This window comes from Ihubacter massiliensis, assembly GCF_024125305.1.
Lineage (GTDB): Bacteria > Bacillota > Clostridia > Peptostreptococcales > Anaerovoracaceae > Hominibacterium > Hominibacterium faecale.
Window position 1 is genome coordinate 4,143,708 of the sequence record NZ_JAMXVH010000001.1, and the last position, 57,671, is coordinate 4,201,378.

General features: G+C 47.8%; 47 protein-coding genes and 1 tRNA gene (2 of these 48 cut by a window edge). 43 read left to right on the top strand and 5 right to left on the bottom strand.

The window, feature by feature from the left end:
* Both mfd and NIA71_RS19005 read left to right on the top strand, forming a co-directional pair.
* On the top strand, nucleotides 1–2,822 hold the 3' portion of the coding sequence (mfd, locus tag NIA71_RS19000) for a transcription-repair coupling factor (RefSeq protein ID WP_148397688.1). Its footprint begins 598 nt before the window's first position; only the last 2,822 of its 3,420 coding nucleotides appear in the window; its start codon lies off the left edge, out of view; its stop codon occupies nucleotides 2,820–2,822.
* A 135-nt stretch (nucleotides 2,823–2,957) separates the two neighbouring features.
* Nucleotides 2,958–3,887, top strand: a complete 930-nt coding sequence (locus NIA71_RS19005; protein WP_367177922.1) for an ATP-binding protein — start codon at nucleotides 2,958–2,960, stop codon at nucleotides 3,885–3,887.
* Nucleotides 3,888–3,960: 73 nt separating this feature from the next.
* On the opposite strand, the gene NIA71_RS19010 is transcribed toward NIA71_RS19005, so the two are convergent.
* Nucleotides 3,961–4,161, bottom strand: a complete 201-nt coding sequence (locus NIA71_RS19010) for a hypothetical protein (protein WP_148397689.1) — start codon at nucleotides 4,159–4,161, stop codon at nucleotides 3,961–3,963.
* Between the two features lie 108 nt (nucleotides 4,162–4,269).
* Nucleotides 4,270–4,446, bottom strand: a complete 177-nt coding sequence (locus NIA71_RS19015) for a hypothetical protein (protein ID WP_227754695.1) — start codon at nucleotides 4,444–4,446, stop codon at nucleotides 4,270–4,272.
* Between the two features lie 273 nt (nucleotides 4,447–4,719).
* Between NIA71_RS19015 and NIA71_RS19020 the strand changes: the two genes are divergently transcribed.
* The 22 genes from NIA71_RS19020 to NIA71_RS19130 all read left to right on the top strand — a co-directional run bounded on the left by NIA71_RS19020 (nucleotide 4,720) and on the right by NIA71_RS19130 (nucleotide 28,035).
* Complete coding sequence (locus NIA71_RS19020) at nucleotides 4,720–5,094, top strand: metallopeptidase family protein (RefSeq protein WP_227754694.1); 375 nt, start codon at nucleotides 4,720–4,722, stop codon at nucleotides 5,092–5,094.
* Nucleotides 5,095–5,847 (top strand): 4-hydroxy-tetrahydrodipicolinate reductase, encoded by a 753-nt coding sequence (dapB, locus tag NIA71_RS19025; protein WP_227754693.1) that lies wholly within the window; start codon nucleotides 5,095–5,097, stop codon nucleotides 5,845–5,847.
* 73 nt (nucleotides 5,848–5,920) lie between these two features.
* Nucleotides 5,921–7,510, top strand: coding sequence for an acyl-CoA dehydrogenase family protein (locus tag NIA71_RS19030; protein WP_269478560.1), 1,590 nt, complete (start codon nucleotides 5,921–5,923; stop codon nucleotides 7,508–7,510).
* Nucleotides 7,511–7,530: 20 nt separating this feature from the next.
* Complete coding sequence (locus NIA71_RS19040; RefSeq protein ID WP_253021207.1) at nucleotides 7,531–8,880, top strand: MATE family efflux transporter; 1,350 nt, start codon at nucleotides 7,531–7,533, stop codon at nucleotides 8,878–8,880.
* A 164-nt stretch (nucleotides 8,881–9,044) separates the two neighbouring features.
* Nucleotides 9,045–9,926 carry an acetamidase/formamidase family protein gene (locus NIA71_RS19045; protein ID WP_253021208.1) on the top strand — a complete coding sequence of 294 codons (882 nt, stop codon included), beginning with the start codon at nucleotides 9,045–9,047 and terminating at the stop codon, nucleotides 9,924–9,926.
* A gap of 16 nt (nucleotides 9,927–9,942) precedes the next feature.
* Entirely contained in the window at nucleotides 9,943–11,313 is a 1,371-nt protein-coding gene (locus NIA71_RS19050; RefSeq protein WP_148397694.1) for an APC family permease, read from the top strand.
* Between the two features lie 30 nt (nucleotides 11,314–11,343).
* Nucleotides 11,344–12,234 carry a MerR family transcriptional regulator gene (locus tag NIA71_RS19055; protein WP_253021209.1) on the top strand — a complete coding sequence of 297 codons (891 nt, stop codon included), beginning with the start codon at nucleotides 11,344–11,346 and terminating at the stop codon, nucleotides 12,232–12,234.
* Between the two features lie 442 nt (nucleotides 12,235–12,676).
* Nucleotides 12,677–13,201: an RNA polymerase sigma factor gene (locus NIA71_RS19060; RefSeq protein ID WP_148397696.1), complete on the top strand. Its 525-nt coding sequence runs from the start codon at nucleotides 12,677–12,679 to the stop codon at nucleotides 13,199–13,201.
* The gene (locus NIA71_RS19065; RefSeq protein WP_253021210.1) at nucleotides 13,201–14,448 is read left to right on the top strand and encodes a hypothetical protein; all 1,248 of its coding nucleotides are present in this window, start codon (nucleotides 13,201–13,203) and stop codon (nucleotides 14,446–14,448) included. Before NIA71_RS19060 ends, NIA71_RS19065 begins: the two co-directional genes overlap by 1 nt.
* Nucleotides 14,449–14,847: 399 nt before the next feature.
* Nucleotides 14,848–17,961, top strand: coding sequence for an isoleucine--tRNA ligase (gene ileS, locus NIA71_RS19070; RefSeq protein WP_253021211.1), 3,114 nt, complete (start codon nucleotides 14,848–14,850; stop codon nucleotides 17,959–17,961).
* A gap of 423 nt (nucleotides 17,962–18,384) precedes the next feature.
* Entirely contained in the window at nucleotides 18,385–18,990 is a 606-nt protein-coding gene (locus NIA71_RS19075) for a VanZ family protein (protein ID WP_253021212.1), read from the top strand.
* A 127-nt stretch (nucleotides 18,991–19,117) separates the two neighbouring features.
* On the top strand, nucleotides 19,118–19,510 hold the full coding sequence (locus NIA71_RS19080; protein ID WP_253021213.1) for a hypothetical protein: 393 nt from the start codon (nucleotides 19,118–19,120) through the stop codon (nucleotides 19,508–19,510).
* 8 nt (nucleotides 19,511–19,518) lie between these two features.
* Complete coding sequence (rlmN, locus tag NIA71_RS19085; RefSeq protein ID WP_253021214.1) at nucleotides 19,519–20,565, top strand: 23S rRNA (adenine(2503)-C(2))-methyltransferase RlmN; 1,047 nt, start codon at nucleotides 19,519–19,521, stop codon at nucleotides 20,563–20,565.
* Between the two features lie 99 nt (nucleotides 20,566–20,664).
* Nucleotides 20,665–21,462: a molybdate ABC transporter substrate-binding protein gene (modA, locus tag NIA71_RS19090; protein WP_253021215.1), complete on the top strand. Its 798-nt coding sequence runs from the start codon at nucleotides 20,665–20,667 to the stop codon at nucleotides 21,460–21,462.
* Between the two features lie 5 nt (nucleotides 21,463–21,467).
* Nucleotides 21,468–22,130 carry a molybdate ABC transporter permease subunit gene (modB, locus tag NIA71_RS19095; protein ID WP_253021216.1) on the top strand — a complete coding sequence of 221 codons (663 nt, stop codon included), beginning with the start codon at nucleotides 21,468–21,470 and terminating at the stop codon, nucleotides 22,128–22,130.
* 1 nt (nucleotide 22,131) lies between these two features.
* On the top strand, nucleotides 22,132–22,824 hold the full coding sequence (locus tag NIA71_RS19100; RefSeq protein WP_148397704.1) for an ATP-binding cassette domain-containing protein: 693 nt from the start codon (nucleotides 22,132–22,134) through the stop codon (nucleotides 22,822–22,824).
* A gap of 102 nt (nucleotides 22,825–22,926) precedes the next feature.
* Nucleotides 22,927–23,946 (top strand): molybdopterin-binding protein, encoded by a 1,020-nt coding sequence (locus NIA71_RS19105; protein WP_148397705.1) that lies wholly within the window; start codon nucleotides 22,927–22,929, stop codon nucleotides 23,944–23,946.
* A 117-nt stretch (nucleotides 23,947–24,063) separates the two neighbouring features.
* Entirely contained in the window at nucleotides 24,064–24,486 is a 423-nt protein-coding gene (locus tag NIA71_RS19110) for a hypothetical protein (RefSeq protein WP_148397706.1), read from the top strand.
* Between the two features lie 135 nt (nucleotides 24,487–24,621).
* Nucleotides 24,622–25,521 carry a DMT family transporter gene (locus tag NIA71_RS19115; RefSeq protein ID WP_148397707.1) on the top strand — a complete coding sequence of 300 codons (900 nt, stop codon included), beginning with the start codon at nucleotides 24,622–24,624 and terminating at the stop codon, nucleotides 25,519–25,521.
* A complete protein-coding gene (locus NIA71_RS19120; RefSeq protein ID WP_148397708.1) occupies nucleotides 25,502–26,143 on the top strand; it encodes an NUDIX hydrolase in 642 nt (213 codons plus the stop codon). The genes NIA71_RS19115 and NIA71_RS19120 overlap by 20 nt, the downstream gene beginning before the upstream one ends.
* Complete coding sequence (locus tag NIA71_RS19125; RefSeq protein WP_148397709.1) at nucleotides 26,136–26,942, top strand: carbon-nitrogen hydrolase family protein; 807 nt, start codon at nucleotides 26,136–26,138, stop codon at nucleotides 26,940–26,942. Before NIA71_RS19120 ends, NIA71_RS19125 begins: the two co-directional genes overlap by 8 nt.
* Nucleotides 26,943–26,952: 10 nt before the next feature.
* Complete coding sequence (locus NIA71_RS19130) at nucleotides 26,953–28,035, top strand: BMP family lipoprotein (RefSeq protein ID WP_253021217.1); 1,083 nt, start codon at nucleotides 26,953–26,955, stop codon at nucleotides 28,033–28,035.
* Between the two features lie 244 nt (nucleotides 28,036–28,279).
* Here the strand turns inward: NIA71_RS19130 and NIA71_RS19135 are convergent, their stop codons facing one another.
* Nucleotides 28,280–29,668: a citrate/2-methylcitrate synthase gene (locus NIA71_RS19135; protein ID WP_415270822.1), complete on the bottom strand. Its 1,389-nt coding sequence runs from the start codon at nucleotides 29,666–29,668 to the stop codon at nucleotides 28,280–28,282.
* Nucleotides 29,669–29,944: 276 nt separating this feature from the next.
* A complete protein-coding gene (locus NIA71_RS19140; RefSeq protein WP_253021218.1) occupies nucleotides 29,945–31,315 on the bottom strand; it encodes a sigma-54 interaction domain-containing protein in 1,371 nt (456 codons plus the stop codon).
* 321 nt (nucleotides 31,316–31,636) lie between these two features.
* Here NIA71_RS19140 and NIA71_RS19145 point away from each other — a divergent pair, with 321 nt between their 5' ends.
* The 16 genes from NIA71_RS19145 to NIA71_RS19220 all read left to right on the top strand — a co-directional run bounded on the left by NIA71_RS19145 (nucleotide 31,637) and on the right by NIA71_RS19220 (nucleotide 52,408).
* Nucleotides 31,637–32,914 carry a glycine/sarcosine/betaine reductase component B subunit gene (locus tag NIA71_RS19145; protein ID WP_227754681.1) on the top strand — a complete coding sequence of 426 codons (1,278 nt, stop codon included), beginning with the start codon at nucleotides 31,637–31,639 and terminating at the stop codon, nucleotides 32,912–32,914.
* A 19-nt stretch (nucleotides 32,915–32,933) separates the two neighbouring features.
* A complete protein-coding gene (locus NIA71_RS19150; RefSeq protein WP_148397712.1) occupies nucleotides 32,934–34,238 on the top strand; it encodes a glycine/betaine/sarcosine/D-proline family reductase selenoprotein B in 1,305 nt (434 codons plus the stop codon).
* A 124-nt stretch (nucleotides 34,239–34,362) separates the two neighbouring features.
* Nucleotides 34,363–34,459: transfer RNA gene (locus NIA71_RS19155), tRNA-Sec, on the top strand.
* A gap of 108 nt (nucleotides 34,460–34,567) precedes the next feature.
* Nucleotides 34,568–35,713, top strand: a complete 1,146-nt coding sequence (locus tag NIA71_RS19160; RefSeq protein WP_227754680.1) for a sigma-54 interaction domain-containing protein — start codon at nucleotides 34,568–34,570, stop codon at nucleotides 35,711–35,713.
* Nucleotides 35,710–37,149, top strand: coding sequence for an L-serine ammonia-lyase, iron-sulfur-dependent, subunit alpha (locus NIA71_RS19165; RefSeq protein ID WP_253021219.1), 1,440 nt, complete (start codon nucleotides 35,710–35,712; stop codon nucleotides 37,147–37,149). The genes NIA71_RS19160 and NIA71_RS19165 overlap by 4 nt, the downstream gene beginning before the upstream one ends.
* Nucleotides 37,150–37,695: 546 nt before the next feature.
* Complete coding sequence (locus NIA71_RS19170; RefSeq protein ID WP_148397715.1) at nucleotides 37,696–38,841, top strand: hypothetical protein; 1,146 nt, start codon at nucleotides 37,696–37,698, stop codon at nucleotides 38,839–38,841.
* A gap of 15 nt (nucleotides 38,842–38,856) precedes the next feature.
* On the top strand, nucleotides 38,857–39,957 hold the full coding sequence (locus NIA71_RS19175) for an NAD/NADP octopine/nopaline dehydrogenase family protein (protein WP_148397716.1): 1,101 nt from the start codon (nucleotides 38,857–38,859) through the stop codon (nucleotides 39,955–39,957).
* 189 nt (nucleotides 39,958–40,146) lie between these two features.
* Nucleotides 40,147–40,941 carry an aspartate/glutamate racemase family protein gene (locus NIA71_RS19180; protein ID WP_148397717.1) on the top strand — a complete coding sequence of 265 codons (795 nt, stop codon included), beginning with the start codon at nucleotides 40,147–40,149 and terminating at the stop codon, nucleotides 40,939–40,941.
* 175 nt (nucleotides 40,942–41,116) lie between these two features.
* Nucleotides 41,117–42,316 (top strand): helix-turn-helix domain-containing protein, encoded by a 1,200-nt coding sequence (locus NIA71_RS19185; RefSeq protein WP_253021220.1) that lies wholly within the window; start codon nucleotides 41,117–41,119, stop codon nucleotides 42,314–42,316.
* A gap of 133 nt (nucleotides 42,317–42,449) precedes the next feature.
* Nucleotides 42,450–43,586, top strand: a complete 1,137-nt coding sequence (locus NIA71_RS19190) for a hypothetical protein (protein WP_148397719.1) — start codon at nucleotides 42,450–42,452, stop codon at nucleotides 43,584–43,586.
* A 3-nt stretch (nucleotides 43,587–43,589) separates the two neighbouring features.
* The gene (locus NIA71_RS19195; RefSeq protein ID WP_227754676.1) at nucleotides 43,590–44,699 is read left to right on the top strand and encodes an alanine racemase; all 1,110 of its coding nucleotides are present in this window, start codon (nucleotides 43,590–43,592) and stop codon (nucleotides 44,697–44,699) included.
* Between the two features lie 52 nt (nucleotides 44,700–44,751).
* Nucleotides 44,752–45,111 (top strand): GrdX family protein, encoded by a 360-nt coding sequence (locus NIA71_RS19200; protein WP_227754675.1) that lies wholly within the window; start codon nucleotides 44,752–44,754, stop codon nucleotides 45,109–45,111.
* A 1-nt stretch (nucleotide 45,112) separates the two neighbouring features.
* Entirely contained in the window at nucleotides 45,113–46,393 is a 1,281-nt protein-coding gene (locus NIA71_RS19205; RefSeq protein WP_253021221.1) for a glycine/sarcosine/betaine reductase component B subunit, read from the top strand.
* A gap of 9 nt (nucleotides 46,394–46,402) precedes the next feature.
* A complete protein-coding gene (gene grdB, locus NIA71_RS19210) occupies nucleotides 46,403–47,710 on the top strand; it encodes a glycine reductase complex selenoprotein B (protein ID WP_227754673.1) in 1,308 nt (435 codons plus the stop codon).
* Between the two features lie 309 nt (nucleotides 47,711–48,019).
* The gene (locus NIA71_RS19215; RefSeq protein ID WP_253021222.1) at nucleotides 48,020–50,932 is read left to right on the top strand and encodes a molybdopterin-dependent oxidoreductase; all 2,913 of its coding nucleotides are present in this window, start codon (nucleotides 48,020–48,022) and stop codon (nucleotides 50,930–50,932) included.
* A 198-nt stretch (nucleotides 50,933–51,130) separates the two neighbouring features.
* Nucleotides 51,131–52,408, top strand: a complete 1,278-nt coding sequence (locus NIA71_RS19220) for a MerR family transcriptional regulator (RefSeq protein ID WP_253021223.1) — start codon at nucleotides 51,131–51,133, stop codon at nucleotides 52,406–52,408.
* 142 nt (nucleotides 52,409–52,550) lie between these two features.
* Here the strand turns inward: NIA71_RS19220 and NIA71_RS19225 are convergent, their stop codons facing one another.
* A complete protein-coding gene (locus NIA71_RS19225; protein WP_227754670.1) occupies nucleotides 52,551–53,108 on the bottom strand; it encodes an aldehyde ferredoxin oxidoreductase N-terminal domain-containing protein in 558 nt (185 codons plus the stop codon).
* 307 nt (nucleotides 53,109–53,415) lie between these two features.
* Between NIA71_RS19225 and NIA71_RS19230 the strand changes: the two genes are divergently transcribed.
* The 3 genes from NIA71_RS19230 to NIA71_RS19240 form a co-directional block, all read left to right on the top strand.
* Entirely contained in the window at nucleotides 53,416–54,735 is a 1,320-nt protein-coding gene (locus tag NIA71_RS19230; RefSeq protein WP_227754669.1) for an aspartate aminotransferase family protein, read from the top strand.
* A 141-nt stretch (nucleotides 54,736–54,876) separates the two neighbouring features.
* Nucleotides 54,877–56,511 (top strand): amidohydrolase, encoded by a 1,635-nt coding sequence (locus tag NIA71_RS19235; RefSeq protein WP_253021224.1) that lies wholly within the window; start codon nucleotides 54,877–54,879, stop codon nucleotides 56,509–56,511.
* Nucleotides 56,512–57,671, top strand: the 5' portion of a protein-coding gene (locus NIA71_RS19240; protein WP_253021225.1) for an APC family permease. 217 nt of this gene lie beyond the right edge of the window; only the first 1,160 of its 1,377 coding nucleotides appear in the window; its start codon is at nucleotides 56,512–56,514; the stop codon falls past the right edge of the window.

Genomic DNA, 57,671 nt, shown 5'->3' on the forward strand with positions numbered 1-57,671 from the left:
TTGAAGTCTATCCGGCGGAGCAGCTGCTCAAGGACAGGACGATTTTTGAAAAAGCGGCTGTGAGAATCAAGCAGGCCTATGCGGGACAGATTCGCAAATATACAGGGGAGCATGCAAGTGAAGAGGAACTGGCACGGGGTGAAAACCTCAAGCTGAGACGGGATCAGCTGATCGACTTCGCGGAAAACTGCATGAATTTGCAGCAACTGGAAAACTATCTCTATTACTTTTACGACGAGACCGAGTACATCTGGGACTACATGAGGCAGCCGGTCGTCATGATCGACGATCCGGCCAGGTGCTACGAAAACCTGGAAGCCCGGGACCGGGAAACGGCCGATGATTTTCAGACCCTGCTGGAACGGGGGCAGGCAGTTCCGGCGGACATGAAACATTTCTCCAATAAAAACGATTATCTCCGCCTCTATGATTTGGACAGGGCCTATTTGTTCACACCCTTTCAAAAGACCATCAAAGGGGTGGATGCTCTGGCGGAAATTCGCAACGTTGTAACCAAGCCGACGCTGGTATTCAACGGAAAGATGGATTTGCTGGAATCGGAAATCCGTTCCTATTTGAAAAACAGCTATAAAGTGACCATCGTCTGCGCCAACGAGGAGCGGGCGGCCAACATGGAAGAATTTCTCTCCAGGGCCGGACTTTTGCAGAGGGTTTGGGTAAAGCAGGGAAGTCTCACCGGAGGCATCGATTTTCCGGAAGAAAAATTCTGCTATATCTGGGACGGGGACATTTTCGGAACGCCCAAAAAGAAAAAACGTAAGAAAAAAACAGCCGGCAGCATGAGCCAGCCCATCAAGTCCTTTGCCGATATGCAGAAGGGCGATTACGTGGTCCATGAAAACCATGGTATCGGTAAATTTATGGGCATCGAACAGCTGTCGGTTCAGAATGTAAAAAAAGATTATCTCAAGATCAAATACAGCGGCCAGGATATCCTTTATGTGCCGGTGGAACAGATGGATATCATCCAGAAATATGTGGGCGCCGACACCGCCAGTCCCAAGCTCAACAAGCTTTCCGGCAGCGAGTGGAAAACCACCAAAGCTAAGGCCAAGGCAGCCATCGCCAATATGGCCAAAGAGCTTTTGGAAGTATCAGCCGCAAGGCAGCTGGAAAAGGGCCACGCCTTTTCTCCTGATACGGTTTGGCAAAAAGAATTTGAGGACAGTTTTCCTTACACGGAAACGGACGATCAGCTCCGCTGTATTGAGGAAATCAAAAAGGACATGGAACAGGATACGGCGATGGACCGGCTCCTGTGCGGCGATGTGGGGTTCGGAAAGACCGAGGTGGCGGCCAGGGCCATGTTCAAGTGCGCTGCCGACGGCAAGCAGGCGGCGGTCCTGGTGCCGACAACCATTCTTGCCAACCAGCATTATTACACCCTCAAGGAACGCTTTGAAAAATTTCCCTTTAAAGTGGAGATGCTCTCCCGTTTTCGCAGCGAGGCTCAGCAGAAAGCCGTCATCGACGGATTGGAAAAGGGCAGCGTCGATGTGGTAATCGGGACCCACCGCATCCTGTCCAAGGATGTGAAATTCAAGGACCTGGGCCTGCTGGTCATCGATGAGGAGCAGCGGTTCGGCGTGCAGCATAAAGAAGTGATCAAGCAGCTGCGAAAGAATGTGGATGTGCTGACCTTATCAGCGACCCCTATCCCCAGAACTCTTCACATGTCGCTGGTAGGCATCAAGGATATGAGCGTCATTGAAGAACCGCCGGAAGAGCGGTATCCGGTTCAAACCTACGTTTTGGAGCAGGACGACATGCTGATCCGGGACGCTGTTGAAAAAGAACTGGACCGGGGCGGACAGGTATATATCGTCTTTAACCGGGTCAAGGGCATCAACAAGCTGGCCGCCCATATTGAGGAATTGGTGCCCCAGGCACAGGTAGCCGTGGGACACGGGCAAATGAACGAGCATCACCTGGAAGATGTGATCATGGGATTTGTTCAGGGCGAGACCAACGTGCTGGTGGCAACGACGATCATTGAATCGGGCATTGACATTCCCAACGTGAATACCATGCTCATCCTGGATGCGGATCGTTTCGGCCTCTCCCAGCTTTATCAGCTCCGGGGAAGGGTGGGCCGCTCCAACCGCATGGCATATGCCTACCTGATGTTTCAAAAGGATAAGAGCCTTTCGGAAGTGGCGGAAAAGCGTCTGAGGGCGATCAAAGAATTTACAGAGTTCGGCGCCGGCTTCAAAGTGGCCATGCGGGATTTGGAGATTCGAGGCGCGGGAAATCTCCTGGGAACCGAACAGCACGGCCACATGATGAACATCGGTTATGAGCTGTACTGCAAGCTGGTGGACGATGCGGTGCGGGCGCTGGGCGGAGAAGTGGTCAACCCGGATCGGGAAGAAGCGTCGATTGAATTGAATGTAACGGCTCTGATTCCGGATCGGTATATCTCTGATGAAGTGCTGAAACTGCAGATGTACAAGAAGATCGCCACTGCAGCCTCTGCCGCCGACGAGGAAGAAATCATCGATGAACTGATCGACCGCTTTGGCGAAATTCCGCGGGATACCATGAATCTGATTACCATATCCAGAATCCGTTCCATGGCGGAAAAGCTGTGCATCACCAGGATTCACGAAGAGGGCAGTAAAGTGATCTTTAACTTTGCCCAGGAAAACGGCCTCAGCGCCAAATCCCTGTCCGCTCTCTCGGCAAAATACGGCATGAACCTCTTTATACATGGCGGAGTCAAACCCTTTGTAAGATTTACACCCAAGAGCAAAAAGCGGCTGGCGGAAATACTGGAATTTTTGGAAGTGGCTGCGGAATAGCGATTTTTGCAGCAGATATGGCTTGATTGCCGTTTTCTTTGCGAGTATAATGAATAAAAGAGCCTATACGATAAAGTTTCTAACCCATATAATCCGGAAGGACAAAAGATTACGTTTTATGACGCATTAAACGACCTGCGCAGCCTACCCAATCTGGACGTATATGTAACGGGAAGCAATTCCAAAATGCTTTCTTCAGATATCTTGACCGAGTTCAGAGGAAGAAGTGATGAGATTCGTGTACATCCTCTGTGCTTTGCTGAATACTATTCCGCTGTCGGCGGTGACAAGAATGAAGCGTTTGATGAGTACGCCTTTTATGGAGGTTTGCCTCTGATCCTCTCACGGCCAAGCGATGCGGCAAAGATGAACTATCTCAAATCGCTTTTTACGGAAGTATATATCAAAGATATCGTAGAACGCAAAAAAATAGAACGGCAGGATGTTCTGGAGCAGATTTTGGACCTGCTATGCTCCTCCATCGGTTCATTGACCAACCCGGCACGGATTGCCAATACGCTCAAATCAAAGCGAAATTTCGATGTTTCCGCAAATACAATTCGCGCCTATATCGACCATTTAGAGGATGCTTTCTTATTTTCTGAAAGCAAGCGTTATGATGTAAAGGGCAAGTCGTATTTTGATTCTCCCAATAAATACTACAGCGAAGACCTGAGTCTGCGCAATGCCCGCATTGGCTTTCGTCAGCAGGAAATGACCCACATCATGGAAAACATTCTTTATAACGAACTGATAAACCGCCAGTTTTCTGTGGACGTGGGTGTGGTGTACGCAAGAACAACCAATCAGAACGGAAACTCGGTCCGTACGCCAAGAGAGATCGATTTTGTCGTTAATTCCGGAAGCAAGCGGGCGTATATCCAGTCAGCATATGCGATAACGACCGAGGAAAAGGCTGAAAGCGAGATTCGTCCCTTTGCCCTTGTGGGTGACTTTTTTCCAAAGATCGTAGTAAGAAAAGATATAGGCAAACGTTGGTATGATGATCAGGGTATCCTGCATATCAACATGATTGATTTTCTGTTAGATAAAGACATTATTTAACACAGAGGTCGCCTGACAAAGAAAACCCGCTGGGAGGCCATAAAGCGCATCCCAACGGGTTTATTTTTTTAGACTACTTGCCTGTTTTGACTTTTCTCCTCTTCTTCTCTTTTTCCAAATCATTGGGCAGGTAGATGACGGTGGCTTCTTTGTCCTTCTGGTCAGGGTTTTTATCGTTCGTTTTTTTTCTGACAAAACCTTCCGAATGACCGGTAAAATACATATAGGCCAACAGGCCGGCTACAACCAGCAGCCCTAAAAGAATAAGCGGCATACCTGACCTCCCTTCCTAATATCCATTCCTTACAAAACTCGGGCTATTTTCATTGAAGTAAAAAGAGGTAAATCCCATTGTTTGCCTCTTCCTACGCCAACGTTTCTCTTAAATAATGTGTCTTTTTCTCTTTTCCAACTCCAAATCGGTTGGAAGATAAATGACTGGGGCAACTTCGTCTGCTTTTCCCTTGGAAGAAGCAGTGTGATGTTTCTTGTTTCTGATGGTTTCGAACAGAGCCAGCAAGCCGCCGAAGACCAATACTCCTAAAATAATAAGTGGCATATTCAGCCCTCCTTTGATTTTCGGATAAAGTCTGCAACTTCCCCATTTAAATGAAACGTTTCTTTGATTCTATTTTACCACGTTTTTTTCAGAATTACCGCTAAATTTTCTAAAAATTTTATTAATTTAAAATGGGGCACGGATCGGTGCCAACGATATCCGTTTACGCTTATAGTTTGTACATGAACGCTTTAATTAATTCGTAAACCTTTGGAATTGTTCCATTGATTGAAGGCTGAAAAAAAGATATACTGTATAGAAAGGAGTATTGCTATGGTAACAATTGATGAAGCACAAGTCATGCTGGATGAAATCGCAGAAGAGCTGCCGTCGGGCATTTACAAGGAACTCAACGGAGGAATTCTGCTATTGCCTCAGGCCAAAATGAGTCCCCATGCAGTCTGTGATGATTTGTACATTTTAGGGGAATATCAAAGCGGCGGCAGTATGGGACGGTTGATTAAGGTTTATTACGGTTCTTTCGCAAAGCTTTTTGGCTATTTGGAAGGTGAAGCTTTTAAGTCCAAGCTGAGAGAAACCTTGTTTCACGAGTTCACCCACCACCTGGAATCGCTGGCAGGTGAAAAGGATCTGGAGATTGAGGACGAAAAGCAGCTTAAAAGATATCGAAAGGAGAGAGGTCTTTAAATGGTAAATATCATCATTACGGCTCCGCGGGGACATATGGACGGACTGATTGTCAAGGCGGCCTGTGAGCGGGACGATATACGGATCGCAGGCGGCCTGGGACCAGCGGGAAGAGACTATATCGGCAAGGACATCGGACTGGCAGCCGGGCTGGGAAGAGAAATCGGAGCGCTTGTTTACGACGATCTTACAAAGATCATCGATCAATGCGATTTGGTTGTGGATTTTTCCAGAGTGGAACTTTCCATGGAGGTTCTGGAAATCTGCAAAAAATATAAAAAAGGGTTTTTATGCGGCACCACCGGCTTTACGCCTCAGCAGGAGGAAGAACTGCTGGCGGCCGGGAAAGAAATTCCCATGATGAAAGCGGCCAATACATCTTTTGTCGTCAATGTGATGCGTAAGCTGCTGGGAATTGCCGCCAATGCGCTGGGAGACAAAGCGAAAATTGAAATTTTAGACCTTCACAGCCAGGATAAGCTGGATGCCCCCAGCGGCACGGCCTTGGAGCTGGCGGAGGAAATGGCAGAAAGGTCGGGAAAACCGATGGATTCAATCGCCTTTCATTCCGTTCGTGCCGGAGATACACCTTCCAGCCACAAAGTATTCTTTGGCTGCATGGGTGAGATGATGGAAATTTCCCATCACGCATATAATTGGGAGTGCTATGCCAGGGGTGCGTGCGATGCGGCGGTCTATATGGCCGGGCACGGCGTCGGACTTTATACAATGGAAGATGTGATCGGATTGTAAACAACAGGCATTTGCTTACAGCATCGGATCTTCGGATCAACAGCAATTTTTTTTATGTAACGAGGAGGACAACATGGATTTTGGTTATTCACAAGAGCAGCTGGAGTTGAAAGAAACGTTGAGGGCGTTTGGCGAACGGGAAATCGTGCCCATTCAGGACAAGATGGACCGGGATGCCGAGTACCCGCTTGAAACCGTGAAAAAACTGGGCAGGATGGGAATGCTGGGCATGCCCTTTCCCAAGGAATACGGCGGAGCCGGGCTGGACTACGTGACTTATGTAATGGCAGTGGAAGAGATCTCCAAAATCTGTCCGTCCCACGGCGTCATCGTGCAGACCCACAACGCGCTCTGCTGCTGGCCCATCTTTACATACGGAAGTGAAGAGCAAAAGAAAAAATATCTGCCATCTCTATTGAGCGGGGAAAAGATCGGCGCCTTTGGATTGACCGAGCCCAATGCGGGAACCGACGCGGCCATGCAGCAGACCATTGCCGAGGATAAGGGCGATCACTATCTGCTCAATGGATCCAAGGTGTTCATCTCCGGCGGCGGTATCGCCGATGTCTATGTGGTTATGGCTATGACCGACCAATCTAAAGGAACCAAGGGAATCAGCGCCTTTATCGTGGAAAAAGGGATGCCGGGCTTCTATAAAGGCAAGACGGAAGACAAGATGGGGATCCGCGGTTCCATCGCATCGGAGCTGGTGTTCGACAACTGCATTGTTCCCAAAGAAAACCTCCTGGGAGAGCTGGGAAAAGGCTTTAAGGTAGCCATGACTTCTCTGGACGTGGGACGTCTGGGCATCGCGGCCCAGGCCCTGGGAATCGCTCAGGGAGCCTTTGACAGAACCGTAGAATATATGAAGCACAGAGAACAGTTCGGCAAAAAATTGAGCGGGTTTCAGGCCATGGCCTTTGAAATGGCTGAACTGGAGACCAAGATCGACGGCGCCCGCCTGCTCCTTTACCGGGCTGCCGATGTGCGGGAAAAGGGTCTGCCTGATATGACGGTGACCGCGGCTAAGGCCAAGCTGGCCTGTTCGACCACGGCTATGGAAGTGACCATCAAGGCCGTTCAGTTCCACGGCGGCTATGGATACATCAAGGACCTGCCCATTGAGCGCTATATGAGAGATGCCAAGATTACAGAGATCTATGAAGGGACTTCGGAAGTGATGAAGCTGGTCATTTCCGGCCAGATCTTCAAACAGGAAAAGAAGCAGGATAAGGCGGAAAAGCAGCCGGTGGTTCTCTTTGATACGGTAGAAGAATTGATCGGGGCTTTAAAAGACGTGAAGAAGGACGAGATCATCTGTTCTGGCGGAAGGGGCTTTAAACGGACCGAAGAGCTGGGGCTGGTGAAGCAGCTGGCAGACGCAGTGGGCGGCAGTGTGGGCGCTTCCCGCGGGGCCGTATCCATGGGCTGGATCGATGAGGATGTCCAGGTGGGGCTTACCGGGCGTACGGTAAAGCCGGATCTTTATTTTGCCTGCGGTATCTCAGGGATGAACCAGCATTTGGCGGGGATGAAAGAATCATCGGTGATCGTTGCCATCAACCGCAATCCAAAGGCGCCGATTTTTAAAGCCGCTGACTACGGGATCGTGGGCGATGTCTATGAAGTGATTCCCCAGCTGATTGAAAAGTGGGAGAAATAGCGTTTTGATTTGGAGGGTGTATGAAAGATGAGAGAGCGCTGGTAAGGGGGCCGATTGTTCCCACTCTGCTTAAATTTGCCGCGCCGTTTTTGCTGGCCAGCATTCTGCAGGCTCTGTACGGGGCCGTGGACCTTTTGGTGGTGGGCCAGTTCGCTGATTCAGCCGGCGTTTCCGCGGTGGCCATCGGAGGACAGGTCATGCAGACGATCACCGGAATCGTTCTGGGGATCAGCACGGGAGGAACGGTGGTCATCGGCCAGTTCGTAGGAGCCAGAAGGGATAAGAATGCAGCCATGGCTGTGGGCAATCTGGCGGCTCTGTTTCTGGTGATCGCAGTGGTTTTGACCGGTGTTATGCTGGTCTTTGTAACTCCCATCACAGAGATCATGCAGACTCCGCCGGAGGCCTTTGAATATACCATAGAATATATTACCATCTGTTCGCTGGGAGTGCCTTTTATCGTGGGCTACAACGGTGTCAGCGGTGTGTTTCGGGGATTCGGCGATTCCAAATCGCCCCTGTATTTTATTGCCCTGGCCTGCGTAATCAATATTGGTCTTGACCTGCTGCTGATCGCTGTCTTTCATATGGGGGCGGCAGGCGCGGCCATTGCTACGGTTACGGCCCAGGGAATCAGCTTTTTGGCGGGGATTCTCTATATGATGAAAAAAGGTTTGCCGGTGCCTTTCCGTATGGGCTACATCGGCTTTAAAGGGGGCCAGGCCTTCCGTATTTTGAAAATTGGCAGTCCCATCGCAGTCCAGGACGCGCTGGTCAATGTGTCGTTTCTCATTATCACGGCCATCATCAATACCATGGGGCTGGTGGCATCGGCGGCAGTGGGTATCGATGAGAAGATCATCGTCTTTGCCATGCTGGTGCCGACCTCTTTTGCGTCGGCTGTGGCGGTTATGACCGCGCAGAATGTGGGAGCAAGGCGCATGGACCGGGCCAAAAAGAGTCTATGGGTGGGCGTGGGAATGTCCTTCCTCTTCGGCCTTGCCATATGGGCGTTCTGCCAGTTTTATCCGGAGACTCTGACCGCCATTTTCAGCAAGGACCCCCAGGTGATTTACACGGCGGGCCTGTATCTGCAAAATTATACCATCGACTGCATGCTGGTGGCCTTCATTTTCTGCGCCAATTCCTTCTTCAGCGGCTGCGGCTACTCGCTGTTTTCGCTGATACACAGCCTTCTGGCCACCTTCGGCGTCCGGGTTCCAGTCTCCTATTTCCTCAGCAGGCTGCCGGGAATTACCTTATATGAAATGGGATTTGTCCCGCCGCTGGCCAGTTGTCTGTCCATTGTTCTGTGTTTGATTTATTTGAAAGTGGGGAAAGGTTTTCGCGATCATCCGCCCCGCAGATGACCATTGGTTTTTCGAGAGAGCATTGTCAAAAAACGACAGGATGCTCTCTTTTTTGTTTGCATGGAAAAGATCATCCTTGACTCTAAAGTAGACTTTAGGGTTAGCATAAGAGCATACAGACGGGGTAAATCAAGGGAAATTTATAAACAAAGCGAGGAGAAATCATGAAAACGATCGAAGCAGTTGTCAGTACTTTTTCGAAAAACCATCAACCATGCTGTACGGTGAATCCAGGTGAAACGCTGCTGTTCAAAACACTGGACTGTTATTCGGGCAATATCAAGACCGAAGCGGACTACCCGGAGGACATAACCGATGGCGATGCCGATCTGGCAACCGGGCTGGTGTATGTGGATGGCGCTGAAAAGGGAGATGTTCTGGTGGTGGATATCCTGGATATCGATGTGGCAGACCAGGGGGTGTGCTGCAATATCGGCGGACCTCTTATGGAACAGTCCGTTCCCCGGACAAAGATCATTCCAGTGAAAAACCGTATCGCCCATTTCAACGATATAAGGTGGGAAGTGGATCCCATGCTGGGCGTCATCGGCGTAGCGCCGGAGGAAGGGGAGCCTCTCTGCTTTTTGCCGGGGGATCACGGCGGCAACATGGACAGTAAAATGATTAAGCGGGGATCCAGAATTTATTTGCCGGTCCAGGTTCCGGGAGCGCTCTTGGGCATGGGAGACGTACATGCTTCCCAGGGCGACTGCGAGCTCTGCGGAAATGGGATTGAAATCGCCGCCGACGTTAGGGTGAAGATTTCGCTGATTAAGGACTTTGAACTTCATTGGCCGATGACGGAGACAAAGGATAAATGGTATGTCAATGTGGCTGCGCCTGATTATGAGACCGCCCTCAACCAGTCATGCCGGGAATTGCAGCGGCTGATGGTGGATGCCTATGGCTGGGATCAGACGGACGTGTTCCTGTATCTGTCCCTGCAGGGCGATATTGAGATCAACCAGTTTACGCTGCCATGTCCCATTGACATGATTTTGAGAGCCGGCGTTCCCAAAATCCCAGGTAAGGAATTGATCAAGTAGAAAGGAGACAAGTTAAATGAACAACAATGCGGCCCCTCAGGCCTCGTCAGCAGATGGACAGGTTCAGCTCAAACGTACGCTCAAGCTGAAGGACCTGGTCTTTTATGGAATGATCATGATGGTGCTCATCGCGCCGATGGCGGTGTTCGGAGAAATTGAACAGGCCAGCGGCGGAATGACGCCCTTTGTCTATCTGGTAGGCGTCATCGCCATGGTCTTTACGGCTCTCAGTTATATGCAGATGAGCCGGCGATTTCCCGTAGGCGGATCGGTGTATGCCTATGTTCAGCGGGGAATTAACCATCATGTGGGTTTTGTGGCAGGATGGATGATCCTCTTGGATTACATCTTCGTGCCAGCCCTTTTGTATGCGCTGGTCTCCAACATTTGTGTGGAAACGTTTCCCGGAATTCCGGCGATCGCTTGGATTATCGCCTTTATCGTCGTCAATACCCTGATTAATGTGAGAGGGATCGATTATACGGCGAAAGCGGATATCATCCTCTTTTTCATTGAACTGGTGGTGGTGGTTATCTTCCTCATCGGCGGCATCAGCTTTATCGCCGGCGGCGGAGGCACAGGCGGTTTCTCCATTGAGCCTATTTACCAGCCGGGCAAGATCAACCTCAATTTCATCGCTTCGGCCTGCACCATAGCCGCGCTGTCCTTCCTGGGCTTTGACGGCATCAGCACCCTTGCGGAAGAGGCGTTGGAACCAGCCAGAGATATCGGAAAAGCGATTATGATCGCCCTCATCAGCATCGGGCTCCTGTTTATTGTTGAGACTTATGTGGCTTGTCTCATTCTTCCCGATTGGCAGAATACGGATATCGCAGCGGGCTTTTACGATGCGGCCGCTCTGGCCCTGGGAGAATGGTTCCGGATTGTGATGGTCGGCGTGACCATCGTTGCTGCCGGTATTGCCAATACCATGGTAGCCCAGTCATCGGCGGCACGGCTCCTTTATACCATGGGCAGAGACCGGGTAATTCCTCATATCTTCGCCAAGGTGCATCCCAAGTTCCGTACACCGTATGTGGGCATTTATCTGCTGTCCATCTTTTCGCTGGTGATTGCCATCGCGGTTCCCATCGACACCCTGGTCAGGCTGGTTAATTTCGGAGCGCTGGGATCCTTTATCATGCTCAATTTCGCCACCTTCTTCTACTTTTTCATCAGAGAGAAGATCAGGGGCGGAGCAGGATTTATCAAAAATTTGGTCTGCCCCTTCATAGGTATGGCCATCTTGATCTATGTCTTTACCGGCTTTGACTATATCAGCTATATCGTAGGCTTCGGCTGGCTGATCATCGGAGTGGTCATCGGATTTATCAAATCAAAAGGCTACAAAGAGGTACCGGAAGCCTTTAAAAATATTGAATTATAGGATATGATAAAGGAAAAAGGCTGGGAACAAATGTATTCGATTGGAAAATTATCAAAGCTTACCGGGCTGAGTATCCCGACACTGCGCCATTACGATCAGGTGGGGCTCCTCAAACCCGCATATCGAAATGATGCTACCGGATACCGGTATTACGATGAAGAGCAGATGCTCCAGGTTCAGCTGATTAAAAATATGAAGATGCTTGGGTTTTCTCTGGAAGAAATGCGGATGATCCTGGTCAAAAAAGATCTTTCCGGTTTTCGGGAAAAGGTCAGTGAGGCCAAGCGGAAAATTGAATTGCAGCTGCAGGCGGTCAGCGACATTGATGACTATTTGTCCAAGGGAGAGTACATTCTGCGCCAGTATCAGGCGGCAGGCAGCGAATGCTTTTATCACAGTCATCCGCCGGAGCTGCGGCAGCTGCCTGCTGCCGATGTCCTTTGCATGAACATGGAAGAGCCCTTTCACGACCTTGCCTTCTTTACCCAATGCTGTCTCAAGATCCAAAACTTGCGGGACCGCCTGGGACTTTTACAGACAGGGGCTTTGATTCTGACTCCGCAGACCAACGATGTCCGCAGCTTTATTCGGGGATACGGCGGTTTTCTGCTCTGCATGCCGGTTCAATACAAAGAAAACTGCTGCTCAAAAGCGATCAGGCGTTTTAACGGCGTATTGGCGGCTTCGGCCCTTTGCGTAGGCGGATATGAGGAGCTGGAACGGATCTACGACAGACTGCGTTCCTGGGTCCGTGAAAACCATCTTCAGCCTGTGGGCAAGCTGATTCTGCAGTGCCTTTTGGAACCCAGCGATACTATGAAGCCCGATCAGTATATTTTCCGGCTCAATCTGCCGGTTGCTGGGGATGGGCGGGAGGCGGACGGAGAAACAAAGGTGCCGGTCCTTGATTTGGGCTTGTGAAGCTGGGACGGCTGTAATATTGGCTCACCGCAAGGGGCTGCCGCAAGAGAGCATAGCAATGCGGATTGGAAAGATTTGGGGCTGATTGCATCAAAAAGAGTGATAGATGCGATCAGCCTCTTTTTGTGTAAACTCCGCGAAGCGCTGAGCGGCGAATGATCTGCTTTTGCGGTGCTGAAGTATTGACGCAAATCGGGAAAATTTCATTGAAAGGTTTCTTTTTTTACGCAATCTTGTGGGTTTGCGGGACCTGGTATTGAGATGAAGCAGGTTTTGCTGCTTCTGGTTGATTTTGAGAGGGCGCAAGCGTTGAAATCTGCGTAAAAACTTGTATTTATTTATGCTTTTTTCGTAAGCCCTATGTCGCCTGAACTTCACTGCATAAAAAGCGATGTTACCTGACAGAAAAATTCGCATATATGGGTAAGGAGGTGAGTTCCACTTGAAAAGCTTCGAAGATCGATATCAAGAAAATTATGGACGGATCTATAACTACATCCATGGAATGACGAAGAATCCGGTTCTGGCGGAGGATCTGACCCAGGAAGTGTTTTTGATCGCCTATAAAAAAGGAAGCCGATTTCTCAGGCATGAAAATCCGCCGGCATTTCTCTATCGGACAGCAAAACTAAAGACTTACGAAGCTCTGCGGGATGATGCCAAACACAGAGCGATGGAATTGAAAGAAGAGCCAGTGTCAGGTGATCCTGATTTGCTTGAGGCCATCCTCGCCGAAGAAGATCGGAACATTGATGAAAGGAAATTTGTCCCTCAAGTGATGGAGCGGCTGAGTCAGGAACAGCGGGAACTCTATCAGTCTTACTATCTGGATAAGAAGTCCATGCGCCAGATCGCCCAGGAAAAAGGCATAAAAGAGACGGCGCTGAAGATGCGGTATGTCAGGTTGAGAAAAGAGGTGCGAAGGATTATCAGGGAAATGGATATGGGGAGCGGAGGTGTGTGTTGATGAAAAAATACAAGGATGAAATGATTAAAAATCAGCTGGATCAGGCAATCGAGGAGGGAGATGTAAATCTGGCCGATCAGCTTACGGCCAAGCTGCTGGAGCTGGAAGGACTGGCGGCAAAGACGGACGTGCCAAAGTGGCGCTATGGAAAGGGATGCGGCAGAGCCGGGGGGAAAAGAAGGCGGCTGCTCATCAGCCTGGCGGCGGTGATGGCGGCGATCCTGACCATTGGAACCGTCGCCTATGCGTCGGGAATTTTGTTCCCGGAAATCAAAAACGAAGATGGCTCGGCCACGCCGGTTAATGCGGCCATGGATTCAAAAGAGTATCGGGCGGCCCGGGAGTACAACCGGTATTTAGACAGCCTGACCGAAGAAGAACTGGCTAAAACAGCAGATCGCAGCGCGGATGCCGTCTATGACATGCCGCAGAAGGTCAAAGAAATCTGCCAGGAATATGGACTTAAATATGCAACAGAGGGACAAGCGATTTCTTCCTATGAAGACATGGAGAACCAATTGGCAATCAGGGGCCTGAGTGGAATTCTGAATCGACAGCTGGCCGATGCCTTGAAAAGTACCATCAGCCAGTCCAGTGGGGGCTATTCGTTTGACGATGGCAATCTGCACTTGGAAATGGAAATTGCAGACCAGAATCAGGCGCAGGGAAACACGATTTTGTCAATCGACCTCACCCCCGAAGGGAGTTTCCCCTGGATGGGGTTTGAGTCCAACACCGGCCCCAAAGAACAGCAGAAAAAAACGGTTCAGATTGAAACCAATTCAGGAATTCCATTCATCGGCACTGTGGATGAAATGCGTGTTTCTGCTTTTGGAAAGGCGGGTCGCTATTTTGTAACTGTGCATGCGGCCAGGGATTTTGCCCAGGAAGATTTGGACCAATATAACCGACAGTTGGATGGGATCAATCGCATGTACGATAAAAAAATTAAGGAGGAGACAAAACTGAGCGGGCGCGAAGCGCTGGAGGAAAAAGTCAGCGCTGCCATCGATACGGCAGACAAAGAGGAGCCCCAGCTGATGAAGGAGGCTTTTGCAGAGAACGGAAACGCCGCTGCCTATGAGAAACTTTTGAAACAATACGGCAATCTGAGCGATGAAGAGGTGCGGCTCTGGGATGCATATATGGCGGAGCTGAACCATTTATCCCTCGAAGAACCAGAGGTGGCGATACAGGATTTGAAAGCATGTCTGGAAAAAATCAATTTTGATCGGTTTACTGAGTGAGTTCGCGGGATTTATCCCTTGACTTTAGGGGCTGGAGCATATAAAATATCAACGTATATGAAGTCAATAACAAGAGGCGAGGATGAAGACAGTAGCCCCGTGTAAAACCCTTACAGAGAGATGTTTGATGGTGAGAAAACATCGGTGAAGCGGATCGTGAAGATCACTTCGGAGCCTTGATTACAAAATGAAGGGGCAGCTTGCAGCTGCAACCAGGGTGGTACCGCGGTATTTTATCGTCCCTGATTCTCTGCTTTGGAGAGTCAGGGATTTTTTCGTACTTGGCTTTGCGGGAGGCATTGAATAAGGTACCCGCGCCGTTTGCACCATTTACCCCGCGCGATACTGAGCTTTTGTGCTTTACAAAACTTAAAAATAGAGATAGAAAGGAAAAGAGATATGTTTAAAAACTTATCGGAAAAACCCATTGCAAAACTGCAGATGGAGCAGGCGGACCAGTGGGAAAAAGAAGATCTTCTCCACAAATGTGTAACCACAAGAGAAGGACAGCCGTCCTTCATCTTTTACGAGGGACCGCCGACAGCCAACGGCAGACCTGGAATACACCACGTTATCGCCAGAACGCTGAAGGACTCGGTATGCCGCTACAAGACCATGCAGGGCTTTGAGGTAAGGCGGAAAGCCGGCTGGGACACCCACGGCCTTCCCGTTGAAATCGAGGTGGAAAAACAGCTGGAGATGAGCGGCAAGCAGGACATTGAAAAATACGGCATCAAGGAATTCAATGAAAAGTGCCGTGAGTCCGTATTCACCTATGAAAGCATGTGGCGGGAGATGACCAAACGGATGGGGTATCTCATCGATTTGGACAACCCCTACATCACCCTGGATAACGATTTCATCGAGAGCGGATGGTGGATCCTCAAGGAATTCTTTAAAGAAGGGCTGATCTACGAAGGCCATAAAATCCTTCCATACTGCCCGCGGTGCGGAACAGGACTGGCTTCCCACGAGGTTGCCCAGGGCTATAAAGAAGTAAAAGTAAACACCATCACAGCAAAATTCAAGCGCAAAGACGCGGATGAATATTTCCTGGCCTGGACTACAACCCCCTGGACACTGGCGTCCAACGTTTCACTGACCGTAGGTCCGGACGTGGATTATATCAAGGCAAAGATGACCGCCGGCGACGAAGAAGGCAAAATTTTCTATGTTGCCAAGGTTCTGGCAGACAAAGTTCTGGGCGGGGAAAACTATGAAGTCCTGGAAGAAATGAAGGGCAAGGCTCTGGAATATATCGAGTACGAGCAGCTGATGCCTTTTGTCAAGCCGGACAAAAAAGCCTTTTTCGTAACCTGCGCGGACTACGTTACCATTGAAGATGGTACGGGCATCGTCCATACGGCACCGGCCTTTGGTGAAGATGACTATCAGACCGGCCGCCGCTATGATCTGCCGGTTGTCAATCCGGTGGATGAAGAGGGGAAATATACAGAAACGCCATGGGCGGGCCGGTTTGTTATGGAAGACGGTCTGGATATTGATATTATCAAATGGCTGGCAGGCGAAAACAAGATTTTCGGCAAAGAAAAAATTGAGCATAACTATCCCCACTGCTGGAGATGCGGAACGCCGCTGGTCTACTATGCCAAGCCTAGCTGGTACATTGAAATGAGCAAGCTGAAGGATCAGCTGGTCGCCAACAATGATACGGTCAACTGGTTCCCGGACTTTGTCGGTGAAAAACGTTTCGGCAACTGGCTGGAAGAGGTGAAAGACTGGGCCATTTCCAGAAACCGTTACTGGGGTACGCCGATCCCCATCTGGCGCTGTGAATGCGGCCATCTGGAGTGCATCGGCAGCAGGGCGGAGCTGGTAGAAAAGGCCCAGGAGGATGTCGATGAGAGCATCGAGCTCCACAGACCGTATGTGGACGATGTGCACCTGACCTGCCCGGTTTGCGGCAAACCGATGACCAGGATTCCGGAAGTTATGGACTGCTGGTTTGACAGCGGCTCCATGCCTTTTGCCCAGCAGCACTACCCGTTCGAAAATAAAGAAAAGTTTGATGAAGAATTATTCCCGGCAGACTTTATCTGCGAAGGGATCGACCAGACCAGAGGCTGGTTCTATTCTCTGATGGCGATTTCCACCTTTATTAAAGGAAAAGCGCCTTACAAGAATGTGCTGGTAAATGACCTGATCCTTGATAAAAACGGCAAAAAGATGAGCAAATCCAAAGGCAACACGGTGGATCCGTTCCAGCTTTTCGATAAGTACGGCGCCGACGCCACCAGATGGTACCTGCTCCATGTTTCGCCGGCCTGGTCGCCAACCAGATTTGATGAAGACGGGCTGGTGGAAATCGTCAGCAAATTCTTCGGCACTTTGAAGAATGTTTACAATTTCTTCGTCCTTTACTCCAACCAGGATGGAATCGATCCGGCCCAGCTTTCTGTGGATTATGACAAACGTCCTGAACTGGATCGGTGGATCATTTCCAAATATAACAAGCTGGTAAAGGAAGTGACCTTTGAAATGGATCATTACGATCACATGAAATCCGTGCGCAAGATCCAGGAGTTTGTCATTGAAGATTTGTCCAACTGGTATATCCGCAGAGCCAGAAGACGGTTCTGGGGAGAAGAGCTGAACGATGATAAAAAATCCGTTTACGCGACCACTTACGAAGTGCTGGTGGGTGTATCCAAGCTGATCGCGCCTTTCGCGCCCTTTATTGCCGATGAAATCTATGTGAACCTGACCGGCGAGGAATCGGTGCATATCGCTTACTTCCCCAAGGCGGATGAGTCCTTGATGGATGCCAAGGTTGAAGAGCGTATGGACCTGGTACGCGACCTGGTCGGCCTGGGCCGCGGAACCCGCGAAAAGGAAAGAATCAAGGTCCGCCAGCCGCTGGGCGAAATTCTGGTAGACGGCAAATATGAATCGCTGATCGGCGATTTGACGCCGCTGATCATGGAAGAGCTGAATGTGAAGCGAGTGGTCTTTGAAAAAGAACTGGACAAATTTATGAACTACAGCCTCAAGCCCAATTTCAAGGTTGCAGGTCCGATGCTGGGCAAAAACATCAAGGCCTTCGGCGGTGCATTGGCAAAAGCCGATGCGGCGGCCGTAGTTGGAGAGCTGGAAGCAAAGGGCAAGATTAACCTGGATCTGAACGGCGAAGCAACGGAAATAACGGCTGATATGGTGGACACCAAGATCAGCGCCAAGGAAGGCTTTGCGGTGGCCATGGAAAACAACGTATTTACCATTCTCGACACGACTCTGACCAAAGAGCTGATCGATGAAGGTCTGGCAAGAGAGCTGGTTTCCAAAGTTCAGCAGCTGAGAAAGCAGCATGATTTCGAGATGATGGACAATATTAAAATTACCATCGATGCGGATGAAGCTGTTGCGGCGGCTGTGAAAAGCTACAAGGAATATATTATGAATGAAACGCTGGCCGTGGAGATGGAAGCGGGCAGCGGTTTGCAGGAATATGATTTGAATGGACATAAGACAGGGATCGGGGTAGAACGGAAATAGTTGTCTCAGGTGTAAGATAATATCGGACCCGCCGGTGCTGCTTTGCGGCACTGGCGGGTCCGTAAATGTATCGCAAGAACTGCAATTACTTGTACTTTTTGGTTTACCATAACGAAAACGGGATATTTTATTTAAAATTAGTGTAAATTTTGTGGGCCTCAGGGCGCAAAGTTTCGAGACATATAAATTTTCAGGGATTTTGACACAATTTGACCCTTGAAAACATTGGAATTTTACACTAAATTTTAAAAAATTAAAAATTTATTGCAGCCCACATGCCTCACAACACCAGATCCCTCCCGCATCCACCAAAAAAATTAAGATTTCTAAAACAACCTTAATAATTTCTGCCTTTTCTTACAAAGTTTTTCTGTTATGCTAATGATAACGATATTTGTTTACAAACGAGAAAAGGAGCAAGCTATGTCTACCATAACCAGTCTATTGATTGACAGTCTTATCAACGCAAGTCTCGTAGTACCAGTCATCTGGTGCTGGCAGCGGGCATGCCGCAAAGATGCCGGCTGCGGCCACCGATGGCTGGTGGTGCTTTTTGGCTGCGGCCTGGCGGAAATCTTTGCCCTTACAGGGATTCCCTCTATTTGGCGCATTAACCTGGACCCAACGGTCAACCTGATCCCCTTCGACGGAATGCTGGCCAGCCCGGTCCAGTTTTTCCTCAATATTATCTTATTCATGCCGGTGGGAATACTGGCGCCTTTGATCTGGGACAAGCTGGGCCGGGTAACAAACATCCTTTTGCTGGGAGGAGGCCTTTCCTTTTTTATCGAATTCATGCAGCTGTTCAACTTCCGGGCAACCGACCTGGATGACCTGATCGCCAACACGGCCGGCGCCCTCATCGGGTTTCTGATTGTAAAAATAATTGCCGGAAAGCGTATCGGAGGAAAAGCGAGGGCGGACAAAAAAGAAGGCAGAGAAGTGATGATCCTGTGCTCTCTGGTATTTTTGATCAATTTCACCATTCAGCCGCTTTTATCCGAGTGGGTATGGTCGCTGCTCCTTTAAGACTCCTGAAAAAACTTCCTATACCATGCGGCCGATTCGTAGTATAATAAAGTCTGAAATGCCGGCAAACAGCCGCAGAACGATTTAACTGCCTGGCAGAGAACCGGCAGCGGAAGGAGGACCAGCCATGAGTGCACCGATCGCAAAGCTCAGAGAAGCGGCAAAGCTTCCCCCAAAAGATCATCTGGCAATCTTTGACCATTACGTGGCGCTGGGAAGAGACCTGGAATACATCGCCATCAAATTCGGCTATGACATACCGATGATTATCACCATCTTAGAAGGCTACGGCGAAACCGTCTGCCCGGAGTCATGCGGCAGACTAAAGCACCTTTCCCAGATTCTGATGAAAGAATATATTGAACGGTTTTATCCGGGAATCGCTTCGGAAAATCCGCAGAACGACTGGATCAACATCGAGGCATACTTGGATATTTACCATCCCCGCTGGCGCGACGAGGTTCAAAAGCAGACAGTAAATGAACGGAAGCGGCTGAGCAGGAATAAAGGATTATATTGAGGAGATTTATGTTAGAACAAAAATTGAAAACCAATTTAAAGGACCTGACGCTGGAACAAATGAAAGATTTTTTTCTTGACCAGGGAGAAAAAGCGTTCCGGGCCAGGCAGGTGTTTTCCTGGATATACCGAGGCGCCAGCAGCTTTGAAGACATGACCGATCTTTCCAAGGACCTGCGGCAGAAGCTGGCGAAACACGCATATTTGGGCACCTTGCAGATTCTGCGGGTGCAGAACTCCCGCAAAGACGGAACCCGCAAATATCTGCTGGGACTTGAGGACGGAAATACCATCGAAAGCGTGTTCATGAAGTATAAATACGGCAACTCCATCTGCGTATCCTCTCAGGCTGGGTGCAGAATGGGCTGCCGTTTTTGCGCGTCTGGGATGGACGGGCTGAGAAGGAATTTGACCCCGGGCGAAATCGCCGATCAGATTCTGACCATCCAAAAGGATACCGGTGAAACCATCAGCCGCATTGTCGTCATGGGAACGGGAGAGCCCTTTGATAACTATAACAACCTGAAGGCGTTTATCGAGAACGTCCACCAAAAGGAAGGGCTGAATATCAGCCTGCGGAATATCACCGTATCCACCTGCGGAATCGTGCCCCGGATCCGGGAGTTTGCCGAAGATTTGAAGCAGGTGAATCTGGCTGTTTCCCTCCACAGCGCCGACAATCAGACAAGAGAAGGGATGATGCCCATCTGCAGGCGCTACCCGGTAGAAACCTTGCTGGAAGCTTGCAGAGATTACACCCAAGCTGCCGGCAGACGGATCACCTTTGAATATGCCCTGGTAAAAGACAAAAACGATACAAAAGAGCAGATCGATCTCTTGATCAAAAGGCTTCGAGGCATGCTCTGCCACGTCAACTTGATTCCCCTTAACCAAGTGACAGAAACCGGTATGGCTGGCAGCAACCGCAATCATGCCCTGCAAATCGCCGCTTACCTGGAGGAGCATGGAATTCCGGCCACGGTAAGGCGGGAACTGGGGGCGGACATCGATGCCGCCTGCGGACAGCTGCGCCTGGGGGAATTGGAAAAAAATTGAGGAAATGTTGTTCGGCCAACAGACTTGTTTTCCAAAGTGTGGTATTCTAACGCCATGTGAATGAACAAAGCACTTATACACACAGGAGGAAGACACATTATGAAAGCTAGAAAGATTAGTTTGCTGTTGGCGCTGATGCTGCTGACCGCATGCGTGTTCGCAGGCTGCGGCAGCTCAAGTGACGATTCGGCAAAGAAGGATGAAGGCGTGGATGTCACCGTATTGGCAGCAGCCAGCCTGACCGACGCGCTGGATGAGATTATCAAAGAATACAACAAGGATTGCAGCGACAAGATCCTAACCAGCTATGCGGGATCGGGAGATTTGGTTCAGCAGATCAAAGGCGGAGCGGATTGCGACCTGTTTATTTCCGCATCCAAGGCCAACATGGATGATTTGGAAAAAGAAGATTTGATTGACAAGGATTCCCGCAAGGATTTGCTGGGCAATGCTTTAACACTGATTGCCACCAGTGAAGCGGCGGATAAAGTGTCAATGGACGCTCTGACTACCGACGCTGTAAAGCAGATCGCCATCGGTGAGCCGGAAACGGTTCCTGCAGGAAAATATGCGACACAGGTATTTGATAACCTGAAAATTGCTGATAAAGTAAAAAGCAAGATCGTAAAAGCCAAGGATGTAAGGGCGGTTCTAAATTACGTGGAGACCGGCGATGCGGACTGCGGATTTGTTTATATGACCGACGCCAAGATGCTCAAGGAAGAGAAAGGCAAGATTGTAGCAGAAGTGGACGACAACCTCCACGATCCTATCGTTTATCCGGCGGCCCTTCTAAAAGACGCTCCTCAGAAGGAGGCCGCAAATAAGTTCTATACGTTTATTCAGGGAGATTATGCGAAAGGCGTATTTGAAAAATACGGATTTACGGTAAAATAACCAGCATGCTGAGTCCGATTTTATTATCCTTAAAAGTTGCTTCGATCGCAACCATATTTGCCTTCATATTGGGGGTATTCTTCGCCTATATTCTGACGAAGAAGCAGGTACCGCTCAAAAGCGTCTGGGAAACCTTGATAATCCTGCCCATGATCCTGCCGCCCTCCATTGTCGGTTACTTGTTATTAAAACTGTTCGGCAAAAGGGGCCCTCTGGGCGCCTTTCTGCTGGATACCTTTGGGATCCAGGTAGTCTTTACCTGGATTGCCTGCGTTATCGCTGCCTGCGTGGTGGCGCTGCCTTTGATGTATCAAAATGTGAAAGCGGCTTTCCAAAGCGTCGATGAAACGTATGAGCTTGCGGCCAGCACTCTGGGAAGCAGCGAGTGGAAGATCTTTTGGACAGTAGTCTTTCCCCTTGCAAGGCCGGGAGTGGTCAGCGGGATCATCCTTACTTTTGCCCGGGCGCTGGGCGAATTCGGGGCGACGCTGATGCTGGCGGGAAATATCGAGGGCAAGACCCAGACTATCCCCACGGCCATCTATTATGCGGTGGCAACGGGAAAAGAGGATCAGGCCAATACCCTGGTGATGGTTATGACCGTGTTCAGTTTTCTCATGATATTCGGCCTCAATGCCTGGCTGAAAAAGAAGAATTGCAAGGTGTGATATGTGTACATATTTTAAAGTGAAAAAAAAGTTGGACCGTTTTTCCGTGGATGTGGAATATTCCTTTGACCGGGGAGTTCTGGTGATCCAGGGTGAATCGGGGGCGGGAAAGACCACGGTGCTCAATTGCATTTCCGGCCTCAAAGAACCCGATGAGGGCAAGGTGTTGATTGAGGATACTTTGGTTTTCGACGACAAGGTCAATGTGCCGGTGAAAGATCGGAAAATCGGCTACTTGTTCCAGAATTACGCCCTTTTTCCCAATATGACCGTGGAAAAAAACGTGATTTACGGCATTAAAAACAAGAAAGAATATCGGGATAAAAGCAAACGGAAAGAATTACTCGATTATGCCGATTATATCATGGAAACCTTCCAGATCACCCATTTGAAAAAGCGTTATCCGGCCAATATTTCCGGCGGGGAGAAACAGCGGGTGGCCCTGGCCAGGGCCATCGTCACCCAGCCTAGACTGCTGCTCCTGGACGAGCCCTTTTCCGCTCTCGATGTGAAAACCAAGGAAGTGGTTTACGAAGAGTTCGCGGCCTTTAAGGAAAATTTGGGAATCCCTACGATCCTCATCACCCACGATCCCCGGGAGAGCGAGCTGTTCGCCGACCATCGGATTTTCATGAAGGAAGGGCGTCTTATGCGGCAGGCCGGCGATGAAAAAGAGCCGGAAAAGTGCTGCTGATCCGATCTTTGGCGCTGTGTAATTGAAAAAATGTTATTTATGTCCGGGCCCGGCAAGGCTCGGAATTCTGCAAATTATTATTAAAGAAGAGGTTTACACAAAATGAAGGAAATTGAAGTAGAAAAGGCGGTCGGAACCGTCCTTGCCCACGATCTTACCCAGATCATACCGGGCGAGTACAAGGGACCCAAATTTAAAAAAGGACATGTAATTAAAGAAGAAGACATCGACGTGCTCCTGTCCATGGGCAAAAAGCATCTTTATGTGGTGGAAAAAGACGATACGGATGTTCATGAAAATGAAGCTGCCCTGCGGATTGCGAAAAAAGCTGCAGGTCCGGGAATCCGGCTGACAGAGCCCAGCGAAGGAAAAATTGAACTGATCGCTAAAGAGCGCGGTCTGCTGAAAGTGGACAGCGAGCTTTTGATCGACCTCATCGATCAGGATGAGATCATGTTCGCCAGCATCCACGAAAACATCGTCGTAGAACCTGGGCAGAAGCTGGCGGGTACCAGAGTCATCCCTCTCTTTGTCGATGAAGCGGTGGTCAAACAGGCGGAAGGTGTTCTGGAACGGGGAACGCTGATTCAGATCGAGCCGCTGCGCAATCTGAAAATCGGCGTCGTTACAACAGGCAGCGAAGTCTATAGCGGCAAAATCAAAGATGCGTTCGGACCTGTGCTGGTAAAAAAATTCGGCGACCTGGGGAGCACGGTGGTCAAACAGCTTTTCGCCGATGATGACGAGGAAATGATCGCGGACTGCATCCGCCAGCTCATCGACATGGGCGTGGATATGATCGGAGTTACAGGCGGCATGTCGGTTGATCCGGACGACCGGACTCCTTCCGGCATCAAGAAAGCCGGCGGTTATATCGTTACCTATGGGGCTCCGGTGCTGCCGGGGGCCATGTTCATGCTCTCTTATATCGATGATATCCCAGTAGTGGGACTCCCCGGATGCGTGATGTACAGCCGTACCAGTGTCTTCGACCTGATCGTTCCCAGGCTGCTGGCGGGAGAAGTGATCACCAGAAGAGATATTAAAAAGCTGGGTCACGGGGGACTTTGCCTCAACTGTAAGGAATGTACTTACCCCAACTGCGGATACGGAAAAGCTTAACAGCAGCAGCCTGCAGCAGAAATAAATTAAGAATTGCTGTTGCCCCAAATGGCCGGGTAGTGTATAATATATTTCAACATAAACAATCACGAAGTACAGAAAAGGGAGGGCTTTGCTATGGTGAAATTATTAATTGGACATAAGGGAAGCGGCAAAACAAAACAGATGATCGACTTAGCAAATGACAAAGTTGAAGAAAGTAACGGCAGTGTCATTTTTATAAATAAAAATCACAGATTAACCTATGATCTCAGTCACAGAATTCGGGTGATCTGCATGGAAGATTTTGAATACATTACCAACAGCGATGAATACATCGGATTTATTTACGGAATTATCAGTTCCGATCACGATATCGAGACCATGTTCATCGACAGTATTTTAAAGCATGCGGACGTCACATTGGGCGATCTCCCCGAGTTTATTGACAGAATTAAAAAGATTTCCAAGAACTACGATATTGAGTTCGTAGCCAGCCTGAGCGCCGAAAAAGAAGAAATGATCGGAGTTGACTTTACAGACTGTGAGATTTTGAACTAGTTCAGCCCGCGGGCAATCTTGATGCCGCAGATCCCAGCCAGGCTGGGAGAGCGGAAGGTTTAACCTGTACATAGCAAAAAACGGCGGTGTTTTATCACCGCCGTTTTCAATGACATAAAGAGTTTGGAGAAAAAAATGAAGAAGGTTTATTTTTTTGTTGTTTTAACCGCGTTTTTGTTCGGGACCATGGAAGTGGCCCTCAAGCTGGCCGGCAGCGAAATGGATTCGTTTCAGCTGACCTTTCTCCGCTTCATGATCGGCGGCCTTTTGCTGCTGCCCTTCGCCATCGCGGAAATAAAGCGGAATCATGTAAAGCTGGAATTGAAAGATTTTGCCTATCTTTTATATGTGGGCGTTCTTGGCATTCCATTGAGCATGCTCTTCTTCCAGATGGGCGTCATGCATTCCAATGCGTCCACCGCATCGGTTCTGATTTCCATCAACCCTCTTTTCACCATGATCTTTGCTCACTTTATGACAGAAGAAAAACTTACAAAAAATAATGTAATTGTACTTTTGATCGGGCTTTTGGGCATCATATTCATGGTGAAGCCTTGGCACATGCAGGAGGGAAATACGGTTTTGGGCGTAATCCTCATGCTGCTTGCTGCTCTCTTTTTCGGACTTTACACCGTGGCCGGCAAGATCAGCGTGCAGAAAATGGGCATTATGGCTCAGACCAGCATCAGCTTTATTTTGGGTTCCCTGGTTTTGCTGGTGGTTATGCTCTTTATGGGCCGGCCCATTACTTCAGGAATTGTGGATAACTGGCTGGTGGTGGCCTATATCAGCATCTTTGTCACAGGCCTGGGCTATTACTGCTATTTCATGGCAATCAAGCTGTCAGATGCAACGACCGGTTCCATTGCATTTTTCCTCAAACCCGCCATTGCACCGGTCATGGCCGTGATCGTTTTGGGAGAATCCATTCTCTGGAACACATACATAGGAATTGCTTTAATCTTGGCGGCATCCTATCTGAATATAAGAGGAAAGCGAAAAGAGGCGCAGTTAAATGAAGACCATCACCCTTGAAAAAATTGAAGATATTATGAACAATCGAACTCCCCGGGCCATCGGAAAGCATAATTTTTTTTCCGTGCTGGTGCCCCTGGTCCAAAAGGACGGGGAGCTTTGTCTTTTATACGAGGTGAGAGCCGAACATATGAAGCGGCAGCCGGGAGAGGTTTGTTTTCCCGGAGGACAGGTGGAGGCGGGCGAATCCTTCCAAACCTGCGCAGTAAGGGAGACGGTGGAAGAGCTGGGTGTTTGCGGGGATGATATTCAGGTGATCGGCCAGCTGGATACACTTTATACCTACAGCAACTTTACAATGTTCTCTTTTTTAGGTACTATAAAGGAAGAAAGTCTGTCTGAACCGGCGCTGAACCCGGAAGAAGTCAAGGAAATCTTTCTGGTCCCGCTCCGCTATTTTCTGGAGCATGAGCCGATTGTTTACAAAATGAAGGTAGAACCGGTGGTAGGGGATGATTTTCCTTATGAAAAGATTAAATTTTCCAAAGGCTATCATTGGCGGAAAGGCGATACGGAAGTACCCATCTACGAGTTTGAGAACAGGGTCATATGGGGGCTTACAGGCAGGATAACAAGAAGTTTTATAGAAGTTCTGAAAAGTCAGGAGGCAGAAAATGTTTAAAATCGCATTATGTCAGATGATGGGCTCTATGGATAAAGAGGAAAGCAAAGAGAAGGCCAGAGCTATGGTGGCTGAGGCGGCTGAGAAAGGCGCTCAGGTGGCGGTGCTGCCGGAAATGTGGAACTGTCCCTATTCTAACGATTATTTCCGGGATTACGCAGAACCGGAAGACGGCCCGTCGGTAAACTTTCTTTCCCACTTGGCAAAAGAAAACGATCTTTATCTGATCGGAGGTTCTATTTCCGAATTGGATGACAATAAAGTATATAATACATCCTTCAGCTTTGACCGGCAGGGCAATTTGATCGGAAAGCACAGGAAGGTACACTTGTTCGATATTGATGTCAAGGATGGCATTCGTTTTATGGAATCCGATACCTTGAGCCCAGGCGATCAGTGTACGGTCATCGATACGGAATACTGCAAGATCGGTGTAGCCATCTGCTACGATGTGCGATTTCCGGAATTATCCAGGAAAATGGCGCTTATGGGGGCAAAATTGATCGTGCTTCCCGCCGCCTTTAACCTGACCACAGGACCGGCCCACTGGGATTTGACCATGCGGGCCAGAGCGCTGGATAATCAGGTGTATTTTGCTGCAGCATCCCCGGCCAGAGACATGGAAGGCGTTTATCAAGCTTACGGCAGCTCCTGCATTGCCACGCCGTGGGGTGAGTTCTTGGCCAAGGCGGATGAAAAAGAGACGATCGTGTATGGCGATATTGATTTGGATTATGTAGAAGCCATCCGGCAGCAGCTGCCTCTGCTGAAACATCGGAGGGAAGAGATCTATAAATAGGGGGATTTGGATGAAAACAAAAAAAGTATGGGCTGTTTTGATAGCGGCTTTGATGGTTGCCGGACTTGCGGGCTGCGGCAAGAAGGCGGAAGAAAAGCCGGTGACCTACGAGATCGCTATGGTGACCGATACAAACAGCATTCAGGATGGAGCCTTCAATCAGGCCGTATGGGACGGAATTGAAGATTTTGTGGAAGAAAAGCCAGTTTCCTATAAAGCATATTTGACTACTGAGGATACGACAGACGGCTATCTGCGGGCTGTGAAGGATGCGGTGGATGGAGGCGCAAAGATCATTATTGCCGCGGGTTCGGCCTTTGGCAATACCATCGATCAGGCTCAATCCGAATATCCGCAGGTTTCCTTTGCACTGATCGACGGCCGTCCTCAGGATGGGGAAGGAAATGATGCGGAGGTCCGCAAAAATACGACAGCCATTACCTTTGCAGAGGAGCAGGCCGGGTATCTGGCCGGATATGCCGCAGTAAAAGAGGGATATAAGAAATTGGGATTTCTAGGAGGGAAGGAAGAGCCTCCGGTTCAGCGATTTGGGTATGGTTTTATCCAGGGTGCGGATGATGCGGCAAAGGAAAGCAGCCTTGCAGGAATTCAAGTCTGCTATGGTTATACTGGTACTTTTAACGAGGATGAGGCAGTACAAAGCCAGGCGGCCGCTTGGTATGAGAAGGGTACTGAGGTGATCTTTGCCGGCGCGGGCGCTGCCGGGCGCTCCATTATGAAGGCTGCAGAAGAAAAGCATGGCCGGGTGATCGGTGTGGATTTGGATCAGAGCAAGGATTCAAAGACGGTTATTTTTTCTGCTGTAAAAAATATTCGCCCGGCGATCAGCGATATTCTGTGGGAGTATTACGAAGATAATGAATTTGCCGGAGGCAAGGTGATTGTCTTAGATGCCAAAACACAGGGAGTCGGTCTGGCGATGAACCCATCTACAATGAACAAGTTCAGCAGCGATGACTATGATCAGCTGTATAAAAAGCTGGCGGACGGAGCGGTTACCGTTAAGCGGGAAGATATCAAGGATGCCGGAGCTTTAGCCACCGATCGGGTCAACGTGAAGATAGAAAAATGATATGGATGAGAGAAGGGGCTGTCCAATGCGAACAGTCCCTTTTTCATACAAATTTCGCAAAGCGTTGAAACGAGAAGGAACCGAAAATCTATGCCGTTGCTGCGGCCGTATCAGAGGCCGAAAACTGTCAATAGTGGATGGTTTGCGCAAGGATTGCGATAGTAGCCGCCTTTTCAATGGCCGCTTTCTCTCAGGATCGTTATCCTTATGAGGCGAAGCCTGACACTTTTCAAATTTAAATCCGTTATTTTCTGTCTTTGATCGGCTTGTAAGTCAGGTGCTCCTGCACGCAGTTGTATGCCGGGCGCATCAGCTTTTTGCCGGCGATGAGTTCTTCCAGTCTGTGGGCGCACCAGCCGGAAAGCCTGGCGGTGGCAAAGAGCGGGGTCGCGATATCGGTGGGGATATCCAGGGCGCTGTAAACGAACCCGGAATACAAATCCACATTGGCCGGCATCGGTTTTTCAACCCCGTTTATTTCCGCATACAGTTCCGGTACTTTTTTCTCAATAAAATCGCAGAGCATAAAATCGTCCACCAAGTCCTTACTTACAGCCAGCTGTTTGGCCATACCTTTCAGAACTTTGGCTCTGGGATCGGAAAGCGTGTAGATCGCATGGCCCACACCGTATACAAGGCCGCTCTTATCGTTGGCCTGCTTTTTCAGAATCTTGACCAGATAATCTTCCACCTGTTTGTGGTTGGTAATATCTTTCACATTGCGTTTCAGGTCATTGATCATATTGATTACGGCAATATTGGCGCCGCCGTGCCTCGGCCCTTTGAGAGAGCTGACTGCCGCGGAAATGGTGGCATAGGTGTCTGTGCCGGAGGAGGAAATCAAATGGGTCGTAAAAGAAGAATTGTTTCCGCCGCCGTGCTCCGCATGGAGAATCATCGCGATATCCAAAAGCTTTGCTTCCAAATCGGTGTACTGTCCCGTAGGACGGATCATGCGAAGAATATTTTCCGCTGTGCTCAGCTCCGGAATTGGATAGTGAAGATGCAGGCTCTTATTATCAAAGGTTGATGACTTGGCCTGATAGGCATAAGCAATCAACGTGGGGAAGTATCCGATCAGGTCTATGGACTGGCGCAGAACGTTTTCAATGGAAGTGTCGTCCGGGTTGTCATCGTAGCAATATAGCGCCAGCACGCTCCGGGCCAGCTTGTTCATGATGCTCCTGGAAGGTGCGGTTAAAATCATATCCCTGGCAAATCCCACGGGAAGCTCTCGTTTTTCGCCTAAAAGGGCGTTGAAATCATTTAATTGTTTCTGAGTAGGAAGCTGTCCGAATATAAGCAAATATGTAACTTCTTCAAAACCAAAACGGCCTTCCTCGATGCAGCTTTGCACCAACTCTTCGATACTGTAGCCTCTGTAATAGAGCTTTCCTTCCATTGGGACCTTTTCTTTATTTTCATTGACGGAATATCCCAGGACTTCTCCGATTCTGGTAAGGCCTACGACTACACCAGTACCGTTGGAATTACGCAGTCCGCGCTTTACGTTGTGCTTGATGAAAAGCTCGCTGTCAATCGAGTCTTTTTCCTCGAGTTCCCGGGCCATTTTATGAATAAAATTGGAAGGATCATTGCTAGCAGAAAGCCTAGCTTCACGTTTCTTTTTCATTCTTTCTAACAATTCGAATAACTCCTTTCCTATGTGCAAATTAGTCACATATAAGAATAATATTATATCATGTAAAAGGAGTAATTGGAAGATAAAACGTAAATATTATTCCTCATTCCAAACATCCCCATGACAACCAAAAAGTCCTTATTACGCTGAATCTGCCATTCCGCATCTTTGGAATTCTGTTGACAGCGGCCGGAGCGGCGGTGGTGCTCCACTCCCTCATAGAAAGGAGGAAGAATTGCAAATAATTGCGATTCCCCGCCGGCGGCCTTACAATTTAATTTTATGCTTCTGAAGCTTTCTCGTGGCTGTTGATTTATCGATGGATAAGCTGACGGCCAGATCGGTAATGGTTTTGCAATACTTCATTTTTGATAAAATAATGTTTTTTTCAAAATTGTCCATTTCCGACTTCAGGTCAATAACCGTCGGATTATTATGATTGGCTGACTCCAGATTGGACATTGGGAAAAGGGTGGAAATGCTTTCTCCGGATATAATATCGGCATTATTAATGATCACGATCCGCTCCATGATGTTTTCCAATTCCCGGATGTTTCCCGGCCAATTATAGCAGTGGAGTATTTTTTTCGCTGAGGAAGATAAAATTTTGTTGCATCTGTATTTTGCGTTGAATTTCTCCAGAAAAAATTCGCACAAAGGGGCAATGTCCTCTTTGCGATCTTTTAATGAGGGCATAGTAAAGGAGCATACGTTCAGCCTGTAAAACAAATCCTTTCGAAATTCACCGCTCTTTACCAGATCCTCCAAGTTGGAATTGGTAGCAGATATGATGCGGATATCAATGGGAATATACTTGGTGCCGCCAACCCGCATAATTTCCTTTTCCTGCAATACGCGAAGGATTTTTACTTGAAGGTGGGGCGGTATGGTGCTGATTTCATCCAAGAAAATAGTGCCGCCGTTGGCGATTTCAAACAAGCCGATCTTGCCTTTATTGTTGGCGCCGGTAAAAGCGCCCTTTTCATATCCAAAGAGTTCCGATTCCAGGAGATTTTCAGGAATTGCGCCGCAGTTCAGTTCTACAAAGGGTTTATCCTTTCGCAAGCTGTTCTGATAAATGAATTTTGCGATCAAGCTTTTGCCTGTACCGGATTCACCTTGAATGAGGACCGTGGCATCGCTGGCGGAAATTCGCGCGACCATACTGATTAAATCCAGCATAACAGGGCTTTCAAACACCAGCTCGGACTTAATGTTGGGCATACTCGCCTGGTAATATAGATCTTTCTCCGTTATTTCCTTCAATTGATTCAGCTTGCGTTCCAGTTTGCCCAATTCCGTAACGTCTCTTTCCGTGATTACAACATAAGAGATTTTCCCGTCTTTATAGAATGGCGTGCCAGTTACCAGCAGATCCAGCTTGTCCGTCAAACTTTTCTGCATTTCGGTTACCGTAGAGTTCCGCTCGATGACTTTTAAAGCAACGGAATCGTCAAAGAACCCTTCTTCGACCAAATCCCGCATATTTTTTCCAATGAGGTTCTCTCTTTTAGAATAGCAAAAACTTAAAGAAGCATCGTTGCATGCGACTACGGTTCCGATCCCATCCGTTATAAAGACGCCGTCCTGTATGCAATTTAACAACCCCTGAAATTCTTCTTCGTTGAACGTGTTCATAGTATTCTCCTCGTTTTCGTGGATAAACGTTAGTTATATACATTGATAATTTATATAATTATAATATAACGTTATAGATATAATCAATATAAAAAGAAAAGTGGTGCATTTTTGCATTGGTTGTAAAGCGGCAACAATCGAGAAAGAATTTATGCCTATTGTCGCTCTTGGAAAAAGAATGAAAAAAATAAAGTATCCGACGAAACCATTGAAAATAGATGGCGTCAGGGCTGGTTAATATTTTTTCTGTCAATAAGAGCGCAGTTGGCATGCGAAATGCTTATATTATAGGCAAACAATAATATAGGAGGTTGGAATCCAATGAAGGACATGAGCTTAAACCTGGAATACATCCATATCAAAGATGTCGTTTTCGGTGAAAAAACGTTCATCGAAAACGGGGTGTTAACGGTTAACAAGGATGAGCTTATCGATACGATAAAGACAGACAGATTGATAAACATCGATGTTGACATTGCAAAACCAGGTGAATCAACAAGAATAATTCCTGTGAAAGATGTAATAGAGCCAAGAGTGAAGGTGGAAACCGAAAGGGCTTTCCCCGGCGTATTAGACGGCTATACATCCTGCGGGGAGGGAACAACAAAAGTATTGAGAGGCTGCTGTGTAACTACATGCGGCAAGATTATCGGTTTCCAGGAAGGAATCATCGATATGTCGGGTCCGGCAACAAAATACTGCAGATTTTCAGAACTGATCAATGTGGTTGTTGTGGCTGATCCGATCGACGGCATTACACCGGCGGAACACGAAACCGAGATCCGTATGCTGGGACTGAAAGCGTCCCTGTACTTAGCAAAGGCGGGCCTGGATGTGGAAGCAGACGAGGTAAAGACTTACAGAAGAGATCCGGTGGACCCGGCGAAAAAACTGCCAAAGGTGGCATATGCGTTTCTAATCATGGCCCAGGGCCTGCTGCATGATAACTATGTTTACGGTCTCAACGCCATTCAGCTCAACGCACAGCTGCTGCATCCCAACGAAGTCTTTGACGGCGCCATCGTTTCCGGCAACTGCGTAACGGCAAGCGACAAAAATACGACCTATGACATTCAGAATCACGCCATCATCGAAGAGCTGTACAAGAGGCACGGCGTTGATTTGGATTTCTGCGGCTTGATCGCATCCCCAATCAGTACCATTTTGGCTGAAAAAGAAAGAAACGCTATGGTAACGGTAAATCTGGCTCAGACATGCCTGGCGGACAGCATCATTATCAGCCAGGAAGGCGGCGGAAATCCGGAAGCTGACCTGATGCTCATCTGCGAAAGAGCGGAAGAACGGGATATGGCCAGCGTTATCGTGCTCCACGACAATCCTGGTCCTGACGGAACTTCAGAGCCGATGGCAAACACTTCTCCAAAAGCCACGGCTGTCATTACAACCGGCAACGACAACTGCATCATCGAGCTGCCTGAAATGGAAAAGAACATCGGCTACAGAGAACAGCTGCATCTGCTTTCCGGCTCACCCGATGACTGTGAAGTCGGCGACGGAAAGATCAAAGTCGGTATTCTGGTAATTATGGGATCAGCAAGCAATTCCGCAAACGGATATTACTGCACAGAGCCGTACTAAAGAAGGAGGAAAATTGAAAATGAGAGCGTTACATTACATCAATCAGTTTTTCGGCCAGCTTGGCGGTGAAGATTCCGCTTACGCCCCTCTCGAATTAAGAGAAGGTACAGTTGGACCGGGAAACGTTCTGCAGAACATGTTAAAGGATATTGAAATCGTTAACACAGTCGTCTGCGGAGACAACTATTTTGTAGAAAATACGGAAAAGGTTGAAGAAGAGCTGGCTAAAATTTTAGACGAAAAAGAAATCGACATCGTGTTCGCAGGTCCGGGATTCAACGCCGGCCGTTACGGTATGGCATGCGGCGGCGTATGCAAGATCGCTTTTGAAAAAGAGATCATCGCTATTTCCGCCCTCAACGAAGAAAATCCAGGTTTAGAACTCTACAAAAAATACGGATATATCTTCCCAACCGGAACAAAAGCCAAGGATATGAAGGACGCCTTGACAAAGATTTCGGCCTTTGCCAACAAAATTGCCGAAGGAAAAGAAATCGGCCTTCCCGATGAAGAGGGATATTTCCCAAGAGGCATCAGAAGACCATGCTGGAGAGATAAGAGCGGAGCCGAAAGAGCCGTCGATATGGCAGTAGCCAAAGCTTTGGGACAGCCCTACACTACAGAGGTTGAAATGCCCAAATTCGATCACATCGTTCCCAGCGCCCCTGTTGCGGATCTTTCCAAGGCCAAAGTTGCCATCCTCACATCGGGCGGCATGGTCCCTGTCGGCAACCCGGATCACCTGGAAGCTTTATCCGCATCCAAATGGTGCGCGTACTCCATTGAAGATTTCGGCGGCAGCGCAGAAAACTTTAAGGGCGAAGTCGCTCACGGCGGATATGACCCGGTATACGGCAATGACTGGGGAACTAGAATTCTGCCCTATGACGCTTTTAAAGAGTTGGAAAAAAGAGGCGTTATCGGTGAATTATACGACAAAATGCTGGTTACAGTGGGCAACTGCATGGACGTAGCTAAAGCCACAAGATATGGCAAAGAAATGGCTCAGCATCTGAAGGATGCCGGTGTTCAGGCAGCGCTGCTCACCTCCACCTGAGGAACTGACACACGTTGCGGTGCAACGTTAGTTAAGCAGATCGACGATGCGGGTATCCCGATCGTACATCTTTGCACGATTTGTCCAATTTCATATTCAGTAGGAGCAAACCGGATCTATGCTGCTGTAGCGATTCCGCATCCTGCTGGTTATCCAAACCTTTCCAAAGAAGAAGAACTGGAAGCCAGAGTTCAGCTTTGCGAAAAGGCGATCAAAACGACAGCTGTCCCAGTGACCGAACAAACGATTTTCGGAAAAGACATGTAGCATTTAAGGACATACGGAGGGGCGAGAGCCTCTCCGTATGTTTTAACCAGGAACACATTTTCAATAATTTTGTCGCAAAATATAGAAAAAAACTATTTTTTATGTTAATATGGAAGCGATTTATGGGGGTAGATGGGTGCTGGTGTGCCCTCTGGTCTTCAAAACCAGTTTGAGGAGTTAGCAGCTTCTTGGGTGGGTTCGATTCCCACATACTCCCGCCAAAACTTATGCGAAGCGATTGCTTGCTGATGAGGTTGATATGCGATTGAGAAATATGTGCTCCGTTATAGGGCACATATTGTATTTTATGGGCGAATCAGGTGAAAAGAATGGAGAAGATTGACAGGAAAGAATTTATTTCTCTCATCGATGAGATGGATAAAAAATTCGTTGTTTATAATCAAGAAAAGAACGCGATCGCCGTTGCAGCAAGCTTGGATGAGCTGAAGGACTTCAGCAAAAACCAACCTGTGGAAATTTTCAAATATCATCAAGCGTACAAAGGCAAATCGGAAAATGAGTTGAACTATAAAGACTCGGACTTTATTTTCAAAAGCAGCACCATGCGCAAAACCATTGAGCTGATCGAAGCCGTGGCGCCTACGGATACGACGGTTCTTGTCCAGGGGGAAACCGGGACCGGAAAAGGCTTTGTCGCCAAGCTGCTTCATATGAACAGCGACCGAAAGGACAAGGCTTTTGTCGATATCAACTGCGCGGCCATTCCTGAAAAACTGCTGGAATCCGAATTGTTCGGATACGAAGCCGGTTCTTTTACAGGAGCCCTGGATACGGGAAAAGCTGGTTTGTTTGAAACGGCCGGCGAGGGAACGGTCTTTTTGGATGAAATCAATTCTCTGCCCATGTCCCTGCAGGTGAAATTTTTAAGGGTGGTGCAGGAGAAGGAAGTGATGCGAATCGGCGGAACAGATTACCTGCCGGTGAAGGCCAGGATCATCGTAGCCACCAATACGGATCTGCTGCAGGCAGTGGAAGCTGGAACCTTCAGGGAAGATTTGTATTACCGGCTGAATATCGTACCGATCACGGTTGCTCCTTTGCGAAGCCGCAAAGAGGATATCCGGGCGCTGGGGGAGTATTTTCTGGAACGATGCAACCAGCGCTATAAACAGAACAAATACCTGAGCGATGAGGCATGGAAGGAGCTGGAAAAATATAAATGGCCCGGAAATGTCCGCGAGCTGGAGAACATGATTGAACGTTTATCGATTGTTAACCAGAAGGAACAGATTGAAAAAGGAGATTTAACCGATCTTTTTTCCAATTTACAGATTGAGGAGCAGTTTCAATCCTCTCTGAAAATGACCTTAAAAGAAGAAATGAACGCATATGAAAAGCGGATCATTGAGGCAAGAATGGGTACATGCAAAACGACTGCGGAGCTGGCCAAGACACTGGGCATCGATAAATCTACGTTAACGAGAAAACTGAAAAGGTTAGGTATCAGGCGATGAAAGCATATCCGAGCATTTTTAATGACGTCTTGTCTCCCGTTACCCCCGGCCCATCAAGTTCCAATACTTGCGGGCCGTTTCGTATTGGAAAACTTCTGCGCCAGATGCTGGGCGGAACGCCCGCGGGCATGAAAATTGAAATGGCGGAGAAGGGCGGTTACAGCCAGACTTTTTATGGGATGCACAGCGACAAGGCATTCATCGGCGGCATCTTAGGAAAGGATTTGCACAGCTATCAATTTAACCGGGCCTACGATGACGCCCAAAAGGAGGGGATGACGGTTGAAGTGGAGTTCAATGATTCCGTTTCCTCAATTCCAACAGAACTCAGTATCATAACCATTGAAAATTCCCGGCGCAGATTGTGCATTTCTGCGGCCTCCTTGGGCGGCGGCGAAATCTTTATAGATAGAATTAACGGCGCGGCTGTTGCCATTGACGGCAAGCGTTATTACCTGATTGTTGAAACAAACGATCAAGGCATAACCTGCCGCCCATCCACCCGACCCTTCGATCAGTCTTTGATCGATGAAGTGGAACAGGACCCTCGTGTGAATTGGTACAGCATTACAAATCCGGTCTATGAAATCCTTCCTGTGGAAAATTCCCGGCCGCCGTTTGAGTCGGCGGCGGGTATGCTGGCCTATGTTGAGAAAAAGGGAATCAGTCTTTGGCAGGCGGCCATCGATTACGAAACTTCCATATGCGGATTGCCGGGTGAAGCCGTATGGAACCTTTGTCAAAAGGTATATGACTTGACCATCGATGCGATTGAAAAGGGCTATCGAGTCGCGGGCTTTGAAGGCGTTACTACGCCAAAGGCTTCAAAAGCAGCTGATTTTTACACCAGCGGCAGAGCAATCCCCCTGGGAATGGCATCGGCGGCTGCACCGGAAGCTCTGGCGATCATGGAATACAGCAATGCCCATGGAACGATTGTGTGCATGCCTACGGGCGGTTCTTCCGGCATTATCGTTCCCGCCATCCGAAATTCGGCAATGGCGTTGGGACTGTCTGAGGCGGATGAACGAAAAGCGCTGCTGACAGCCGGTTTGATCGGTACCTTTTATTACCCTACCCATTATTCCGGCGATCTGGGCTGCCAGGCGGAAATCGGTATCGCCGTGTCCATGGCTGCCGGGGCGCTGGCATCTCTCATGACCGATGATGTCAGGACCATTGAGAGAGCTGCTGTCTTAGGTGCACAGAGCTTGCTGGGGCTTCTCTGTGATCCCATCGACGGATATGTGCAGGTGCCGTGCTTTATTCGCAATATGACGGCCGTTCCCACGGCAGCTGTCTGCGCTAACAGCGCCATGGCCGGGCTGGACACCTTGGTCAGCTTGGATGAAATGGCGCAGACAATCCTCAGGACCGGAGAAAAGCTTTATTCCATTAACGACTACGGAGTTTGCTATTGCAGCAAACTCCGGTAGGGGATCAGCCGGCCAGCTCGCCTGCGATGGAGTAAATCCTGGTATCTGGTATAAAAACCGGCAATTTTGAATTTTTGTATCTGCTTTCAACGCCTATAAAGGCCAATTTTCTCAAAACCTGTGAAAACTCAAAAAAACGCCTCTTTCACTCGAAAATCCGCAGCAGCAACCCTCTCCAAGCTATAATTTTGATACAAAAAATGAAAAGAATCAGATTTTTATAACCCGGCAGCTCCTCTGCTTGACTCAAAGCAGAATGGGCCAGCGAGGGGCCCTTGGCTTATCCACTATATCTCCAAACACCTGCTTGAAGGAAGCGGTGCATTCTTGCAACTATTGTAAAACTGCAAAGAAGAATAAGGAAAATCCAAGGCGTTTGGTGAAAAATGCCCAAAAGTCCGAACCAGTAAAAACCCTTAAATTTCAGGGATGCAAGGCAATTTTCTGAAAATATCTTCTATTTTGCTCCGTTGGCATATGAATTGCGGTTATTACTAATGTAATCGTTATTTTATATGTGAGAGATAGTAAAGAAAGGAAAAGGCTATGCTAAAAATCGGAAAAAGCGAAGTTCGCATCAGCATGGTAATTAAGCTTGCCGGTGCATTCTGTGCATTCCTCATCGGAGCGGGGTTTGCCACAGGACAAGAAATTATGCAGTATTTTACAAATTATGGACTGGCAAAAGGTATCGGAGTTATGGTGGTAAACTGTTTACTCGGAGCCTGGACAGCGGCAGCAATCATGAACCTTGGCAATGAATCAAAGGATGAACAAGGTTTGAACTCTTATAAGAACTTATGCGGAAAATATGTGGGAGCATTTTTATCCTGGTTTATCCCAATTTTCATGTTCCTCACCCTGGTAATTATGATCGCCGGATTCGGCTCAACACTTAATCAGCTTTTTGGAACCCCCAACTGGGTGGGATGCCTGGTCTTCGCCGTTGTTGTAACAGCAGTGGTATTGCTGGGACTGGCAAGAGTTATTGACACCATCGGTTTCATCGGGCCGGCCATCATCATCGTCACCATGATCATGGCAATCGGCGTTTTAGCTACAAAAGGCATTGATCTTGCAAATTGGGAAAATTACATAAATACCCACGACGTCCTGCTCGCTTCCAGCAGCTGGTTCATGTCAGGGGTACTGTATGCATTGTGGAACATTGTAATGTGCCTGCCCTTCATGTCAGCCATGGGCTCCAAGGCGCAGAACAAGACAGAAGTCATCACAGGAACCGTTTTAGGAAATGTCTTATTCACAGTGGGCACTTTATTCTTAGTACTGGCCGAAGGTTCCCAGATCGATATTGTAGGAGAAATGTCCATACCAGCCTTAACCATGGCACAGGAGCTTTCACCTATATTCGGCGTCGTCTACGCAATTATTCTCGTTCTTGCCATCTTTACCACGGCCGTTCCTCTCATGTGGTCCGTATCCTCCCGTCTGGCAAAGGAAAAGACCGTAAAATTTGCTGTTATCTGCCTGATCATCGCAGTACTGGGCTTTTTCGGAGGACAGCTGCCATTTGAACGTTTGATTAACTATATCTACCCATTGATCGGATACGTTGGATTTATTGAATTCGCCTTTATCATTTGGAGAGATATTAAATTGATTCGGGGAATGAAATCGGGAGAACCCCTTCCGGCCCACGATGAGGAAGAGAAGAAAACGGCGGAAAAATAGTTAGGAGGCTAAACTATGAACAAAGAAGTTGTAGCGGTATTAGGCGGTGGAAACGGAGCTCACGCTCTGGCCGCGGATCTGACAAACAGAGGCTACCTGGTCAATCTTTATGAAATGCCCAGGTTCAAAAAAAACATGACAAAGGTGTTTGAAACAAAGACGGTTTCATCCATTGGTGTCATCGAGGGAATCTTTGAAATGAATATGGTGACCGATGATATCGAAGAAGCCATTAAAGACGTCAAGTATATCGTAATCCTGACACCAGCCTTTGCCCATGCCGATTATGCCAAGTTATTAAAAGGAAAGGTTACTTCTGATCAGGTAATCGTCTCCATTCCGGGAGCATTTGCTTCACTTAAGATTAAAAAAATCATTGGCAGCGACCCATGCCCTGTGCTGGTAGACGCCAACAACCTGATGTACGATGCCAGGCTGGTCGAACCGGGCAAAGTAAATATTCTGGAACTGGATAAAATCGAACTGGGCTTTCTGCCGACTACAGCTGAAGCTGAATTAATGCCTGAACTTAACGACATGTTCGACATTTGCGGCACCTTCCACGATGTGATGGAATGCGGTCTGGCTTTGATAAATCCCGCGCTGCACAGCGGTCCCTGCATTCTCAACGCAGGCCCTATCGAATATAAGAACAACGACTTTTATTTGTATGAGCACGGGTTCACTCCTTCTGCGACTAAGATCGATATGCGGCTGGACCAGGAGAGAAAAGCTATCGCCAAAGCTTTGGGATATGACATCAATCCATTCCACTGTTTCCCCAATATCAGACATATTGAAGAGCGGGGAGAAGAATATGAATGGCAGGATTTGTACAGAGCCGCCCATGGAGACATCGGACTTACGCCGATCGGGGGCCCCAACGACATTTTCAGCAGATATCTGACTGAAGATGCTCCCTGCGGCCTTGTCCCATGGTCCTGTATTGGAAAGGCGGTGGGAGTCCCCACGCCGACGATCGATTCCATTGTCAATCTTTATTCTGTTTTCCACGAAATCGATTGGTGGGAAAAGGGAGTGACCTTGGAAGACTTGGGGCTGACCGACTTGACAAAGGAACAAATGAAGACCTACTGCGAGACTGGCACAAAATAATCACCTGACAACGATTAAGGCTGCTGCACGAAGCAAATCGCTTTTCATGCAGCAGCCCTGTTTTTTCTCAATATCAGGCCCCACAAACCCATAAGTTTGCGTAAAAAATAAAATATTTCAATAAAATTTTCCCGATATTAAATACACTGTGCCAAACCATGTACCCAGATCTGAAAGGAGAAACTTTAAATGAAAGCGACAGGAAACGGTATCTTTAGACACTACAATTACATAAAACCCGGGGAAGATATGCATTATTGGTCCAACAAAGGCGGTACCTGCACCGGCGAGCTGGTGGGGATCATCGTGGTTCCGGCCTGGCTCCCATGCCCTCCCGGCCACGTGAGCAACGCCTATACCTTTGATTTCCCCGTAAAATATATGGAATTGACAGGAACCAATCAAACCATGGTTCACGGCGGGGAAGAGGCGATTGCAGACCATCTGGTTGAAGCGGCCAGAAAGCTGGAGCGGGACGGATGCAGGGTCATCTGCGCAGACTGCGGATATTTCGGACATTTTCAAAAACAGGTGGCCAATGCGGTGGATGTTCCTGTTTACTTATCGGGCGTGATCCAGGTCCCCTGGATCCGGTCAGGACTGAAGGATCATCAGAAAATTGGCGTGTTATGCGCAGACGCGCCTCATCTGACTTATAGTCTCTTTCAATCCTGCGGCGTGTCAAAGGAGGATTTCGACCGCTGTATCATAGTGGGGGCGCAGAATGAAGCGGAATTCTACAAAATCGATAAAAATGTAGGCAACCTGGATTCGGCCAAGATCAGGGAAGAACTGGTGAATCTTGCGCTCACAATGCAGCAGGAGCATCCTGATATGGGAGCGGTTCTGCTGGAATGCACGGATATGTCACCGTATATCGACTCGGTGCAGGCAGCCGTCAACTTGCCCGTATTCGACGCAGTTACCATGATAAAGTTTTTATACAATACCGTTGCCCACAGGGGCTGCGGGGGCTTTCTGTAGGGCTTGTCGCAGTAACGTGAGGCAAGGTGAAGAACTATTTATAATATAAATAATTCAATCGATACAGTTTGAAAAAATAAATACTTATGCTATAATCGTCTTATTCGGACATGATGAAATTATTTATCATGGAAAGGAGTTTCATGGTCATTGAAGATGATATGAAAAAGAACGGATGATTACGGTAAAACGGATATTAAAGGATGCATTGTTTGAGGATTTCCAACTCGTTGCAGGCGATCGGGGGCTGAACAATATCGTCACGGGCAACGCCATCTTTGATTGGGAAACTCCGGAAGAAATTAGAAGGACTTTTAAGAAAAGCGACTTTGTCATCACCACTTTGAGAAAAGCCAAAGAAGACAAGGAAGTTTCAGAAGAATGCCTGAAAACCCTTTTCCGCATGCGCGTATCGGCCATTGCGGTCAGAAGCATCTATTATGATGAAATTCCACAGAATATTAAAAGACATGCCGATGCCTTTGGAGTGCCGATTTTTTTATTTAAAAAAGGGTACACCGAAGACATCATTTATTTTGTGCAGAAAAAAATTGCCGAAGACGCCAATCGGCAGATGGCCGCCAAGCTGGCCCGCCAGCTGCTGGGAGACGAACAAAACAAAGAGCTGATCAACGAGTTTATTGAGCAGAATGGAATGCATCTTTACGATAATATCCGGAGCATCTATTGCTGCTGCGCGACCGAAAGTCAGGACCAGACCAGTGACGCCTGGAATATGGAAGAAGCAATACTCCGGTCCGTTGAAAGAAATCCATCTGCAGCGGCCGATTATTCCATGGTAAAGGCTGGAACGGGAATTCTGCTTGTCTATACATACGGACTAGGAAAGGGAGGTGTGCAAACAACTGCGCCGGCTCGGGACAATCTGGTGAAAGAACTGGCAGCGCCGGGAACCTTTCAGCTGGGGATCAGCAGAGTTCATCATCACGCCCAGAGGATCGGCGAAGCCATGAAAGAAAGTGTTTTCGCAGGAATAAGCTGCAGGATCGATCGTGAAACCATACGCACGTTTGATGCAATCGGCGCCGACCGCTTCTTAATTCCCATGGAGAATAACCCCTGCGTGGTACAGGCTTATACAGAAAAGCTGGACTTGCTGAGGAAGTATGATGACAAGCACCATTCCTGCATGTTGGAAACCTTAATTCAATTTGTGGAAAGCAACGGAAGCATCAAGCTGACCAGTCAGAAAATGTTTCAACATGAAAATACGATCCGCTATCGGATTGACCGTATAAAAAAACTGTTCGCCATGGAGGAATCAGAAAACAGTTATATCGAACTTTACATGATCGTCCGGCTCTGTAAAATCAAAAACTGTATTCGGGAGTTCCTGCTGGAGGACAATCTTTGATCAATCTTTTCAAAGCATTTGTAGCAGACTACAAGAAATTGACGATAAATTTTGAAATTTCATACAATTGTGCCCCATATGCCGCTGTTATATGATGAAAACAAATCAAGCAGACGTTGAGAGGAGGGATTTGATGAACACGAAAACGAATGCGAAAACAGCGGTCAAGGTGGGTGTACTGGGCATCGCGGCGCCCTTTATCGGGATGCAGGTGGGAGCAGGGTTTGCTTCCGGCCAGGAGCTGATGTCCTTTTTCGGCAATTTTGGCACAAAGGGGCTGGTGGGAATCGTTATAGTTGGTTTCGGGTATTTCATGCTGGGAATCATGGGGGCGCTCACTGCCAGGCGAATGGATTCGCCCTATTACGACGCGGTCTTCGCGCCGAAAAACAACAAGTACTTCCGGTGGTTTTCCAATGCAGTTATCATTTTTCTGGGCTTGTTCGGATGCCTGCCGATCATGTATGCGGCCGGCGCTTCCATCCTGGAGATGCAGTTTGGAATTCCCACCATCGTGGGTTCCATTTTTATGGCTGTGATTACCCTGCTGTCGGTCATGTTCGGCACCCGGGGGTTTGTCAACAGCCTCAGTATCGCAGTGCCGGTTCTGGTCATTTCATCGGTAATTATTTGTATATACCTGCTGTTTAATCCGGTGGATCCTTCGGCGGATTTCAACCCGGTATCGACCAACGGCCTTCTGCAGAACTGGTTTTTATCTTCTTTGCTCTATTTATCGTATAACATGCTCTGCGGGATTGCGGTAGTAGCGCCGCTTGGGCCTCTGGCAAAGAGCGACCGGACGATCTTTTGGGGATCCCTGATCGCAGGCGCCACCGTATGCGTGATGGCGATTATCTGCTGCAAGGCCATCATGGAAAACTACGATCTGGTAAAAGATGTGGATATGCCCACGGCCGTTATGGCGAGCAAGTTATCGCCAATCGCAGGAGCGGTGTATGCGATCGCTTTGTTCCTGGCCGTTTATACGACAGCGGCAGCCAGCCTGTTCGCACTGGATGTCCAGCTGAATCGGCTAAAGGAAATGAAGATCAACTTAAAAATGAGCAAACCGGTGATGTTGCTTATCATTACCATTGTGGCTTACCTGTGCAGCTATGGCGGATTTGTGGGACTTGTCAACTTCCTGTACCCTTTTACCGGGTATTTTGGGTTCGTCATATTGGCCGGCCTGATCTACAATTTCTTTACTGTTACCATCAAACGGAACGGTAAAGAAGAAAAACTGGCGGGAAAGGAAGGAGAGTAAACCATGTTAATCAGTGAAAGCTATGTAGGCAAGCATTACAGCGAATTACCGGATCCCTGTCTGATTGTGGATCTGGACAAATTGGACGAGAACATCAAGATTATGCAGGAATACGTGAGCGGCCATACGTCATGCGTTTTGCGCCCCCACATTAAGACCCACAAATGCCCGGCCATCGCCAATATGCAGATTTCCGCCGGGGCCGCAGGCATTACCTGCGCAAAGATCGGTGAAGCGGAAGTGATGGCCATGTCCGGCATTAAAAATATTCTCATTGCCAACCAAATCGTTTCCCCGGCCAAAATTAAGGTGCTGGCCGGTTTGAACCGATACTGCGATGTGTCGGTGTGCGTGGATGACAAGATAAATATTGACGCGCTGGATTACTTTGCCGGCGCAGCAGAAGCAAAAATACCAGTCTTAGTTGAACTGGATATTGTTCAGGACCGGTGCGGAACCCGGACAGCGGAAGAAACCCTGGAGCTGGCCCGATATGTGAGCAAAAAACCAAATTTGATCTTTAAAGGCATGCAGTCCTACGAAGGGCGGTTCCCCGATGACTGCCGCACAGAAGAGGCAAAGAAGACATTTGTAAAGGAGACGACCGGGTTTGCGGCGGAAGTAAAAGGCTATCTGCAGGATTCGGGAGTTCCGGTGGAGATTCTATCCGGAGTCAGCACCAGCACGGTCAAGTACGCCACCCAAATTGCCGACGGCATGACGGAGGTTCAGGCGGGCTCCTATGTTTTCATGGAAAGCGCGTACGATCCGGAGATGATTGGATTGCCCTTGCAGCAAAGTCTTTACATCGTAACGAAAATTTGCAGCATGTACGGTGACAGAATCGTTTTGACTGCTGGAGAAAAGTCCATCACCAACGACCAAGGTCAGCCCCTTTTGGCCGATGATCCTCAGACAGGCATGGATCTCAACGAGGAGCATTGTTTGGTGGATCGAACGGATAAATTACAAGACTGCAGGATTGGGGATACGATGCTGGTGATTCCCAGCCATTGCTGTACAACCGTCAACTTGCACGACTATCTGTTCGCAGTGAGAAGCGGAATTGTAGAAGCCGTATGGCCGGTTTCTGCCAGAGGGCGTTCCTACTAAAAATGGCCGCTGATTTTCAGCAACCCCAGGATAGAGGAGAAAATCGAACAGAATGCTGATTCTAACCAATAATTCCAAAGTGAAAACGTATTTTGAAGGGCGCGCCCAAGTGATATATGAAGAAAAACGGCCCGTCGAGCTGCTGAAGCAGGCCCGTGATTTGATTCACCAGGGACATGAACTGCTTACCCATCCGTTGTCCGGCAGCATCAGCCCCAGGGCGGCGCCGTATAAATCCATGGCATTGAGCCGGGAGAGGAAGGAGCTGGATTTGTCATCGCTGCGGTTGATTGAAGAGGCGATCCGGGCCTATGAAGGAGATGAGGCTCCCATTTTGAACCATCCCCAAAGCATACTGGAGGATTTTAAAGAAGTGGATTTTGCCCTAATCAAGGGTGCACAGGAGGAATAAAATGAGATTGGAATTAGGCAATATACCCATAAGAGACATTCAGTTCGGCGTCAAGTCAAAGATTGAAGGAGATGTGCTTTATGTGAATAAAGAAGAACTGCAGGCTCTCTTGGCGGAAGATCAAGCATTGGAATCCGTGGAGCTGGAACTGGCAAAGCCGGGGGACAGCACCCGTATCATGCCGGTAAAGGACGTCATCGAGCCGAGGGTAAAGGTGAAAGGAGATGGCGGCGTTTTTCCGGGAACCGTATCAAAAGTCGGCGTCGTGGGCAGCGGCAGAACCAATGTGCTCAAAGGGGCGGCAGTGGTTACAACCGGGAAGGTAGTCGGCTTTCAGGAAGGTTTGATCGACATGTCGGGCATCGGCGCCGAATATACGCCCTTTTCGAAGCTGAACAATCTGGTTCTCGTCTGCCAGCCGGCAGCGGGCGTGAGCCGGTACGAGCATGAAAAAGCGCTGCGGTTTGCCGGTTTAAAAGCGGCCGCCTACCTGGGCGAGCTGGCAAGGCATATCGAAAGCCAAGATGTGGAGGCTTACCAAACTTACGGCCTCAGAGAAGGCATTGAAGCATTCCCCCATCTTCCAAGGGTCGGATATGTGTTGATGCTGCAGAGCCAGGGACTCATGCACGATACTTATGTTTACGGCGTGGACATGAAACAATCCCTGCCGACCATCCTCAGCCCCACTGAAATCATGGACGGTGCTATTGTCAGCGGCAACTGCGTGTCCGCGTGCGACAAAAACACTACCTACCATCATCTCAACAATCCGGTAATCGCCGATTTGTTCAAGGAGCATGGCAAAACCTTGAATTTCACATGTGTGATCATTACCAATGAAAATGTTTATCTTGCGGATAAGGAACGATCCTCGGACTGGACGGCCAAGCTGGCCAGGCAGCTCGATCTGGACGGCGTGATCATATCCCAGGAAGGATTCGGCAATCCAGATACCGATCTGATGATGAACTGTAAAAAGATCGAGGCCAGCGGAATCGATACGGTAATCATAACTGATGAATATGCGGGAAGAGACGGCGCATCCCAGTCGCTGGCAGACGGAGACCAAAAGGCGGACGCAGTGATATCCTGCGGCAATGCCAATGAATTGATTCACCTGGGGCCTATGGAGCAGGTGATCGGATATGCCCCGGCAGCCGGGGTGATCTCCGGAGGGTTTGACGGAAGTCTGAAAAGCGACGGCTCAATGACAGTTGAACTTCAGGCAATCACAGGGGCTACCAATGAGTTGGGTTTTAATAAGCTGAGCGCAAGATAGGAGCGGAGCATGGAAACAATAAAAGTCGTTCATTATATCAACCAGTTTTTCGCCAATATCGGCGGCGAAGAAAAAACGGACTATGAGCCGGAATACCGGCACGGGGCCGTGGGGCCGGGAAAAGCGTTCCAAGCGGCCTTTGGCAAGGAAGCAGAAATCATCGGTACGGTTATCTGCGGCGATACTTACTTCAACCAGAATATGGAAGAAGCGAAGGAACGGATTCTACAAATGGTTGGAGAGGCCAGTCCGGATCTGGTCATCTGCGGGCCGGCTTTCAATGCGGGAAGATATGGAGTCGCCTGCGGCTGCACCGCCGCTGCGGTAAAAAAGGAACTGGGCATCCCAGCTATAACCGGTATGTATGAAGAAAACCCCGGAGCAGACATGTTTAAAAAAGAGGTCCACATCATATCCACCAAGGCCAGCGCCGCGGGAATGCGAGAGGCGGTCAAAGTAATGGCACCTTTCGGGCTGCGGACTGCCAGGGGAGAAGCAATCGGAACCGCGGCTCAGGAGGGATATATACCAAATGGGATCCGAGTCAATCTTTTTGAGGAAAAAAGGGGGGCGGCGCGGGCGGTGGAGATGCTGCTCAAGAAGATGGCCGGCGAAACCTTTACGACTGAATTCCCTATGCCTGCTTTTGACCGGGTAAAGCCCAGCCCCGCTGTCACGGACATGAGCAAAGCCAAAGTGGCGCTTGTTACCTCCGGCGGCATTGTACCAAAGGGTAATCCCGATCATATGGAATCTTCCAGTGCTTCTAAATTCGGTGAGCACGATATTACCGGCGTGCGGAACCTTACAGAAGAAACTTATGAGACTGCCCACGGAGGCTATGATCCGGTATACGCCAATGAGGACGCGGACCGGGTATTGCCGGTGGATGTTTTAAGAGACTTGGAACAGGAAGGAAAGATCGGTTCTCTGCACAATCGATTCTACACAACCGTGGGCAACGGGACAGCAGTGGCGAAGGCCAGGGAGTATGCGTCAGAAATCGGAAGGCGTATTCAGACAGCGGGCGTGGATGCAGTGATCCTGACCTCAACCTGAGGAACCTGTACACGTTGCGGTGCAACGATGGTAAAAGAAATTGAACGGTTTGGAATTCCTGTCGTGCATATCTGCACGGTGGTGCCCATTTCCTTAACTGTGGGGGCCAACCGAATCGTTCCCGCCGTGGCCATCCCCCATCCCCTGGGGGATCCGTCGCTGAAGCCGGAAGAGGAAAAAGCCGTTAGAAGGAAAATCTTAGAAAAGGCTTTAGAGGCCCTGGGGACGGAGATCCGTGAACAGACAGTATTTGAATGATGGGGAGGTTGGTTGGGGAGCGATGCAAAAATGCACCTGGTTCGATATCGACTACATATTTACTGGGAGGGAAACGTATTCCAGACTATAAACAATTGCCTGAGATCGTGTGAACACGGTCTCTTTTTGTTTTAGCATATTTTCTGTATATGTACTTGGGGTGGGGGAAAAGACATCAAGTCCTGTCTACTGTGTATTTTCCCAACAATGATTAATAATTGATATTGACGTATAGTGAGCTGTGCAGTGTAAAGTAATCATAAATATATTGCTTATTTATTAAACCAAAAATCAAGGCGGAGGTAAATTATGATGAGGCTGAAGAAAATGATACTGAATATTAACGGCGCCGATCGCATGTTTATTTGCGATCCTGAACGCGATACGCTGGCATCTGTAATACGGCGGCTGGGACTTACAGGGACAAAAGTGGGCTGTGGAGAGGGTGTCTGTGGATCATGTTCTGTAATCTTGGATGGAAGAGTAGTCCGATCCTGTGTTAGGAAGATTTCAGATGTGGACGAGTATAGTCATGTAACTACGATCGAAGGCATCGGAGCCCCCAATTACTTGCATCCGATCCAAGTAGCGTTCATGCATGCCGGAGCGGTCCAGTGCGGGTTCTGCACTCCGGGGTTTATCGTATCCGCTTATGCGCTGCTGCGACAAAATCTCGATCCAACTAGGGAAGAGATCAGAGATTGGTTTCAGAAACACAGAAACATCTGTCGCTGTACAGGGTACAAACAGATCGTAGACGCAGTAATGAACGCTGCTAAAGTGATGAGAAACGACTGTGCATTGGAAGATATCATGGTGAAGCTTCCGGAAGACAAGGAATATTACGGCAAACCTCTGGTACGGCCAGCTGCGTTGGCAAAGGTGTGCGGTGTTGCAGATTATGGCGATGATATTGAATTAAAGATGCCTGAGAATACGCTGCACGCAGTACTGGTACAGCCTAAAGTGGCATTTCATGCTAGAATTAAAGCAATCCATAAAGAAGAAGCAGAGAGAATGCCGGGTGTATACAAAGTTGTTACCGCAGAAGACGTAAAAGGGCCAAATCGCGTGGGGTTCTTTACTTTCTCTCCAAGAACCCTGGCAACTGGGCAAACTCACCCAATCATTGCAGAGGATAAGATTTACAACTATGGTGATGTAGTTGCTTTTGTAGTGGCTGATACCAAAGCTCATGCTCAGGATGCAGTAAAAAAAGTCACCATTGACTGGGAACAGTTGCCGGAATATAAGACCTATCTGGAAGCTGTTATGCCGGATGCAGAACGGATCCATGAGGACCATCCAAACCTCTGGTCAGAACAGCCGACCGTTAAAGGCGCAGGACATGATACACCAAGCCTGTTTAAAGAAGCACCTTACACAGTCGAAGGCTCTTTTTACTCCTCCAGAGAACCACATATGAATATCGAGGGCGATACGATCCAAGCTTATTGGGGTGATGATGGACTTCTAACCATTCACTGCAAGGCAATGATGATCTATACGCACATCGGAGATATCGCTGAGGCCACTGGATTGCCGGAAGAAAAAATTCGCGTTATCCAGAATCCAACAGGATCCACCTTTGGTTGGGGTGTATCCGCCGCGACATTTGCCATGGCGGCGATCATCTGTCTAGCCTGTGACGATATGCCAGTAGCCCTTTCAATCACTCATCAGGAGTTTATGGCACTGTCAGGTAAGCGGGCTCCTTCCTTCAGCAACGGCAAACTAGCCTGCGATAACGATGGAAAAATCCTTGCGGCAGAATGGGATTGCGGCCTGGATCATGGATCTTACAACGAATTTGGTGATGACTTGATAACCAGACCGGCAAGATTCATGTTTTTCCCGTATAATGTACCCAATTGTCTAGGATTGACCAGAGTTGCCTGCACCAACCACAATTACGGGACATCATACAGAGGCTATGGCTCTCCACAGGCATATACCTGCAGTGAAGCACTGATGGACATGATGGCTAAGAGAATCGGTATGGATCCATTTGAATTTAGATATAAGAACATCGCAAGACCAGGAGACACTAACATCAATCAGTATCCTTTCCGTGAATATCCGATGGAAAAGATGATGGATATCTTAAGACCGATTTATGAGGAAGTAAAAGAAAGAGCTGCCAAAGAATCTACTCCTGAAAAGAAGAGAGGCGTAGGTATCGCATGGGGCGGATACAATGTAACAGAAGGAATCTTTGACCAATGCACCGTTGCCCTTGAACTGCTGCCGGACGGAAGGATTGCAAAATATGATACATGGCAGGATCAGGGGCAGGGCGGAGATATCGGAGCGCTGATGACTACGCTGGAAGCTCTGAAACCACTGGGCGTTACTCCAGATGATATCAAGCTGGTGCAGAATGACTCCAAAATTTGTCCGGACTCTGGTGCTACCGCCTCTTCCAGACAGCACTATATGAACAGCAAAGCAGTAGCTATGGCAGCAGAGCAGCTGATGAATGGGATGAGAAAAGAAGACGGAAGTTACAGGAACTACGATGAAATGGTCGTCGAAGGCATTCCACTCAAGTATGAAGCACAGTATCAGAACCCGGAAGACAGGACTTTGAAGTATCTGGACCCAAATACAGGAAAAGGAAATCCGGTACCAGCTTACACCTATGCCCTGCATATGGCAGAAGTAGAAGTTGATACCAAAACTGGTAAGGCCACTTGTATCGGTTATTGGTGCATCGATGATGTAGGTGTTATCGGAAATGTAGCTGCTGTCGATGGTCAGGCTTATGGCGGGCTTTCGCACTGCATTGGTTTTGCACTTACGGAAAACTATGATGACGTCAAAAAACATACGAGCCTTGCTGGTGCAGGCGTTCCAACCATCAAGGATATTCCCGACAATTTTAATCTGATCCACCACTGCACACCAAGAAACACTAACCCGTTTGGTTCCTCCGGAGCATCAGAGGCCTTTCAGTCAGCGGGCCATATGGCAGTAATCAATGCCATCGATAATGCCTGTGGCGTAAGGATCTTTGACCTGCCTGCCTATCCGGAAAAGATCAAAGCTGGTTTGGATAAGCTGGCAAGGGGCGAAGAAATCCTGCCTCCAAAAAAATACTTCCTGGGTTCTGATTTCTATGAAGAGATGGAATACATAAAGGACAATCCCAAGACAGACTTGTTTGAAGATATGTTCCCGGAAGATAAAGCAGAAACCTATGAGCCGATCGTAGTAGAATAGACGGCATACATATTAAAAAAGACATTTCGCATAGATTAAGAGTTAAAAGGTTAAATAAGCCAAAATTTTTCGCTATTTTCAATTTGTTAAAATGATTGAGAATAACCGAAAATCTTTTGGCTTGTTTTTTCAATATGATATAATAACTATATTGAAAAAAATTATATTGTGCATAAAAGAACAAATGTGAGGTAGAGAATGAGGACAGGGCAATTTGCGGCTAGGTATAATTTAAGCACAAATGGAATTCGCTATTATGTGGAACAAGGGTTGTTGTCTCCTAAAATGAAGGGAAACCAGTATGATTTTGATCAGAAATGTATAGAAGCTATGGAGGAGATACAAAAACTAAAACAGATGCATTATTCACTTCCAGAAATCAGCCAGATCTTTCATATACGTAGTTTAATACAATATACCTTAAATGCTGATGCGATTACAAAATACAACAAACTATTTTATACCAAGCAGAAAGAACTGAACACTCAGATAAAAGAACTTGAGAAATGTGTACAGGACCTTGGAAAAGAAATTATCAAAATCCCAGATAAAGCAGCAGATATCAGTGTAGGCGTCCCCATCGAATGTCTGCCCCTGCTGGCGTGTCCACGCTGTAAAAGAACCTTGTCATTTGACAATACCATAATCCAGAACAATAAAATCTTGTCGGCCAATATCGGCTGTCCCGCCTGCGGCTATCAATTGAGAGTCATAGACGGCGTCATTCGTGGGGCCCAAAGCAGTTTTGCTAAGGTTGAGTGGAGCAATATATTGAATCTTATGACAGAGTATTCGACTGACTATCTGAACCTGGAGGCAAAATCCTACTATCAAGTAAAAGAAAATATCGAAAAGCACCTTAATGAAAAAACTCAGGGAAAACAAACGATTATTACATCGGGAGGCTTTTCCGGTGATTTGATCTGCTCCTATCCAACGTTGTTTGAAAGTGACACTACAATCATTATTGCGGACCAGCACCTCAGTGTTATTGATTATGTCAAAGACAAAATGGGTGTATTGAATAATCAGTACAACATCCTGTATATCTGCGACGAAAATTTTGAGCTGCCACTGAGAGAAAACAGCATTGACTTTTTCCTGGATGATTATTCTTCCAGTGAGTTTATTTTTTACGAGCCAATATATCCCTTTGAAAAAATCAGATCGCTGCTGAAACAGACAGCATACATAGGCGGTGCGTACACCTATTACCAGAAATCCGCCAAAACGCTTGCCAACATACAAAAGAATTACCCTAAGAGCGATTCTCGATTGTTTTGCCTGGAGATCTTCAAAAACCGTCTTCGCGGGATCGGATTGGAATTCTTGTATGATAAAAAGATGGGAAAAGCTCAGGAGCCAGGAAGTGGATATTCGTTTGACTACCATGCCAAAGGGGATGCCCTCTACTTTTATGCTTATTTTGGGAAAGTCGGTGTGGACTCGAATAAGGAAAGCATAATCACCGCATAAAGAGCCCATTAATAGAAACGGTCGTGCGAAACAAAACTGCCCAAGGATTGCTCCGGGGCAGTTTCTGTTTTTGACAGTTTTGCGGCACCTAGTTCTATACGGGTTAGAGTGCATGGTCAAAAATAGAGGGGGTGTTTGGACATCAAACGGCCAGCCGTACATTTGTATCCGCCTTCTGAACAGCTATGCCCAGCAGATTCTTTTCTTTTAAGACGGATGATACTTCCTCTTCTGAAAGCAAGAGGTGGATCAGAGTATATTCTGACCTTTGAAAATGGGCAGCATTTGTAAGCGATCCGGCACCAGAAGAAATTTTCAGATATACTGGAGCTGAAGATTTTCCGTAGATGGTGACAAAATTGAAGCCGGCCCGGTTCATGTTAAGGGCAAATGGGCTTTTACATTTAATTCCCCTAAGGGCCCCGGTATCAGAGGAGCGATAACAGATGGCTGTCTCGCTGTCTGCGTCTCTTGAAGGGAGGGGTGCCAGCATAATAGCGCTGTCTGTTCCAGGAGGGCCTGTTTCAATATTCAGCTCGTTATATAATGTATAGAGATAGAGCTGGCCATCAAATCGATACCGATACATCTCTTCTTTTCGTATATAGCGTGCGCTGATGATCTTTTTTGTCAAATTGACGATCAATTCTTTACCAGCGTATCCATCAAAAGATCGCATGGCCTGATTATTATTTTCCATAATCGTTTAAGCCTCCTTGTATTATACAAACATTCAAACTTTAGATGAATTCTTAAATGATGATAGCAGGCACAGAGGACTTCGTGTCAATATGAAAAAATAAAGAAAATTTGCGCATCGCACAGCTGATGGGTGCATGTTAGGAAAAAAAGCGAATTTTCTAAATTGACACATAGCGAACTGGATAGTCTATATTAATGGCATCGCCTGAAACGATGCAAAACACTTCAACAGAGGATCGTTATTAGGCCCGTAAGTTACAACTATTAAAAACCTGTATCACGTTAAATTAAAGAGGAGAAAAACAATGGAAAAATTTTTACAAAATTATTATGACGCGCATCCGAAATCATTGGCTATGTATGAGAAAGCAAAAGAAATATTGCCATTGGGCGTAACAAGTAACATTCGAGCAAATAAACCCTTCCCGTTTTTTGTTGAGAAAGCAGGCGGCTCCAAAGTCTGGGATATTGATGGAAATGAATACATAGACTGCCAGTGCTCTTTCGGACCGACTATGATCGGGCATAATCATCCAGTCTTATCAAAGGCCGTGATTGAGCAGATTGGAAAAGGTGTAGACTATGCCATCCCATATGAAAATGAAAGAGTCGTTGCAGAGCTTCTTAGAGAACGATATCCGTTCATGGATATGGTGAGATTCTCCTGCTCAGGAACAGAGGGAACTATGCATGCTTTACGCGTTGCCAGAGCTTATACAGCAAAAGATAAGATTATCAAGTTGGAAGGGGGATTCCACGGAGCGCATGATTCCGTGCTGTGGAGCATTCATCCAGACGTAGCGCAGGCAGGTCCGGCTGATGCACCGACAAGCGTATGTATGTCCGCAGGGGTTCCTTCCTGCCTGGCTGACACTGTGATCACCGTACCTTTCAATGATATCGAGGCCCTTGAAAGAGCGATCGCAGCAAACAAGGGTCAGATCGCAGCATTTATTTTAGAGCCGATCATGGCAAACTCGACCGTGATCCTACCAAAAGAAAACTATCTCGACAAAGTAAGAGCGATCACCACAAGAGAAAATATCGTTCTTATCTTTGACGAAGTCATCTGTGGTGCACGTGTTTCCTATCATGGGGCGGCTGGTAAAGTGGGCGTTACTCCGGACCTGGTGGTAGTTTCAAAAGCCATCGGCGGCGGATATCCGATTTCGGCCTTTGGCGGCAAGAGAGAGATCATGCAGCATATCGAAGTAGATACGGAACACTGCGGAACCTTTGGTGGAAACCCTCTCAGCATCTGTGCGGCTAAGACCGTTTTGGGTAAGATTCTGACAAAAGAAGCAACAGAAAGCCTGATTAAAAAAGCTGATAAGACCTTTGAAGAAATGAAGGGCATGCTGAAAAAGGCAGGTGTCACTTCCAGACTTAAGCATATCGGTGCTATGGGGTCCATTAACTTTGGCATCACGGAAGTAAACAATTACCGCGATATGGCAAAGCAGGATTCTGACATGTGGTTCAAGTTCTACATCTCCATGCTCAACAGGGGAGTTATTATGCAGGGAGGCGACGCTACAGAAACAATTTTCTTTTCCTTGCAGCATACAGATGAAGACTTCGAAAAAATCCTTACTGCATTCAAAGCAACTGTGGAAACTCTGTAAAACAATGCGGAACTAAAGAGTCAAATTTACAGAACAAAAGGCAACTGTATGAAAAAACCGAAATTTGCATGCAGTTTACAAAGAGCTGTTGTGAGCTGCATGCAGATAGAGCAGCAGGTCAACTGCTAAGGAGGACTGGTAATGAAAGCGGATATTATACTAAAGAGCGATGCTATATTTGACAGTATGTGCGATGACCCTTTCTCAGGGTTTGTGGCTATTGCTGGGAATAAAATTATTGGTGCCGGGGCATGTGACGAAGGAACAAAAACACTCATCGACAGCAATACGAAAATATATGATTTTAAGAATAAATTGATCATACCAGGGCTGCATGACAGTCACGTACATCTGGCACTGGCAAGTCTATATTTGTCAAGCGTAAATTTGGGGGCGGCTAAGTCGGAAGAAGAGTCCGCTAGAATGGTAGCTGAATTTGAGAAGCAGCATCCCACCGAAGGATGGATTTTCGGTTTTAACTGGTACAACTTTTATTGGAAGGATCAGGCGCTGCCAACGAGAAAATCCCTGGATGCCTATTTTCCTGACCGGCCGGTTTTCTTAATGAATACCGAGTGTCATGGAATCTGGGTAAATAGCAAGGCGCTGGAAATCTGCGGGATTGACCAAAATACCGAAACGCCCAAAGGCGGGACGATCCACAAGGATGAGAATGGCAATCCGACCGGAGTACTGGATGAGGATGCCGCGGGGCTTGTGGCAGCAAAGGCTATGGATATGCCGCTGGAGCTCCAGCTGAACTATCTGCGACCCTTCCTGGAAGAAATGTCCGCATACGGAGTGACTTCCCTTGTGGATGTGCAGCCGCTGTTTGGCGTAGAAATGAGTTTTTTAAAGGCTGTCAAATATCTGGAAGATAAAGATGAGCTCCCGCTGCGGATCCATATCGCCGGCAACCTGTTTGAAGATATTGCTGTGCATGAAATTCGCCGCTCTACCCTTAGTACAGATAAAGTCAGATTTGACCAGCTCAAACAGTTTACAGAAGGAATTTTTCCGACTCATACCTGTCTGCTTCTGGAAGATTATACGGATGAGCCTGGGAACAAAGGAACGGTCATCGGTGATCTGGAAAAACTGGAACAGTGCGTGATGACGGCACACCAGCATGGGTTTTCTGTAAAACTGCATGCGCAGGCAGATAAAGCGGTGCAGCTTGCACTGAATTACTATCAAAAAGCGATAAAAAAATATGGCCCTCTCCGTCATACGATTGAACATGCGGAGTTGGTAGATAAAGCGGATATTATGCGTTTTCGTCAGCTGGATGTCGTTCCCTCCATGCAGCCTGAACATTTGGGGCTTTCTCCTCATTGGGATAATCACGAATATCGGATTACCCTGGGCGATGAACGAGCTTGGCGGTGCTGGCCGGTCAAATCGTTGTTAAAGTCAACAGGTGTTGTTGCTTTGGGCACCGATTGTCCGGTTGTTTCAGGAAACCCGTACTACCAGATCAGCCGCTCGATCATCCGTACGTTGGACAACGGCGAACCGGAGGGAGGCTGGAATCCTCAGGAGAGGCTCACTGTAGCAGAAGCAATTCGTAGTTATACATATGGATCAGCCTACGGAGTCGGTAGAGAAAATGAGCTGGGAACGATTAAGGTTGGAAATTTTGCGGATATAACAGTTATTGATAGAGATCTTTTTAAGATTCCAGCAGAGAAAATCCGTGAGGCCCGGTCAGCAATGACCATCATGGATGGAACAGTCAGATATGTCTGTGAATGGAAGAATGAAAGGGGAAGGTAAATGAACAGTATCCAAAATACAACGGAGAAGAAACAGACTCTTAAAAGAATATTAAAACTTCGTCACCTGGTATTTTATGGAGTGGCTTATATACTACCCCTCACCATATTTACAACCTATGGTTTGGCAACGACAATGTCGCATGGAATGATTTCCTTATGCTTTGTTGTAACAACAACTGCTATGGCTTTTACGGCTTTCAGTTATTCAAAAATGGCACGATCTTTTCCGGTAGCGGGTTCAACATATACCTATGTAAGTAAGAGTATGAATCCATATGTGGGATTTATTTCCGGATGGACGATCCTCATGGGTTATATGCTGCTTCCAATGCTGACCTATTTAGTAATGTCTATCTACCTCAACCAGGCGGTTCCGGCGATCCCAATTCCTGTTTGGATTCTTATCCTTATTTTTATTACCGCAGTAGTCTGCTACCGGGGAATCGAAGTTGCCATAAATGTAAGCAGTATGATCGTTCTGATACAGGCTGTATTCATTGTAGCACTTTTTATATTTATGATCCGATGGCTGACAGGAGGCAATGGCGCTGGCACCTTCTTTGATCTGAACTGTTTCTTCAACTTTGAAGAGTTTAACAAGGCCGGCATGGGAGTTCCAATGCTGTTTTCAACAGCATCAATACTGGCGCTTTCATTTTTGGGATTTGATGCCATATCAACACTTTCGGAAGAAGCCATCCAGCCTGAAAAAAATGTGGGCAAAGCTATTATCATTACCTGCATTATCATGGGCCTATTCTTTGTTTTGATTACCTATTTCCTGACATTGTGCTGGCCTAATGCTTGGAACGAGCTGGTTGACCCTGATGCTGGCAGTTATGAATTTATGACAAAAGTAGCAGGATCGACCATGGCATATGTTTTTACCGGAACGTATACTGTAGGCTGCTTTGCTTCCGTAGTTAATTGCCAGACCTCAGCTGCCCGTATTCTGTACAGTATGGGTCGAGATGGCATCCTTCCGGGAAAAATATTTGCGCACATTCATCCAAAGCACAAGACCCCATCCTATAATGCCATTATTATAGCAGTGATAAGTCTGGTAGCGCTATTTATCTCACTGGTTACCGCAACCTCTTTGGTGAGTTTCGGAGCATTGCTTGGATTCACATTAGTTAATTTATCTGTGGTCGTTTT

What these genes read in the sequence shown, in the direction of transcription:
- NIA71_RS19010 (WP_148397689.1), bottom strand. Translation starts at nt 4,161, where the DNA reads ATGCCGCTTATTCTTTTAGGGCTGCTGGTTGTAGCCGGCCTGTTGGCC.
- NIA71_RS19015 (WP_227754695.1), bottom strand. Translation starts at nt 4,446, where the DNA reads ATGCCACTTATTATTTTAGGAGTATTGGTCTTCGGCGGCTTGCTGGCT.
- NIA71_RS19020 (WP_227754694.1), top strand. Translation starts at nt 4,720, where the DNA reads ATGGTAACAATTGATGAAGCACAAGTCATGCTGGATGAAATCGCAGAA.
- dapB (WP_227754693.1), top strand. Translation starts at nt 5,095, where the DNA reads ATGGTAAATATCATCATTACGGCTCCGCGGGGACATATGGACGGACTG.
- NIA71_RS19030 (WP_269478560.1), top strand. Translation starts at nt 5,921, where the DNA reads ATGGATTTTGGTTATTCACAAGAGCAGCTGGAGTTGAAAGAAACGTTG.
- NIA71_RS19040 (WP_253021207.1), top strand. Translation starts at nt 7,531, where the DNA reads ATGAAAGATGAGAGAGCGCTGGTAAGGGGGCCGATTGTTCCCACTCTG.
- NIA71_RS19045 (WP_253021208.1), top strand. Translation starts at nt 9,045, where the DNA reads ATGAAAACGATCGAAGCAGTTGTCAGTACTTTTTCGAAAAACCATCAA.
- NIA71_RS19050 (WP_148397694.1), top strand. Translation starts at nt 9,943, where the DNA reads ATGAACAACAATGCGGCCCCTCAGGCCTCGTCAGCAGATGGACAGGTT.
- NIA71_RS19055 (WP_253021209.1), top strand. Translation starts at nt 11,344, where the DNA reads ATGTATTCGATTGGAAAATTATCAAAGCTTACCGGGCTGAGTATCCCG.
- NIA71_RS19065 (WP_253021210.1), top strand. Translation starts at nt 13,201, where the DNA reads ATGAAAAAATACAAGGATGAAATGATTAAAAATCAGCTGGATCAGGCA.
- ileS (WP_253021211.1), top strand. Translation starts at nt 14,848, where the DNA reads ATGTTTAAAAACTTATCGGAAAAACCCATTGCAAAACTGCAGATGGAG.
- NIA71_RS19075 (WP_253021212.1), top strand. Translation starts at nt 18,385, where the DNA reads ATGTCTACCATAACCAGTCTATTGATTGACAGTCTTATCAACGCAAGT.
- NIA71_RS19080 (WP_253021213.1), top strand. Translation starts at nt 19,118, where the DNA reads ATGAGTGCACCGATCGCAAAGCTCAGAGAAGCGGCAAAGCTTCCCCCA.
- rlmN (WP_253021214.1), top strand. Translation starts at nt 19,519, where the DNA reads ATGTTAGAACAAAAATTGAAAACCAATTTAAAGGACCTGACGCTGGAA.
- modA (WP_253021215.1), top strand. Translation starts at nt 20,665, where the DNA reads ATGAAAGCTAGAAAGATTAGTTTGCTGTTGGCGCTGATGCTGCTGACC.
- modB (WP_253021216.1), top strand. Translation starts at nt 21,468, where the DNA reads ATGCTGAGTCCGATTTTATTATCCTTAAAAGTTGCTTCGATCGCAACC.
- NIA71_RS19100 (WP_148397704.1), top strand. Translation starts at nt 22,132, where the DNA reads ATGTGTACATATTTTAAAGTGAAAAAAAAGTTGGACCGTTTTTCCGTG.
- NIA71_RS19105 (WP_148397705.1), top strand. Translation starts at nt 22,927, where the DNA reads ATGAAGGAAATTGAAGTAGAAAAGGCGGTCGGAACCGTCCTTGCCCAC.
- NIA71_RS19110 (WP_148397706.1), top strand. Translation starts at nt 24,064, where the DNA reads ATGGTGAAATTATTAATTGGACATAAGGGAAGCGGCAAAACAAAACAG.
- NIA71_RS19115 (WP_148397707.1), top strand. Translation starts at nt 24,622, where the DNA reads ATGAAGAAGGTTTATTTTTTTGTTGTTTTAACCGCGTTTTTGTTCGGG.
- NIA71_RS19120 (WP_148397708.1), top strand. Translation starts at nt 25,502, where the DNA reads ATGAAGACCATCACCCTTGAAAAAATTGAAGATATTATGAACAATCGA.
- NIA71_RS19125 (WP_148397709.1), top strand. Translation starts at nt 26,136, where the DNA reads ATGTTTAAAATCGCATTATGTCAGATGATGGGCTCTATGGATAAAGAG.
- NIA71_RS19130 (WP_253021217.1), top strand. Translation starts at nt 26,953, where the DNA reads ATGAAAACAAAAAAAGTATGGGCTGTTTTGATAGCGGCTTTGATGGTT.
- NIA71_RS19135 (WP_415270822.1), bottom strand. Translation starts at nt 29,668, where the DNA reads ATGAAAAAGAAACGTGAAGCTAGGCTTTCTGCTAGCAATGATCCTTCC.
- NIA71_RS19140 (WP_253021218.1), bottom strand. Translation starts at nt 31,315, where the DNA reads ATGAACACGTTCAACGAAGAAGAATTTCAGGGGTTGTTAAATTGCATA.
- NIA71_RS19145 (WP_227754681.1), top strand. Translation starts at nt 31,637, where the DNA reads ATGAAGGACATGAGCTTAAACCTGGAATACATCCATATCAAAGATGTC.
- NIA71_RS19160 (WP_227754680.1), top strand. Translation starts at nt 34,568, where the DNA reads ATGGAGAAGATTGACAGGAAAGAATTTATTTCTCTCATCGATGAGATG.
- NIA71_RS19165 (WP_253021219.1), top strand. Translation starts at nt 35,710, where the DNA reads ATGAAAGCATATCCGAGCATTTTTAATGACGTCTTGTCTCCCGTTACC.
- NIA71_RS19170 (WP_148397715.1), top strand. Translation starts at nt 37,696, where the DNA reads ATGCTAAAAATCGGAAAAAGCGAAGTTCGCATCAGCATGGTAATTAAG.
- NIA71_RS19175 (WP_148397716.1), top strand. Translation starts at nt 38,857, where the DNA reads ATGAACAAAGAAGTTGTAGCGGTATTAGGCGGTGGAAACGGAGCTCAC.
- NIA71_RS19180 (WP_148397717.1), top strand. Translation starts at nt 40,147, where the DNA reads ATGAAAGCGACAGGAAACGGTATCTTTAGACACTACAATTACATAAAA.
- NIA71_RS19185 (WP_253021220.1), top strand. Translation starts at nt 41,117, where the DNA reads ATGATTACGGTAAAACGGATATTAAAGGATGCATTGTTTGAGGATTTC.
- NIA71_RS19190 (WP_148397719.1), top strand. Translation starts at nt 42,450, where the DNA reads ATGAACACGAAAACGAATGCGAAAACAGCGGTCAAGGTGGGTGTACTG.
- NIA71_RS19195 (WP_227754676.1), top strand. Translation starts at nt 43,590, where the DNA reads ATGTTAATCAGTGAAAGCTATGTAGGCAAGCATTACAGCGAATTACCG.
- NIA71_RS19200 (WP_227754675.1), top strand. Translation starts at nt 44,752, where the DNA reads ATGCTGATTCTAACCAATAATTCCAAAGTGAAAACGTATTTTGAAGGG.
- NIA71_RS19205 (WP_253021221.1), top strand. Translation starts at nt 45,113, where the DNA reads ATGAGATTGGAATTAGGCAATATACCCATAAGAGACATTCAGTTCGGC.
- NIA71_RS19215 (WP_253021222.1), top strand. Translation starts at nt 48,020, where the DNA reads ATGATGAGGCTGAAGAAAATGATACTGAATATTAACGGCGCCGATCGC.
- NIA71_RS19220 (WP_253021223.1), top strand. Translation starts at nt 51,131, where the DNA reads ATGAGGACAGGGCAATTTGCGGCTAGGTATAATTTAAGCACAAATGGA.
- NIA71_RS19225 (WP_227754670.1), bottom strand. Translation starts at nt 53,108, where the DNA reads ATGGAAAATAATAATCAGGCCATGCGATCTTTTGATGGATACGCTGGT.
- NIA71_RS19230 (WP_227754669.1), top strand. Translation starts at nt 53,416, where the DNA reads ATGGAAAAATTTTTACAAAATTATTATGACGCGCATCCGAAATCATTG.
- NIA71_RS19235 (WP_253021224.1), top strand. Translation starts at nt 54,877, where the DNA reads ATGAAAGCGGATATTATACTAAAGAGCGATGCTATATTTGACAGTATG.